Annotated in this window: 56 protein-coding genes, 1 tRNA gene and 1 pseudogene (1 of these 58 running past the window's edge); 23 read left to right on the top strand and 35 right to left on the bottom strand. The window is 72.1% G+C overall.

Features of this window, described 5'->3' with window-relative positions; translation table 11 throughout:
• Window positions 1-204: the 3' portion of an endo alpha-1,4 polygalactosaminidase gene (locus IE274_RS13930; protein WP_190116469.1), read on the top strand. It extends 6 nt beyond the left edge of the window; only the last 204 of its 210 coding nucleotides appear in the window; the start codon falls outside the window, past its left edge; its stop codon occupies window positions 202-204.
• A gap of 13 nt (window positions 205-217) precedes the next feature.
• Here the strand turns inward: IE274_RS13930 and IE274_RS13925 are convergent, their stop codons facing one another.
• Window positions 218-1,120 (bottom strand): aminoglycoside phosphotransferase family protein, encoded by a 903-nt coding sequence (locus IE274_RS13925; protein ID WP_190116032.1) that lies wholly within the window; start codon window positions 1,118-1,120, stop codon window positions 218-220.
• A 99-nt stretch (window positions 1,121-1,219) separates the two neighbouring features.
• Window positions 1,220-2,005 carry a DsbA family protein gene (locus IE274_RS13920; RefSeq protein WP_229909530.1) on the bottom strand — a complete coding sequence of 262 codons (786 nt, stop codon included), beginning with the start codon at window positions 2,003-2,005 and terminating at the stop codon, window positions 1,220-1,222.
• A 136-nt stretch (window positions 2,006-2,141) separates the two neighbouring features.
• Here IE274_RS13920 and IE274_RS13915 point away from each other — a divergent pair.
• Window positions 2,142-3,464, top strand: a pseudogene (locus IE274_RS13915) (NAD(P)/FAD-dependent oxidoreductase).
• Between the two features lie 41 nt (window positions 3,465-3,505).
• Here IE274_RS13915 and IE274_RS13910 read toward each other — a convergent pair.
• Window positions 3,506-3,579 (bottom strand) — tRNA-Thr (locus tag IE274_RS13910).
• A 208-nt stretch (window positions 3,580-3,787) separates the two neighbouring features.
• On the opposite strand from IE274_RS13910, the gene IE274_RS13905 reads away from it, so the two are divergent.
• The 3 genes from IE274_RS13905 (at window position 3,788) to IE274_RS13895 (ending at window position 6,585) form a co-directional block, all read left to right on the top strand.
• Entirely contained in the window at window positions 3,788-4,924 is a 1,137-nt protein-coding gene (locus tag IE274_RS13905) for an ABC transporter ATP-binding protein (protein WP_190116030.1), read from the top strand.
• A 345-nt stretch (window positions 4,925-5,269) separates the two neighbouring features.
• A complete protein-coding gene (locus IE274_RS13900; protein ID WP_190116029.1) occupies window positions 5,270-5,728 on the top strand; it encodes a hypothetical protein in 459 nt (152 codons plus the stop codon).
• Window positions 5,729-5,850: 122 nt separating this feature from the next.
• Window positions 5,851-6,585, top strand: coding sequence for a nucleotidyltransferase family protein (locus IE274_RS13895; protein WP_190116028.1), 735 nt, complete (start codon window positions 5,851-5,853; stop codon window positions 6,583-6,585).
• Window positions 6,586-6,708: 123 nt separating this feature from the next.
• Here the strand turns inward: IE274_RS13895 and IE274_RS13890 are convergent, their stop codons facing one another.
• From IE274_RS13890 to IE274_RS13860, 7 genes are all read right to left on the bottom strand, one after another.
• On the bottom strand, window positions 6,709-8,427 hold the full coding sequence (locus IE274_RS13890; protein ID WP_190116468.1) for a DoxX family protein: 1,719 nt from the start codon (window positions 8,425-8,427) through the stop codon (window positions 6,709-6,711).
• A gap of 156 nt (window positions 8,428-8,583) precedes the next feature.
• Window positions 8,584-9,525 carry a 23S rRNA (guanosine(2251)-2'-O)-methyltransferase RlmB gene (gene rlmB / locus IE274_RS13885; RefSeq protein WP_190116027.1) on the bottom strand — a complete coding sequence of 314 codons (942 nt, stop codon included), beginning with the start codon at window positions 9,523-9,525 and terminating at the stop codon, window positions 8,584-8,586.
• Between the two features lie 125 nt (window positions 9,526-9,650).
• Entirely contained in the window at window positions 9,651-11,054 is a 1,404-nt protein-coding gene (gene cysS, locus IE274_RS13880; RefSeq protein ID WP_190116026.1) for a cysteine--tRNA ligase, read from the bottom strand.
• Window positions 11,055-11,175: 121 nt separating this feature from the next.
• Window positions 11,176-11,580 carry a PPOX class F420-dependent oxidoreductase gene (locus tag IE274_RS13875; RefSeq protein ID WP_190116025.1) on the bottom strand — a complete coding sequence of 135 codons (405 nt, stop codon included), beginning with the start codon at window positions 11,578-11,580 and terminating at the stop codon, window positions 11,176-11,178.
• 148 nt (window positions 11,581-11,728) lie between these two features.
• A complete protein-coding gene (ispF, locus tag IE274_RS13870; RefSeq protein ID WP_229909529.1) occupies window positions 11,729-12,286 on the bottom strand; it encodes a 2-C-methyl-D-erythritol 2,4-cyclodiphosphate synthase in 558 nt (185 codons plus the stop codon).
• Complete coding sequence (ispD, locus tag IE274_RS13865; protein ID WP_190116024.1) at window positions 12,276-13,049, bottom strand: 2-C-methyl-D-erythritol 4-phosphate cytidylyltransferase; 774 nt, start codon at window positions 13,047-13,049, stop codon at window positions 12,276-12,278. The genes ispF and ispD overlap by 11 nt, the downstream gene beginning before the upstream one ends.
• Window positions 13,050-13,495: 446 nt before the next feature.
• Complete coding sequence (locus IE274_RS13860; RefSeq protein ID WP_003953493.1) at window positions 13,496-13,978, bottom strand: CarD family transcriptional regulator; 483 nt, start codon at window positions 13,976-13,978, stop codon at window positions 13,496-13,498.
• Between the two features lie 789 nt (window positions 13,979-14,767).
• On the opposite strand from IE274_RS13860, the gene IE274_RS13855 reads away from it, so the two are divergent.
• Complete coding sequence (locus tag IE274_RS13855; RefSeq protein ID WP_190116023.1) at window positions 14,768-15,514, top strand: copper chaperone PCu(A)C domain-containing protein; 747 nt, start codon at window positions 14,768-14,770, stop codon at window positions 15,512-15,514.
• Between the two features lie 152 nt (window positions 15,515-15,666).
• Here the strand turns inward: IE274_RS13855 and phoP are convergent, their stop codons facing one another.
• Both phoP and phoR read right to left on the bottom strand, forming a co-directional pair.
• Window positions 15,667-16,347 carry a two-component system response regulator PhoP gene (phoP, locus tag IE274_RS13850; protein ID WP_190116022.1) on the bottom strand — a complete coding sequence of 227 codons (681 nt, stop codon included), beginning with the start codon at window positions 16,345-16,347 and terminating at the stop codon, window positions 15,667-15,669.
• Window positions 16,344-17,660: a two-component system sensor histidine kinase PhoR gene (gene phoR / locus IE274_RS13845; RefSeq protein WP_190116021.1), complete on the bottom strand. Its 1,317-nt coding sequence runs from the start codon at window positions 17,658-17,660 to the stop codon at window positions 16,344-16,346. Before phoR ends, phoP begins: the two co-directional genes overlap by 4 nt.
• 349 nt (window positions 17,661-18,009) lie before the next feature.
• Here phoR and phoU point away from each other — a divergent pair, with 349 nt between their 5' ends.
• Entirely contained in the window at window positions 18,010-18,690 is a 681-nt protein-coding gene (gene phoU, locus IE274_RS13840) for a phosphate signaling complex protein PhoU (RefSeq protein WP_190116020.1), read from the top strand.
• A gap of 416 nt (window positions 18,691-19,106) precedes the next feature.
• On the opposite strand, the gene IE274_RS13835 is transcribed toward phoU, so the two are convergent.
• The gene (locus IE274_RS13835; protein ID WP_190116019.1) at window positions 19,107-19,868 is read right to left on the bottom strand and encodes a phosphoglyceromutase; all 762 of its coding nucleotides are present in this window, start codon (window positions 19,866-19,868) and stop codon (window positions 19,107-19,109) included.
• A gap of 153 nt (window positions 19,869-20,021) precedes the next feature.
• Here IE274_RS13835 and IE274_RS13830 point away from each other — a divergent pair, with 153 nt between their 5' ends.
• From IE274_RS13830 to IE274_RS13820, 3 genes are all read left to right on the top strand, one after another.
• On the top strand, window positions 20,022-21,452 hold the full coding sequence (locus IE274_RS13830) for an MDR family MFS transporter (protein ID WP_190116018.1): 1,431 nt from the start codon (window positions 20,022-20,024) through the stop codon (window positions 21,450-21,452).
• Window positions 21,453-21,459: 7 nt separating this feature from the next.
• Window positions 21,460-21,708, top strand: a complete 249-nt coding sequence (locus tag IE274_RS13825) for a hypothetical protein (protein WP_190116017.1) — start codon at window positions 21,460-21,462, stop codon at window positions 21,706-21,708.
• A 65-nt stretch (window positions 21,709-21,773) separates the two neighbouring features.
• A complete protein-coding gene (locus IE274_RS13820; RefSeq protein WP_190116466.1) occupies window positions 21,774-21,974 on the top strand; it encodes a hypothetical protein in 201 nt (66 codons plus the stop codon).
• 28 nt (window positions 21,975-22,002) lie between these two features.
• On the opposite strand, the gene IE274_RS13815 is transcribed toward IE274_RS13820, so the two are convergent.
• The 3 genes from IE274_RS13815 to mshA form a co-directional block, all read right to left on the bottom strand.
• Entirely contained in the window at window positions 22,003-23,700 is a 1,698-nt protein-coding gene (locus tag IE274_RS13815) for a glycosyl hydrolase family 28-related protein (protein WP_190116016.1), read from the bottom strand.
• Between the two features lie 167 nt (window positions 23,701-23,867).
• Window positions 23,868-24,368 carry a type III secretion system chaperone family protein gene (locus IE274_RS13810; protein ID WP_190116015.1) on the bottom strand — a complete coding sequence of 167 codons (501 nt, stop codon included), beginning with the start codon at window positions 24,366-24,368 and terminating at the stop codon, window positions 23,868-23,870.
• Complete coding sequence (gene mshA, locus IE274_RS13805) at window positions 24,361-25,707, bottom strand: D-inositol-3-phosphate glycosyltransferase (RefSeq protein WP_190116465.1); 1,347 nt, start codon at window positions 25,705-25,707, stop codon at window positions 24,361-24,363. Before mshA ends, IE274_RS13810 begins: the two co-directional genes overlap by 8 nt.
• 175 nt (window positions 25,708-25,882) lie before the next feature.
• On the opposite strand from mshA, the gene IE274_RS13800 reads away from it, so the two are divergent.
• The 3 genes from IE274_RS13800 to IE274_RS13790 all read left to right on the top strand — a co-directional run bounded on the left by IE274_RS13800 (window position 25,883) and on the right by IE274_RS13790 (window position 30,086).
• Window positions 25,883-26,689, top strand: a complete 807-nt coding sequence (locus tag IE274_RS13800; RefSeq protein WP_190116014.1) for a class I SAM-dependent methyltransferase — start codon at window positions 25,883-25,885, stop codon at window positions 26,687-26,689.
• Between the two features lie 201 nt (window positions 26,690-26,890).
• A complete protein-coding gene (locus IE274_RS13795; RefSeq protein WP_190116013.1) occupies window positions 26,891-27,955 on the top strand; it encodes a C40 family peptidase in 1,065 nt (354 codons plus the stop codon).
• A 523-nt stretch (window positions 27,956-28,478) separates the two neighbouring features.
• A complete protein-coding gene (locus IE274_RS13790; protein WP_190116012.1) occupies window positions 28,479-30,086 on the top strand; it encodes a PP2C family protein-serine/threonine phosphatase in 1,608 nt (535 codons plus the stop codon).
• A gap of 30 nt (window positions 30,087-30,116) precedes the next feature.
• Here the strand turns inward: IE274_RS13790 and IE274_RS13785 are convergent, their stop codons facing one another.
• The 3 genes from IE274_RS13785 to IE274_RS13775 all read right to left on the bottom strand — a co-directional run bounded on the left by IE274_RS13785 (window position 30,117) and on the right by IE274_RS13775 (window position 31,854).
• Window positions 30,117-30,467 (bottom strand): DUF2516 family protein, encoded by a 351-nt coding sequence (locus tag IE274_RS13785; RefSeq protein ID WP_229697074.1) that lies wholly within the window; start codon window positions 30,465-30,467, stop codon window positions 30,117-30,119.
• Between the two features lie 135 nt (window positions 30,468-30,602).
• The gene (locus IE274_RS13780; RefSeq protein WP_190116011.1) at window positions 30,603-31,238 is read right to left on the bottom strand and encodes a hypothetical protein; all 636 of its coding nucleotides are present in this window, start codon (window positions 31,236-31,238) and stop codon (window positions 30,603-30,605) included.
• 37 nt (window positions 31,239-31,275) lie between these two features.
• Complete coding sequence (locus tag IE274_RS13775; protein ID WP_190116010.1) at window positions 31,276-31,854, bottom strand: helix-turn-helix domain-containing protein; 579 nt, start codon at window positions 31,852-31,854, stop codon at window positions 31,276-31,278.
• A 140-nt stretch (window positions 31,855-31,994) separates the two neighbouring features.
• Here IE274_RS13775 and IE274_RS13770 point away from each other — a divergent pair, with 140 nt between their 5' ends.
• Window positions 31,995-32,519, top strand: coding sequence for an AAA family ATPase (locus IE274_RS13770; RefSeq protein ID WP_190116009.1), 525 nt, complete (start codon window positions 31,995-31,997; stop codon window positions 32,517-32,519).
• Window positions 32,520-32,582: 63 nt separating this feature from the next.
• On the opposite strand, the gene IE274_RS13765 is transcribed toward IE274_RS13770, so the two are convergent.
• Entirely contained in the window at window positions 32,583-33,044 is a 462-nt protein-coding gene (locus IE274_RS13765) for a pyridoxamine 5'-phosphate oxidase family protein (protein ID WP_190116008.1), read from the bottom strand.
• Between the two features lie 124 nt (window positions 33,045-33,168).
• Window positions 33,169-33,654, bottom strand: coding sequence for a carboxymuconolactone decarboxylase family protein (locus IE274_RS13760; protein WP_190116007.1), 486 nt, complete (start codon window positions 33,652-33,654; stop codon window positions 33,169-33,171).
• A gap of 209 nt (window positions 33,655-33,863) precedes the next feature.
• Here IE274_RS13760 and IE274_RS13755 point away from each other — a divergent pair, with 209 nt between their 5' ends.
• The 3 genes from IE274_RS13755 to IE274_RS13745 all read left to right on the top strand — a co-directional run bounded on the left by IE274_RS13755 (window position 33,864) and on the right by IE274_RS13745 (window position 36,171).
• Window positions 33,864-34,784, top strand: coding sequence for an RNA polymerase sigma-70 factor (locus IE274_RS13755; RefSeq protein WP_372446995.1), 921 nt, complete (start codon window positions 33,864-33,866; stop codon window positions 34,782-34,784).
• A gap of 168 nt (window positions 34,785-34,952) precedes the next feature.
• Window positions 34,953-35,621, top strand: a complete 669-nt coding sequence (locus IE274_RS13750; RefSeq protein ID WP_190116006.1) for a haloacid dehalogenase type II — start codon at window positions 34,953-34,955, stop codon at window positions 35,619-35,621.
• A 79-nt stretch (window positions 35,622-35,700) separates the two neighbouring features.
• A complete protein-coding gene (locus IE274_RS13745; RefSeq protein ID WP_198897793.1) occupies window positions 35,701-36,171 on the top strand; it encodes a nuclear transport factor 2 family protein in 471 nt (156 codons plus the stop codon).
• Here IE274_RS13745 and IE274_RS13740 read toward each other — a convergent pair.
• The 6 genes from IE274_RS13740 to IE274_RS13715 form a co-directional block, all read right to left on the bottom strand.
• Window positions 36,120-36,743: a hypothetical protein gene (locus IE274_RS13740; RefSeq protein ID WP_190116005.1), complete on the bottom strand. Its 624-nt coding sequence runs from the start codon at window positions 36,741-36,743 to the stop codon at window positions 36,120-36,122. The two genes, IE274_RS13745 and IE274_RS13740, sit on opposite strands and share 52 nt — an antisense overlap.
• A gap of 92 nt (window positions 36,744-36,835) precedes the next feature.
• Window positions 36,836-37,807: an ATP-binding cassette domain-containing protein gene (locus IE274_RS13735; protein ID WP_190116004.1), complete on the bottom strand. Its 972-nt coding sequence runs from the start codon at window positions 37,805-37,807 to the stop codon at window positions 36,836-36,838.
• A 113-nt stretch (window positions 37,808-37,920) separates the two neighbouring features.
• Window positions 37,921-38,760, bottom strand: coding sequence for a DUF4097 family beta strand repeat-containing protein (locus IE274_RS13730; protein ID WP_190116003.1), 840 nt, complete (start codon window positions 38,758-38,760; stop codon window positions 37,921-37,923).
• A 314-nt stretch (window positions 38,761-39,074) separates the two neighbouring features.
• Entirely contained in the window at window positions 39,075-39,332 is a 258-nt protein-coding gene (locus IE274_RS13725; RefSeq protein WP_190116002.1) for a hypothetical protein, read from the bottom strand.
• 618 nt (window positions 39,333-39,950) lie between these two features.
• On the bottom strand, window positions 39,951-40,808 hold the full coding sequence (locus IE274_RS13720) for an SRPBCC family protein (protein ID WP_190116001.1): 858 nt from the start codon (window positions 40,806-40,808) through the stop codon (window positions 39,951-39,953).
• A 58-nt stretch (window positions 40,809-40,866) separates the two neighbouring features.
• Window positions 40,867-43,002, bottom strand: a complete 2,136-nt coding sequence (locus IE274_RS13715) for a HelD family protein (RefSeq protein ID WP_229909528.1) — start codon at window positions 43,000-43,002, stop codon at window positions 40,867-40,869.
• A 73-nt stretch (window positions 43,003-43,075) separates the two neighbouring features.
• Here IE274_RS13715 and IE274_RS13710 point away from each other — a divergent pair, with 73 nt between their 5' ends.
• The gene (locus IE274_RS13710; protein ID WP_190115999.1) at window positions 43,076-43,750 is read left to right on the top strand and encodes a TetR/AcrR family transcriptional regulator; all 675 of its coding nucleotides are present in this window, start codon (window positions 43,076-43,078) and stop codon (window positions 43,748-43,750) included.
• 15 nt (window positions 43,751-43,765) lie between these two features.
• On the opposite strand, the gene IE274_RS13705 is transcribed toward IE274_RS13710, so the two are convergent.
• Window positions 43,766-44,704, bottom strand: coding sequence for a TetR/AcrR family transcriptional regulator (locus tag IE274_RS13705; protein WP_229909527.1), 939 nt, complete (start codon window positions 44,702-44,704; stop codon window positions 43,766-43,768).
• A gap of 74 nt (window positions 44,705-44,778) precedes the next feature.
• Here IE274_RS13705 and IE274_RS13700 point away from each other — a divergent pair, with 74 nt between their 5' ends.
• Entirely contained in the window at window positions 44,779-45,816 is a 1,038-nt protein-coding gene (locus tag IE274_RS13700) for an ABC transporter ATP-binding protein (protein ID WP_190115998.1), read from the top strand.
• Window positions 45,817-45,874: 58 nt separating this feature from the next.
• Entirely contained in the window at window positions 45,875-46,606 is a 732-nt protein-coding gene (locus IE274_RS13695; protein ID WP_190116461.1) for an ABC transporter permease, read from the top strand.
• Here the strand turns inward: IE274_RS13695 and IE274_RS13690 are convergent.
• The 4 genes from IE274_RS13690 to IE274_RS13675 form a co-directional block, all read right to left on the bottom strand.
• Entirely contained in the window at window positions 46,587-47,429 is an 843-nt protein-coding gene (locus tag IE274_RS13690; protein WP_190115997.1) for an ATP/GTP-binding protein, read from the bottom strand. The two genes, IE274_RS13695 and IE274_RS13690, sit on opposite strands and share 20 nt — an antisense overlap.
• 104 nt (window positions 47,430-47,533) lie before the next feature.
• Window positions 47,534-48,715 carry an aminoglycoside phosphotransferase family protein gene (locus tag IE274_RS13685; protein WP_190115996.1) on the bottom strand — a complete coding sequence of 394 codons (1,182 nt, stop codon included), beginning with the start codon at window positions 48,713-48,715 and terminating at the stop codon, window positions 47,534-47,536.
• Between the two features lie 236 nt (window positions 48,716-48,951).
• Window positions 48,952-49,659 carry an HAD family hydrolase gene (locus tag IE274_RS13680; RefSeq protein WP_229909526.1) on the bottom strand — a complete coding sequence of 236 codons (708 nt, stop codon included), beginning with the start codon at window positions 49,657-49,659 and terminating at the stop codon, window positions 48,952-48,954.
• Window positions 49,660-49,704: 45 nt separating this feature from the next.
• Window positions 49,705-50,595: a winged helix-turn-helix domain-containing protein gene (locus IE274_RS13675; RefSeq protein WP_229909525.1), complete on the bottom strand. Its 891-nt coding sequence runs from the start codon at window positions 50,593-50,595 to the stop codon at window positions 49,705-49,707.
• A 151-nt stretch (window positions 50,596-50,746) separates the two neighbouring features.
• Here IE274_RS13675 and IE274_RS13670 point away from each other — a divergent pair, with 151 nt between their 5' ends.
• Window positions 50,747-50,935, top strand: a complete 189-nt coding sequence (locus IE274_RS13670; RefSeq protein WP_190115994.1) for a hypothetical protein — start codon at window positions 50,747-50,749, stop codon at window positions 50,933-50,935.
• A gap of 71 nt (window positions 50,936-51,006) precedes the next feature.
• Here IE274_RS13670 and IE274_RS13665 read toward each other — a convergent pair whose 3' ends face one another.
• Window positions 51,007-51,918, bottom strand: coding sequence for a FadR/GntR family transcriptional regulator (locus tag IE274_RS13665; RefSeq protein WP_190115993.1), 912 nt, complete (start codon window positions 51,916-51,918; stop codon window positions 51,007-51,009).
• Window positions 51,919-52,144: 226 nt separating this feature from the next.
• Here IE274_RS13665 and IE274_RS13660 point away from each other — a divergent pair, with 226 nt between their 5' ends.
• The gene (locus IE274_RS13660; RefSeq protein ID WP_190115992.1) at window positions 52,145-52,330 is read left to right on the top strand and encodes a hypothetical protein; all 186 of its coding nucleotides are present in this window, start codon (window positions 52,145-52,147) and stop codon (window positions 52,328-52,330) included.
• 232 nt (window positions 52,331-52,562) lie between these two features.
• Here the strand turns inward: IE274_RS13660 and IE274_RS13655 are convergent, their stop codons facing one another.
• Together IE274_RS13655 and IE274_RS13650 are read right to left on the bottom strand one after the other, a co-directional pair.
• Window positions 52,563-53,546 (bottom strand): asparaginase, encoded by a 984-nt coding sequence (locus IE274_RS13655; protein WP_190115991.1) that lies wholly within the window; start codon window positions 53,544-53,546, stop codon window positions 52,563-52,565.
• 219 nt (window positions 53,547-53,765) lie between these two features.
• A complete protein-coding gene (locus IE274_RS13650; protein WP_229909524.1) occupies window positions 53,766-54,422 on the bottom strand; it encodes an RsiG family protein in 657 nt (218 codons plus the stop codon).
• Window positions 54,423-54,667: 245 nt separating this feature from the next.
• Here IE274_RS13650 and dtd point away from each other — a divergent pair, with 245 nt between their 5' ends.
• Window positions 54,668-55,093 carry a D-aminoacyl-tRNA deacylase gene (dtd, locus tag IE274_RS13645; protein WP_190115990.1) on the top strand — a complete coding sequence of 142 codons (426 nt, stop codon included), beginning with the start codon at window positions 54,668-54,670 and terminating at the stop codon, window positions 55,091-55,093.
• The last annotated feature ends 110 nt before the right edge of the window (window positions 55,094-55,203 follow it).

The raw sequence follows: 55,203 nt of genomic DNA, 5'->3' as shown, positions 1-55,203 counted from the left end.
GAGGAGTGCGTGGAGTTCGAGGAGTGCGGCGAGCTGAAGCTGTTCGTGGCGGCGGGCAAGGCGGTGTTCGCCGTCGACCACCGGACGTCGGTGGCCGACCCGTCGAAGGCCTGCCGTACGCACAGGAAGCACGGACTGGACGGACTGGACGGACTGATCAAGGACGAGCCGCCGACGGAGGCGTACCGCGAGGCCTGCGCCTGACGCCCGACGGACCTCAGCGAGCGAGCAACCGCCGAGCCACCTCAAGGTGATCCGGCGTCAGCGCCCGCCCGTCCTCGACGTCCCACAGCGCGTTCTGCAACACCCGTCCCAGCGTCCATGCCCTGGCCCGCTCCCGGTCGAGCCCGAGAACCTCCGTCATCGCGTCGAACCGCCAGCACACCTCGTCCGCCTCGAAGAGGTTGTCGAGCGCGGGCCACAGGTCGAAACCGGGGTCACCGGCGAGCGGCTTGGGGTCGATGGCGAGCCACGGCTCGCGGTCGGAGGCGAGGACGTTGTCGAAGTGCAGGTCCCAGTGCAGCATCCGGTCGCCGGGCTCGCCCACGACCTCGCGCACGGCGTCCGCGCAGCGCCCGATCAGGGCCCGCTCGCCGAGGTCGGGGATGGCCTTGAGGGCGGCCGGGGTGTCATCGAGCATCTGGCCCGCGATGTCGCCGAGGGTGCGCATGCCGGGCGGGGCGGGTACGGCGGTGAGGCGGGCGAGGAGTTCGGCGAGGAGGACGACGGCCTTGCGGGTCTCGGCGCGGCCGGTCTCGGCGTACTCCGACAGCTCCTGGCCGTCGCGGGCGCGTTCGAGCAGCATGGTGCCGGTCGCGTCGTCGTAGTCGAGGAGCCGCACGGCGCCGTCGCCGTTCCACACGCGCAGCGCGACGGGCTCGCCCTCGGTCTCCTCGTCGAGGACCTGGAACTTCACCACGGCGTCGCTGCCGTCGGCCCGCAGCACGGGCAGCACGAGCGCCGCCATGCCGTACATGGAATCGCCGACGACCTTCAGCTCCCAGCGGTCGACGAACTCCGCGACCCGCGCGGGCAAGGCGGCGATGAAGGCGCGGCCGGCCTCGCCCGCGTACTCGTACTGGGACTCGATGAGCTCGTCAGGGACCTTGATATCGATCACGCGGGCGACACTACCGACGCACCGGAATCACCACATGCGATTTGTTCCGGACACGGAACCGCACCGCATTCCGGCCCCGGAATTCCGGCCCCGGACGCCTCACGAGATCCCCGCGTCCTTCAGCACCTTCCCGAACCCCGACTCGGTGTACAGCGCGTCGCTCGCCACCTTCTCGCCGTCCACGACCACCGTCGGCGTCCCCGTGACGCCGTCGTCGGTGAAGGCCTTCATCGCGGTGCCGACCCAGCTCTTGTACGTGCCGTTGGTGACCGCCTTCGTGAAGGCGGCGTCGCGAAGGCCCGCCTTCTCGGCGATCTTCACGAGGAACGCGGGCGTGAACGCGTCCTCGCTCTCCTCGGGCTGGTTGACGAAGAGGGCGGAGTGGAACTGCGGGAACTTGCCCGCCTCCACGGCGGCCCGCAGGGCGTTCGCGGCGTTCACCGAGCCGTTGCCGCCCAGGTTCCGGTCGAGGAACGAGGCGATCGTGTACTCGACCTTCACGTCACCGTCGGCCAGCGGCTCCACGAGGGCCTGCGCGCCGCCCTCCTCGAACTTCTTGCAGAACGGGCAGCGCGCGTCCTCGTACACCTTGACCGTGTGCTCGGCGCCCGGCTTGCCGACGGTGATCACGCCGCCCCGCACGGCGGCGGGCACCTTGGCGAGCCGCTCCACGGAGACGGGCGGGACCTTGGCCTCCGGCACGACCTCCTGGGACGGCGCCCCGGAGGACGCTCCGTCGGACGGCCCGTCGACCGGCGCGGAGGACGAAGCCGACGCGGACGGCGACTTCTTGCCCGCACCCATCCAGTCGTCCCCGTCGTCGTCGGAGTCGCACCCGACGACGGCGCCCCCGAGCAGCGCGACAGCGGCGACCGAGGCAGCCATGCGCCCAGCCTTGAGCCCGGTCCTGCGAACGGCCCGTACGGCCATGAACTGCCTCCAGAGAACTGCGCGTACCAGTGGCCCGAAAATCTATCCGACCCCTGCCCAGAGCCCCGCACGCCCAGTAACGTCCCGCCCCATGAGCGGCGCGAACACCGTGAACGGCGGCATCTCCTTCTGGTACGCGGACGACGGCCTGCCCACGGCCCGCGAACCCCTGACCGGCGACGCCACGGCCGACGTGTGCGTGGTCGGCGGCGGCTACACGGGCCTGTGGACGGCGTACTACCTGAAGAAGGCCGCGCCCTTCCTGCGCATCACGGTCCTGGAGCAGCGGTTCTGCGGCTACGGCGCCTCGGGCCGCAACGGCGGCTGGCTCTACAACGGCATCGCGGCCGCGACCTCCCCCACGCCTTAAGGGCGTGGGGGGACCCCCACCGCCCGCCTGCACGGCCACGAAGCCGCCGTCCGCCTCCAGCAGGCCATGAACGCCACCGTCGACGGGGTGATCCGCGTCGCCGCCGACGAGAAGATCGACGCCGACGTCCACCACGGCGGCGTACTCGAAGTCGCGTACACGCCCGCCCAACTGGCCCGCCTGCGCGCCTTCCACGAGGCGGAACTCGCGTACGGGGAGGACGACCGGACGCTGCAAGGCGCCCGCGAGACCGCCGAGCGGATCCGCGTCGCCGGGGCCGTCGGCTCGTCCTGGACGCCGCACGGCGCGCGTCTGCACCCGGTGAAGCTGGTGAAGGGCCTCGCGGCGGCCGTCGAGGCGCTCGGCGTCACCGTCCACGAGTCGACGCCGGTCACGGAGATCAAGCCGAAGCACGCGATCACTCCGTACGGCACGGTCCACGCCCCCTACGTCCTGCGCTGCGCGGAGGGCTTCACGGCCTCGCTCAAGGGCCAGCGCCGCACCTGGCTGCCGATGAACTCCTCGATGATCGCCACCGTCCCGCTGCCCGCCGACGTCTGGGAGACCATCGGCTGGGCGGGCCGCGAGACGCTCGGCGACATGGCGCACGCGTACATGTACGCCCAGCGGACCGCCGACGACCGCATCGCGCTCGGCGGCCGCGGCGTGCCGTACCACTTCGGTTCCAGGACGGACAACGACGGCCGTACGCAGCCCGCCACCGTCGACGCCCTGCGCGAGATCCTGGTCCGCTTCTTCCCGCAGCTCACCGGCGTCCGGATCGCCCACGCCTGGTCGGGCGTCCTCGGCGCGCCCCGCGACTGGTGCGCCACCGTCACCCTCGACCGCGCCACCGGCCTGACCACCCTCCCCTGGGTGAACCACCGCGTCCGCACAGGGGAACCGGAACCGCTGCGGTGGCTGGGGGTGCACGGGATGTACGCCACGTACCGCGCGGCGGACCACAAGGAGCTCCGCTCCCACACGGCCGACGCACCCCGCCGGGCCCGTCTCGCGGACCGGCTCTCGGGGCGGGGCGCCTGAGCCGGGGCGGGGTGCCTGCGGCCCGCTGTGGTTCTGCTCGGAGCCCCCTGTCGGATTCGAACCGACGACCTTCGCTTTACAAGAGCGGCGCTCTGACCAGCTGAGCTAAGGAGGCAGTGCACGGACGTGCCCGAGCAGTGTAACCAACGGGTCCGACACGGCCGGGGGCGCTCTCGAAAATTTCCGCGAAGGTCATGACCTTCCGGCTACTGACAGACCAACGACCTGCGGGGTAGCGTCACGGACAGTTCACCCACGTGGACTAGACCCATCCTTTACTCGGATCGTCCGGCACGTTCCTGCCGGTGAAGGGGGCCCTCACCATGGCCACTGTTTCGTTCGACAAGGCGACCCGGATCTACCCGGGTTCCACCAAGCCCGCCGTCGACTCTCTCGAGATCGAGATCGAGGACGGCGAGTTCCTCGTCCTGGTCGGCCCGTCCGGCTGCGGCAAGTCCACCTCCCTGCGCATGCTCGCGGGCCTGGAGGACGTGAACGGCGGCGCCATCCGCATCGGCGAGCGCGACGTCACGCACCTGCCGCCCAAGGACCGGGACATCGCCATGGTGTTCCAGAACTACGCGCTGTACCCGCACATGTCGGTCGCCGCGAACATGGGCTTCGCCCTGAAGATCGCGGGCGTCGACAAGGCCACCATCCGGCAGAAGGTCGAGGAGGCCGCGAAGATCCTCGACCTCACGGAGTACCTGGACCGCAAGCCCAAGGCGCTCTCCGGCGGTCAGCGCCAGCGCGTCGCGATGGGCCGCGCCATCGTCCGTGAGCCGCAGGTCTTCCTCATGGACGAGCCGCTGTCCAACCTCGACGCCAAGCTCCGCGTCTCCACGCGTACGCAGATCGCCTCGCTCCAGCGCCGCCTCGGCATCACCACGGTGTACGTCACGCACGACCAGGTCGAGGCCATGACGATGGGCGACCGGGTCGCCGTGCTCAAGGACGGTCTGCTCCAGCAGGTCGACTCGCCGCGCAACATGTACGACCGGCCGAACAACCTCTTCGTCGCCGGGTTCATCGGCTCCCCCGCCATGAACCTCGTCGAGGTCCCGATCACCGACGGCGGCGTGAAGTTCGGCAACTCCGTGGTCCCGGTGAACCGCGAGGCGCTCTCCGCCGCCGCCGACAAGGGCGACCGCACGGTCACCGTCGGCGTCCGCCCGGAGCACTTCGACATCGTCGAGCAGAACGGCGGCGCCGCGAAGTCCCTGTCCAAGGAGTCCGAGGACGCCCCGGCCGGCCTCGCCGTGTCCGTGAACGTCGTCGAGGAGCTCGGCGCCGACGGGTACGTCTACGGCACCGCCGAGGTCGGCGGCGAGCAGAAGGACCTCGTGGTCCGCGTGAACGGCCGCCAGGTGCCGGAGAAGGGCGCCCAGTTGCACGTCGTGCCCCGCCCGGGCGAGACCCACGTCTTCTCGACGTCGACGGGCGAGCGGCTCACCGACTGATCATCGGCCCCGGCCCACCAGCCACGCCGCAAGGGCCCCGCACTCCGGTGCGGGGCCCTTCGCCGTCGGCAGCGGACCTGTCGGCAGCGGACCCTTCGGCGGTAGACCCTTCGGCAGCGGACCTGTCGGCGGCCCTTCGTACCGGGCGGCCGTTGGTCGTACCCGGCCGCCGTCCGCCGCACACCCCCGCCCCGCTCCCCCGCCAAGCGTTGTCGACAAATACCCCGGCACATCGGTCATTTCGATCCTTGTGCGTCAACACGCGAGCAGAAAGACACCTGCTCCCGTAGCTCGACCGGGTGACTAAATGTCGCCAAATCATCACCTACCGCTACTCTCACTCGCGTGACGCACTCCGCCAACCACACCCAGAAGTCGCGCCGGGGCCACCGCGGCCCCGGCCGCCGCATCGGGCGCACGCTCGCCCTCGTCCTGCCCGTCGTCCTGGTGCTGTCCGGAACGCTCGCGGTCACCCGGGTCAACTGGTCGGGCAGTTCCTCGGACTCGGTCCTCACCGCCTCGGCGGGCGACCTGTCCGTACCGGCCAAGTCCCGCGCCCCGCAGGACGTCCTGCGCCACCGGCTGCTCCTGGAACTCCAGGAGAAGAACCCCGGTGTCGCCCTCACGCATCTGCAGCAGGAGGTCGACCGGCACCCCTCGCTCGCCAAGCACTGCGTGTCCATCGCCCGTGCCCTCGGCCGCGCCGCCGTCCGGGCGTACGGCCCGAGCCGCGCCCAGTCGTTCGCACGCCCGGTCTGCGACACGTCCTTCGCCACGGGCGTGGCCGCCCACCAGAACGGCTGAGGCGGGCGCTCCGGCCCCCGCACGCCCGCCGGGGACCCGCGGGCCCGATAAGGGCCGGTAGGGGCCCGGCAGGGGCGCAGGCGGCACCGAACCCTGCGCGGTACGCCGCGTAGGGTTCCGTCATGACCACCGGTGCCCACCACCCCGCACGGCCCACGCAGGCCGTCGTCCTGGCCGGCGGCCAGGGCTCCCGCCTCCGCCCGTACACCGACGACCGGCCCAAGCCCATGGTCGAGATCCCCGGCACGGGGACCCCGATCATCGGCCACCAGCTGGCCTGGCTCGCCGCCGAGGGCGTCACGGACGCGGTCGTCTCCTGCGGCCACCTCGCCGAGGTGCTCCAGGAGTGGCTGGAGTCCGCGGACCTGCCGCTGAAGGTCACCACGGTGGTCGAGAAGGAGCCGCTCGGCCGCGGCGGCGGCCTCAAGTACGCCGCCGCGCACCTGCCGCACGCCGACCAGCCCTGGTACGCGACCAACGGCGACATCTGGACCCGCTTCTCGCTGCGCGACATGGCGGCCTTCCACGCCGAGCGCGACGCCACCGCCACCCTCGCCCTGGCCCGCCCCCGCATCCCCTGGGGCGTCGTGGAGACGGACCAGTTCGGCCACATCACGGACTTCATCGAGGCCCCGCCGTCGCCGTACCTCATCAACGCGGGCGTGTACGTCTTCTCGGCGGCCTTCACCGCCCTGCTGCCCGACATCGGCGACCACGAGCGCACCACGTTCCCGCGCCTGGCCCGCGAGAAGCGCCTGGCCGGTTTCCCGCTGCCGCAGGGCGCGTACTGGCGCGCCATCGACACCGCCAAGGACCTCACCGAGGCGGCCAAGGAACTGGCGGCCCAGAACCGTTGAGCACGTTCTGAGTCGTCGACCGTACGCCGATTCGCCGATACGCCGATGGGGCCCCGCACACGTGCTGTGTGCGGGGCCCCATCGGCGTATCGGCGTTCGGAGGAAGCTGCGGAAGCGGGCGCCTCAGCCGAGGACGCCGCCGAGCAGGCCCGGCTTGGCGCCGCCGCCCGTGGTGCCGCCACCGCCGGTGGAACCGCCGGAGCCGCCGCCCGTGGTGCCGCCGGTGCCCGTGTTGGCGCCGCCGGTGCCGCCGCTGGTCGCGGCCGGGCCGCTGGTGGCCGCGGGCGGCTGCTCCTGGGTGGGCGCCTGCTGCTGGGACGACGGCGCCTGGCCGCCGGTGCCCTGCGTGGCGCTCGGCCGGCCCTGGCCGGCGCCGCCGGTCTCGGGAGCCGCGCCCGGGGTGCCCTCGGCGCCCTGCGTGGGGCTGGCCGAACTGCCCTGCGTGGGCGCGCCTTCGGTGGTCGCCGGCGGGCTCTGCTTGTCGCGGCGGAGCTGGCGTTCGCCGTCGGAGTTCTCCGGCAGCGGCGAGCCGGGCAGTTCGTTGCGCGGGGCCTCGCCGGGGCCGGGCACGGTGACCCGGTCCGCGTCCCGCACGGCGCCGCCGAGCAGCGAGCCGACGAGCAGCGTGAGGCCGACGACGACGGTCCCGATGAGCGCGCCGCGCCGCAGCACCCGGCGCCGCAGCTCCCACAGCTCCGCGCGCGGCCCGAGCGTGCGCCAGGCCTCGTTGGCGAGGCGGCCGTCGACGGAGTAGACGGGCGCGCCCGCGATGATCAGCGGGGACCAGGCGGCCAGGTAGATGATGTCGGGCGCGTCGTACGCCGGGACGGTCTTCCAGCTCACGGTCACCAGGAGCGCCGCGGAGAGCAGCACCCCGATGGAGGCGGCGAGCCGCTGCCAGAGGCCGAGCACGGTCAGCACGCCGACGATGACCTGCAGGAAGGCGATGACGAGACCGGCGCCCACGGGGTGCTGGAGCGCCCAGTCCCGCAGCGGCTCGGCGAGCGCCCACGGGTGCAGCGAGTTCAACCACTTCATCATGGAGCCGCGCTCGCCGCCGTCGAAGTAGACGGGGTCGCAGAGCTTGCCCATGCCCGCGTAGATGGAGATGAAGCCGAGGAAGACGCGCAGCGGGAGCAGCACGACGCCCAGGTTCAGGCGGCGGCCGGGGAAGTAGGCGTGCCGTTGCGCGGCCGCCGTGCCGGAGCCGCCGCGACGCCCGGTGGCCGCGCCCCCGTCGTCCCGGTCGTAGCCGTCGTCGTACCGCGCGGCCTCGGCCTCGTGGTGCTCGTCGTCGGCGCTGCCGGGCAGCCGCATCTGCGGGAGCAGCCGGGTGCCGTCGCCGGGGTCGCGGGGCGGGGTGAAGGCGGCGGTCTCGGCCGGGTCGCGGGGCGGGGTGAAGGCCGTGGTCTCGGCCGGGTCGGCGTACGGATCGTCGAGGTCGACGCGCGGGATGACCTGGGTGGAGCCGCCGTCGTCGAAGGTGTCGCGGCCGCCCCCTTCGGCCGAACGGCGCACACCGCTCGCACGAACGGCTTGCAGGAGTCCGCTCGCGTCGAGGTCGCCCGGCGCGGACTTGCCGCTCCACACGACGGGCGCGCGCCTGCGCGCCGGCGCGGCCCCGGCGGCGGGGATCCGCACGGTGTCGTCCGTGGTGTTCAAGTCGCGTGCGATACGCGGCGATTGGGTCCGCCCGGAGGTCCGGAGCTGCACGCGGAAACTCGCGTGATTGACGATGACCTGCGCCGGGTCGCAGGGCACCTTCACCATGCTCAGCGCGGGAGTTTCGTCGAACCCTGACGAGCGTCCCCCCGTGGGTGTGCGGGGTGTTCTGGTGTCCACACTCATCTAACCGAGTGATGTGTGGTTTGGACACTGCCTTGACCCACGCCAAATGTCCGGACCCCGTCAAGCAACCGTGACCCGGCAGGTCCGGACGGCCGCCGCACCCGCCGTCCCGCGGGGCGCGGACGGCTCAACCGCCCCGCCCCGCCCGCCTCACCGGCGTCGGCGCGACGCCTCGTACAGCACGACGCCCGCGGCCACACCGGCGTTCAGCGACTCCGCGCCGCCGGGCATCGGGATGCGCACCCGGAAGTCGCAGGTCTCGCCGACGAGCCGGGACAGGCCCTTGCCCTCGCTGCCCACGACGATGACGACCGGGCCCTCCAGGGCCTGCAGGTCACCGATCTCGGACTCGCCGTCGGCGGCGAGGCCGACCACGGCGATGCCCGCCTTCTGGTACGCCTCCAGGGCGCGCGTGAGGTTGGTGGCGCGCGCGACCGGCGTGCGCGCGGCGGTGCCCGCCGACGTCTTCCACGCGCCCGCCGTCATTCCGGCGGCCCGGCGCTCGGGCACCACGACGCCGTGCCCGCCGAAGGCGGAGACGGAGCGGACGACCGCGCCGAGGTTGCGCGGGTCGGTGACGCCGTCCAGGGCGACGATCAGCGGGTCCTCGCCGTTGTCGTAGGCGGCCGCGGCCAGGTCCTCGGGGTGCGCGTACTCGTACGGCGGCACCTGGAGCACGAGGCCCTGGTGGTTGAGGCCGTTGGTCATGCGGTCCAGCTCGGCGCGCGGGGCCTCCATGAGGTGGATGTCGCCGCGCTCACCGGCGAGCTGGAGCGCCTCGCGGACGCGCTCGTCGTTGTCGATGAACTGCTGGACGTACAGCATCGTCGCGGGGACGCCCTCGCGCAGGGCCTCGTAGACGGGGTTGCGGCCGACGACCAGCTCGGAGGTCGACTTGCCGCCCCGGCCGCGCGGCGCCTGCTTGCCGGTGGCGCGGCGCGCCTTGGCGTTGGCGGCGCGCTGCTTGACGTGCCCCTTGCGCATCTCGGCGGGCGGCGTGGGGCCCTTGCCCTCCAGGGCACGGCGTCGCTTTCCGCCGCTGCCGACCTGCGCGCCCTTCTTGCCGGACATGCGGCGGTTGTTAGCGGCCATGACCTACCTGTCTGTGTGAAGCGTGGCTGCGTATCCGCGCTGCTTTCGCGCGGACGCATCTGAAGTCGTCGTATATGCAGTGTGCCGCCCGAGTCCCCGGGCGGCACATCAGCACCTGGTCCGCGCTAGCGCGGACCGAGCGTCCAGCGGGGGCCGGACGGGCTGTCCTCGATGACGAGGCCCGACTGGCTGAGCTGGTCGCGGATGGCGTCGGCGGTGGCCCAGTCCTTGCGGCCGCGGGCGCCTTCGCGCTGTTCCAGGACGAGGCGTACGAGGGTGTCGACCACGCCGTGCAGGTCCTCGCCGCTGTCGCCGTCGCCGCCCGCCCAGTGCTCGTCGAGCGGGTCGAGGCCGAGGACGCCGAGCATGGACCGCACCTCGGCGAGGCGCGCCACGGCGGCTTCCTTGTCGTCGGCGGCGAGCGCGGAGTTGCCCTGCCGGACCGTGGTGTGGACGATCGCGAGCGCCTGCGGGACGCCCAGGTCGTCGTCCATCGCGTCGGCGAACGCGGGCGGCACCTCGGCGGCGGGCTCGACTACGCCCCCGGCCTTCTCCACCACGCGCTGCACGAAGCCCTCGATGCGCGCGAACGCGGACTCGGCCTCGCGCAGGGCCTCCTCGCTGTACTCGATCATCGAGCGGTAGTGCGGGGTGCCCAGGTAGTAGCGCAGGACGATGGGGCGCCAGTGCTTGACCATCTCGGAGACGAGCACGGAGTTGCCGAGCGACTTCGACATCTTCTCGCCGCTCATGGTGACCCAGCCGTTGTGCACCCAGTACTTCGCGAACTCGTCGCCGAAGGCCTTGGCCTGGGCGATCTCGTTCTCGTGGTGCGGGAAGATCAGGTCGATGCCGCCGCCGTGGATGTCGAAGGCGGTGCCCAGGTACTTGTGGGCCATCGCCGAGCACTCCAGGTGCCAGCCCGGACGGCCGCGGCCCCAGGGCGTCTCCCAGCTCGGCTCCCCCGGCTTCGCCGTCTTCCACATGGCGAAGTCGCGCGCGTCGCGCTTGCCGGTCTCGCCCTCGCCCTCGGGCTGGAGCAGGTTGTCCAGCTCCTGGTTGGAGAGCTGCAGGTACCCGGGGAAGGACCGCACGTCGAAGTAGACGTTTCCGTCAGCCTCGTAGGCGTGCCCGCGCTCGATCAGGCCGCGCATCATCTCGATCATCTCGGTGATGTGGCCGGTGGCGCGGGGCTCGTACGTGGGCGGCAGGCAGCCGAGGGCGTCGTAGCCGCTGTTGAAGGCGCGCTCGTTCTCGTAGCCGATGGACCACCAGGGGCGGCCCTGCTCGGCCGACTTCTTGATGATCTTGTCGTCGATGTCCGTGACGTTGCGGATGAACGTCACGTCGTAGCCGCGGTACGCGAACCAGCGGCGCATGATGTCGAAGTTGAGGCCCGACCGGATGTGTCCGATGTGCGGGGCCGCCTGCACCGTGGCGCCACAGAGGTAGATCGAGACACAGCCTTCGACGAGGGGGCTGAAGTCACGGATCTGCCGGGCGCTGGTGTCGTACAGGCGAATCGTCACCACTCCAGGGTAGTGGGCTTGGGGCAGTGCCCCGCGCCCCCTGGGGGACACAGGGCACAGAACTGTGACGTGTGGGGCGCCGAGGAGCCGTTTCCGGCCACCGCGGGCCCCGGGGGCCTCGTCAGATCCTGCCGACGACCTTGCGGGCGCTGACGCGGACGACGACGCGCGGGGCGTCCTGGCCGGACCTGGGGTTGAACTCGGCGTACTTCAGGCCGGTGTACTTCAGCGACAGCTCGTCGATGAGTTCCTGGCCGCCCTCGGTGGTCATGCTCGCGGTGCCGCGGATCTCCGCGTACGCGTAGGGCTCGTCGAAGGGCTGGAGGAGCACCGTCACGCGCGGGTCGCGCCGCAGGTTCTTCTCCTTCTGGCGCTCCAGGGTGGTGGAGAAGATGACGTCGTCGCCGTCGCGCTTCACCCAGACCGGTGACAGCTGGGGGCTGCCGTCGGGCTGGACGGTGGCGACGGTGACGAAGACCGGGGTGTCCAGGAGTGCCTTGAGCTTGGCGGAGAGTTCGGCGGTCACGGTGTCTCCTTCGAAGGGGGCGTCTCGGGGATACGGGTACGCGTACCCGATCTTCCTTGCCCCTACGGGGACCACCGGGGATTTCCGGCCCCGGTGCCCCGTCGGCGTCGCGACGCCGCGCCGCCCCCCTGGACGGGGGAGGCAGGCCTTAGGCCGCGCGGACCACGAGCGCCGTGGCGACCGCCGCGAGCCCGTCGCCCCGCCCCGGGAAGCCGAGCCCGTCCGTGGTCGCCCCGGACACCGTGACCGGCGCGCCCGCCGCGTCCGAGAGCACCTTCTGGGCCTCGTCGCGCCGCTTGCCGATCTTGGGCCGGGGGCCGACGACCTGCACGGCCACATTGCCGATGACGAACCCGGCGTCCCGCACGATCCGCGCGGCCTCGGTGAGCAGCGCGAGCCCGGAGGCTCCCGCCCACTCGGGCCGTCCGGTGCCGAAGTGGGCGCCGAGGTCGCCGAGGCCGGCGGCGGAGAACAGCGCGTTGCAGGCCGCGTGCGCGACGACGTCCGCGTCGGAGTGCCCGGCGAGCCCGGGCCCCTCCCCCTCCCACTTCAGCCCGGCGCACCACAGCTCCCGGCCCTCTTCGAAGGCGTGGATGTCGGTGCCGATGCCGACCTGCGGGAGGGGGTACGGGGAGGTGGGCGCCACCGCACCCGGCCCCGGCTGGGACTGGGGCTGCTGCGGCTGGGGCTGCTGCTCAGAAGCCATCGTTGGCCCTCCTGCGGGCGAGTACGGCCTCGGCGAGGACTAGGTCGAGGGGCCGGGTCACCTTGAACGCCTCCTCGTGGCCTGGCACGAGCACGACCGGCTCGCCGAGCCGTTCCACGAGCCCGGCGCAGTCCGTGGCGCCCTCGCCGACGACGACGGCCTCGTGGGCGCGGAGCAGCGTGGCGCGATCGAAGCCCTGGGGCGTCTGCACGGCGCGCAGCCGGGCGCGCTCGGGCGTGGCCACGACAGGCTCGGGCTCGCCGGGGGCGGCGGGCTCGACCTCCTTGACGGTGTCGGCGACCGGCAGCGCGGGGACGACGGCGGGCGCCCCGTCGCGGACGGCCTCGATGACGCCGTCGACGGTGTCGACGGGGACCAGGGGGCGGGCCGCGTCGTGCACGAGGACGATGTCGATGCCCTGCGGCAGGGCGTCCAGGCCGAGCTTCACGGACTCCTGGCGGGTCGCGCCGCCGGGCACGACGAGGAAGTCGGTGCTCCCCCAGCTACCGCTGGGGGTGCCCCCGGGCAGGGCGTGGTCGGCGAGGAGGGTCTTCACCTCGGGGGCGCCGTCCGGCGGGGCCACGACCACGACGAGGGAGACGGCGCGGGACGCGGCCATGGCGCGTACGGCGTGGATGAGCATGGGCGTGCCGTTCAGGGCACGCAGGGCCTTGGGGGCGCCGGGGCCGAGCCGGACGCCGCGGCCCGCGGCGGGGATGACGGCGGCGGTGCGGGGGCCCGCCGCGGAGGATGCGTCAGACATCGGTTCCGTTCAGGTTTGTGTGCTCGGCCGACATGGGTATGGCCTGGGCGTACCCCCGACCGTAGGTTGGGGGAGTGCCGGGCGCGACGCCTTGACCGGACCCTTCCGTGACATCCGGTCGAGCCTGCTGCCCGAGCCCGGCACGCCAAAGTACCGGGGGATCTTTCCGTATGCGCGAACCGGCGGTGAAGACCGGGGGTACGCGTACGCGCGCCCGGGGTCGACGTCTGCTCGTGAGAACCGGTCGGGTATCGCTGTGCCGGGACGTGGCCCTGCCTCGGCGTACCGCCGGGTCCGGGGACGGACATGCCTCCGGGTACAAACATGCCGCGGTGCCCGGCAACACCTTTCAGGAGTCGGCGGGCACCGCGGCAATGTGTGCGCCAAATTATTCGTCCCGGGACGCACGCCAGGTGGTGTGGCGCTGCGCTGCGTCGGTCAGGACGTCAGGACGCGAGGACCTCGTCGAGCAGGGCCTCGGCCTTGTCCTCGTTCGTGTTCTCCGCGAGGGCCAGCTCGCTCACCAGGATCTGGCGGGCCTTGGCGAGCATGCGCTTCTCACCGGCGGACAGTCCGCGCTCGCGCTCCCGACGCCACAGGTCACGGACAACTTCCGCGACCTTGATGACATCGCCGGAGGCAAGCTTCTCAAGATTTGCCTTGTAACGGCGCGACCAGTTCGTGGGCTCTTCTGCGTACGGTGCGCGCAGTACTTCGAAGACCCGGTCGAGGCCGTCCTGGCCGACCACATCACGCACACCGACGAACTCCGCATTGTCCGCTGGCACACGTACCGTCAAGTCGCCCTGGGCGACCTTCAGCACCAAGTAGGTCTTGTCCACGCCTTTGATCTGGCGAGTTTCGATGGCCTCGATCAGCGCGGCCCCGTGATGGGGATAGACCACGGTGTCGCCAACCTTGAACGTCATGTGACAGGTACCCCTTCCGTGGCTATCCAGGGTAACACGGATACGGCGTCTTCTGAATGGCGTTTTCGCAGGTCAGGGCATATCTCGGGGCTTGACAACAGCAACAGGAACGTGCTGCGCGGGGACTGCGGAAGGGGGTATTCGCAGGTGGGAGCCGCTGTCCGGGGACGGTGAAACACCACCGTCACGCACCCCGGGAGAGCGCCGCAAGGGGACGAACGTCCCGGTTTGCCAGGTTCCCGTAGGTGAACTTCCACTACTCCGTTCGATGAGCGGTGACATGTACGAGTCGACACGGCAGTCGCGTTCGGGATCACTTCCGGATCACTTCGGGATCGCAGTCGGCGACGACCTCGGAGGCAGGTCCGGCGCGAATCCGGAATTGATCAAGAAGCGCGAGCGCCGGTGCGCCCGAACCGCGCTCCGATCCGCCCGGTGACAGGTCCCGTGCGCCATCCACTGATCAATTTCCCGGACCGCCCCGCAATTACTTACCGAAAATCGCCGTAACACCGCCGACCGTGGATTTACGAATGCGGAACGGGCCACGGAACAGGAGCGCTGCGGGAGGGTACGGGACGCCATTGAGGCGAGTGGGACGAGAGCGCCGGACGGGGAGACCGGGAGGCTCGCGGCCCGGAGGGGCGGGTCGGGTGCGGTGGCACGGGAACGGCTCGGTAACCTAAGCCCGCTGACACACCCTTAGGACGGCTTCACCGCCGCCCGCCAGGACGGCGTCAAGGCCGCCCGCCCCTCCGTCCCGCCCACGTTCTAGGAGTTGCCGCCGCCGTGAGCCGCAGCCTTCGACGCGGCGCCATCGCCGCCACCGCCCTCGCGTTCTCGCTCGCCACGCTCACCGCCTGCGGTGCCGGAAACAACGCCCAGACGATCGAGATCAAGCCGGACAACGCGGCGACCGCCGTCGGCGACATCAAGATCCAGAACGCCATGATCATCACTCAGCCCGACCGCGAGGCGACCGGTCCCGCCGTCGTCTCCGCGACGGTCTTCAACAACGGCCGCACCGACCAGACCCTCGAATCGGTCAAGGTCGACGGCACCGGCAAGACGGCCGCGCTGAGCCCCGCCAAGGGTGAGAAGAAGGGCAAGGGCGGCGGCCTGACCATCCCGGCCGGCGGCTCGATCACCATCGGCGGCAAGGACAACGCCTCCGCGGTGCTGCCCAGCAGCCGCGAGTCCGTCGAGGACGGCAACGCGCAGCCGGTCACCTTCGCCTTCAGCAAGACCGGCGACGTGAAGCTGAAGACGTTCGTCGTGCCCGCCGACAGCTACTTCGAGAAGTGGGGCCCGAGCGAGCTCCCGAAGGCCCCGGACGCCAAGCCCTCCGGCAAGCCGTCCGGGAAGCCGTCGGGCAAGCCCTCGGGGTCGCCCTCCGGGAACCCGTCGGGCACGCCGTCCGGGGACGCCCAGGGCGCCGCTGAGGGCACTGACGGCGCCGAGGGTGCCCAGGGCACCCAGGGCGCGGGCACCACGCCGTCCGGCGAGGCCGAGCACGACGGCGCCGCCCAGCACTGACGTACCCGTACGCCGCCTCGTACCGAGGTCGCGTACGCGGGACCGCTGGAGAGCAAGCGGAAGGGCGGGAACCCCGAGGGGTTCCCGCCCTTCCGCGTTGCCGCTCCACGCGCGCGTGGCCGTCGTCGGACGTACGCGCGCGTGGCTGCTGTCTACGGCTCGAACTTGTAGCCGAGGCCGCGGACCGTCACCAGGTAGCGCGGGGCACCCGGGTCCGGCTCGATCTTGGCGCGCAGGCGCTTGACGTGCACGTCGAGGGTCTTGGTGTCACCCACGTAGTCGGCGCCCCAGACGCGGTCGATGAGCTGCATGCGGGTCAGGACGCGGCCCGCGTTGCGCAGCAGCATCTCCAGGAGGTCGAACTCCTTCAGGGGCAGGTCGACCTTGGAGCCGGAGACGGTGACCACGTGGCGGTCGACGTCCATGCGGACCGGTCCCGCCTCCAGAGCCTGCGGGGCGACCTCCTCGGGCTCGCCGCGGCGGCGCAGGACCGCGCGGATGCGGGCCACCAGTTCGCGGGACGAGAAGGGCTTGGTGACGTAGTCATCGGCTCCTATTTCCAGGCCGACGACCTTGTCGATCTCGCTGTCCTTGGCGGTGACCATGATCACCGACACGTTCGAGCGGCTGCGCAGCTGACGGCAGACCTCCGTGCCGGGCAGGCCCGGCAGCATCAGGTCGAGCAGGACGAGGTCGGCGCCGTTGCGCTCGAATTCGTCGAGTCCGTCGGGTCCGGTGGCCGCGATCGCGACCTCGAAGCCCTCCTTGCGGAGCATGTACGACAGGGCGTCGCTGAAGGATTCCTCGTCCTCGACGACGAGCACTCGGGTCACGGAAGGACCTCCGGGGCGGCAGGAATGGGTTCGTATGCGGTTGTGTCGTCGGGCCTGGCGCCCTGGTACGCGCCGTTCGCCGGCAGGCCGTGCCCGGCGCCGCGGTCGCGCGTCGCGCCCGCCTCGGGCAGGCGCAGGGTGAAGGTGGAGCCCTGACCCTCCGAGCTCCACACGGTCACCTCCCCGCCGTGCGAGGCGGCCACGTGCTTGACGATGGCGAGACCGAGGCCGGTGCCGCCGGTGGCGCGGGAGCGGGCCGGGTCGACGCGGTAGAAGCGCTCGAAGATGCGCTCCTTGTCCTTGTCGGAGATCCCGATGCCCTGGTCGGTGACCGCGACCTCGATGAGGTCGCCGCCCGGCGCGGTGACCCGCCGCGCCGCTATGCCGACCCGGGTACGGGCCGGGGAGTAGTTCACGGCGTTCTCGACGAGGTTGCCGAGGGCCGCCGCGAGCTGGCCGCGGTTGCCCCAGACGTGCAGGTCGGCGACCGCCGCCCGGATGCCGGAGCCGCTCTCGGCGGGCGGCGCCGCGGCGCTCCCGACGGTCGCGGCCATGGTGATCTGCTTGGTGCCCGCCTGGTGGCGGCAGCGGTCGATGGCCTCGGCCACCAGCTCGTCGACGCGCACCGGCTCGGCGTCCTCCAGGGGGTCGTCGTTCTGCACCCGGGAGAGGTCGATGAGCTCCTGCACGAGGTTGGTCAGGCGGGTCGCCTCGTTCTGCATCCGGCCCGCGAAGCGCTCGACGGCCTCGGGGTCGTCGGCGGCGTCCATGACGGCTTCGGAGAGCAGCGAGAGCGCCCCCACCGGCGTCTTGAGCTCGTGGCTGACGTTCGCCACGAAGTCGCGGCGCACCGCCTCGATGCGGCGGGCCTCCGTCAGGTCCTCGACGAGCAGCAGGACCAGGCGGGAGCCGAGGGGCGCCACCCGCGCGGAGACCGCGAGCGCGTCGCCCCGGCCCGTGCCCCGGCGCGGCAGATCCAGTTCGACCTGTCGTATCTCACCGTCGCGCCGGGTGTCCCTGGCCATCTGCAGCATCGGCTCGACGGCGAGTTTGCCGCCGCGCACCAGTCCGAGGGCGTACGCCGCGGAACTCGCCTTGACCACGCTGTCCGCCTCGTCCAGGACGACCGCGGAGGAGCGCAGCACGGAGAGGACCGTGTCGACACCGGGGGGCAGGACCGCGTCCGTGTGCAGGGATGTCCGGGTGGGCCTCTTCTGGTCGCGTTCGCTCCAGCGAAACGCCAGCATGGCGATGACGCCGGTGCACACCCCGGCGATCGCTGCCGCTGCGGCGACCGCCGCGTTCACGTCCATGCCTCCAGGTTATGCGCGGTCGGAGTACCGGCCACAGCCATCCGGGTGGCCACTCGAACACTCGTCGCTCAGAGTTCACCGTGGGGACGGCAGTGGTTCATTTCTGCGGGACGCCCCGTCGGACCGGCGGATTCCGGTGTGCGGCACGCGTTCCGGGTGGGGAGCGCGGGTCGCCTCGCGGGGCTCCTGGTGCAGTGTGGCGCATCGGGCGGGTGGCGGGACTCCGTCGCCCATAGTTCACCTTGGCGACAGGGGTGATTCATTTGAGATGACTTAAACGGACGCGTCGGGCCGCCACCGTGGGAGCGTGGGGGTGAGCCCCTGTGACGTACGAGAGAGGGACAGCCACATGCGTGACGCGTACCACGAGGAACTTGACTCGATCGGCGAGGGCCTGGTCGAGATGGCCCGCCTTGTCGGGTCGGCGATCGGGCGCGCCACCACGGCCATGCTCGACGCCGATCTGAAGCTGGCCGAGAGCGTGATCGCCGCCGACCAGAAGGTCGACGACCTGCAGCACGAGCTGGAGGCCCGCGCGATAGCCCTGCTGGCGCGGCAGCAGCCCGTCGCCACCGACCTGCGCATCGTCGTCACCTCGCTGCGGATGAGCGCCGACCTGGAGCGCTCGGGCGACCTGGCCCAGCACGTGGCCAAGCTGGCCCGGCTGCGCTTCCCGGAGTCGGCGGTGCCGCGCGACCTGCACGCGACGATCCTGGAGATGGGCCAGCTCGCGCAGCGCCTGATGGCGAAGGCGGCGGAGGTCATCATCACCAAGGACGTCGATCTGGCGCTGCAGCTGGAGCAGGACGACGACGAGATGGACCTGCTGCACCGCACGCTGTTCCAGCACCTGATGGACGACCGCTGGAAGCACGGCATCGAGACCGCCGTCGACGTGACGCTCCTCGGCCGCTACTACGAGCGCTTCGCGGACCACGCGGTGTCCGTGGCCAAGCGCGTCGTGTACCTGGTGACGGGTGAGCACGCGGACGAGATCCAGCCGGGCTCGGCGCCCGTCGAGGGCGCGTAGCACCTGTCGGCGGGGCACCGGGGTGGGCGCGGAGTCGTGCGCCCACCCCTTTCGCGTGCGTCAGCCGCAACCGCCGCCGCACTGGCACGCGCCGCCGGACTGGCAGCCACAGCTGCAGCCAGGACCGCACTGACAACCGTCGGCACAGGTGTCGGTCTTGGGGGACTCGGCCATGTGTCTCCTCCTCGAAACCTCGAAGGCGTACTGCGAAGGCGTACTGCCTGCCCCTCCATTGCACGCCCGGGGTGGCGGGGCGCGTCAACGGCGCACGCGCGCGCACCCGTTCACCCCGCACCGCAGTCCGCCGCCCGCCCCCTCCCACGCGCCCCCGCGCGTCCGGAATCGCACACAGGAAAAGGGGCTCCACGCGCGCGTGGAGCCCCTTTTTCCGTACGGGGTTTTCCGTACGGGTGCGTTTACTTCTTCTTGCCCTGGTTCTTGACCGCCTCGATCGCCGCCTTCGCGGCGTCCGGGTCGAGGTAGGTGCCGCCGGGGTTCAGGGGCTTGAAGTCGGCGTCCAGTTCGTAGGAGAGGGGGATGCCGGTGGGGATGTTCAGGCCCGCGATGTCGGCGTCGGAGACGCCGTCGAGGTGCTTGACGAGGGCGCGGAGGCTGTTGCCGTGGGCGGCGACGAGGACCGTGCGGCCGGTGAGGAGGTCCGGGACGATGCCGTCGTACCAGTACGGGAGCATGCGGACGACGACGTCCTTGAGGCACTCCGTGCGGGGGCGCAGCTCCGGCGGGATCGTCGCGTAGCGCGGGTCGTCCGACTGGGAGAACTCGGTGCCGTCCTCGAGGGCGGGCGGCGGGGTGTCGTAGGAGCGGCGCCAGAGCATGAACTGCTCCTCGCCGAACTCGGCGAGGGTCTGCGCCTTGTCCTTGCCCTGGAGGGCGCCGTAGTGGCGCTCGTTCAGGCGCCAGCTGCGGTGGACCGGGATCCAGTGCCGGTCAGCCGACTCGAGGGCGAGCTGCGCGGTGCGGATCGCGCGCTTCTGCAGGGAGGTGTGGACCACGTCGGGGAGCAGGCCGGCGTCCTTGAGCAGCTCACCGCCGCGGACCGCCTCCTTCTCGCCCTTCTCGTTCAGATTGACGTCCACCCAGCCGGTGAACAGGTTCTTCGCGTTCCATTCGCTCTCGCCGTGGCGGAGGAGGATCAGCTTGTACGGTGCGTCGGCCATGCCTCTGAGCGTAATCGAACCGCCGGAGGGGTCGCCCCCGGGAGCGATTGACGGTTGCTGTCAATTGAGTGGCGAGAACGTTCCCCCGGGTCGTAAGTTGTGCCTGCCGCCTTAGCCACTTACATGTGCCATTTGTGCCACCCCGGGGGATCCATGTCATTCGTCGCCATGAGACGTGCCGTCAAGGAGTCGGTCTCGGGACTGCCACCGGCTTTCTGGTGGCTGTGGACCAGCACGCTGGTGAACCGCCTGGGCGGCTTCGTCGCCACCTTCATGGCGCTCTACTTGACCGTGGAGCAGGGGTATTCGGCCACGTACGCGGGCCTCGTCGCCGCCCTGCACGGGCTCGGCGGCGTCATCTCCTCGCTCGGCGCGGGCGTCATGACCGACCGGCTCGGGCGGCGGCCCACGCTGCTGATCGCGCAGTTGTCGACGGCCGCGTCCGTGGCGCTGCTCGGGTTCATGACGCACCCGGTGGCGATCGCGGGCGTCGCGTTCCTGGTCGGCATGGCGAGCAACGCCTCCCGTCCGGCCGTGCAGGCGATGCTGGCCGACATCGTGCGGCCCGAGGACCGGGTGCGGGCCTTCTCGCTCAACTACTGGGCGATCAACCTGGGGTTCGCGGTCTCCACGGCGGGCGCGGGCTTCATCGCCTCGTACAGCTACCGCGCGGGCTTCCTCGTCGAGGGCGCGATGACGCTGGTGTGCGCGGTCCTCGTGTTCATGAAGCTGCCGGAGTCCCGGCCGGAGCGCAGCGCGGCGGCCGCGGCGGCCGAGGACGAGGTCGGGCTCGGCACGGTGCTGCGGGACGGGCGGTTCATGGGCGTGGTCGGCCTGTGCTTCCTGGTCGCGCTGATCTTCCAGCAGGGCGCGCTCGGCCTGCCGGTGGCGATGGGCGAGGCGGGCTTCTCGCCGAGCGACTACGGCATGGCCGTCGCCGTGAACGGCGTCATGATCGTCGTGCTGCAGATCCCGGTGACGCGGTTCATCGAGCACCGCGACCCGCAGCGCCTGCTGGTGCTGTCCTCGCTCGTGGCGGGGTACGGCTTCGGGCTCACCGCGTTCGCCGGTTCGGTGGGTGTCTTCGCGCTGACGGTGATGGTGTGGACGCTCGCCGAGATCATCAACGCGCCCACCCAGACGGGCCTGGTCGTGCGGCTCTCGCCGACGCACGGGCGCGGCCGCTACCAGGGCATGTACACGATGTCGTGGGCCGTGGCGGGGCTCGTGGCGCCGCTGATGTCCGGGTTCCTGATCGACCGCCTGGGGGCGGAGTGGCTGTGGGGCGGCTGCGCGCTCGTGGGTACGGTGGCGGCGCTCGGGTATTGGGGTCTGATGCGGGGGCTTCCGGCGGCGCCGGAGGCAGGGGCGGCGGGGCACGATGTCCCGGCACCCGGGCCGACGGTCCCGGAAGCCGCGGTGGCGGCTGGCGCAGTGCCGGAGGCCGCCGTGGCGGCGGGCGCGATGCCGGAAGCCGTGGCGGCGCGGCCCGCGGCACCGGAGGTCCCGGCGCCCGAAGGGGCCGCTCACCGCCGCTACCGTGAGATCAGCGCAGGGCCCACCCAGGGATCCCAGGGAGAGTGACCCGACCATGGCCGAACCACTGAAGACCTTCATCGGCGGCGAGGAGGTCGACGTCCCCAACACCATCCCGGACATCCGCGCCGCCCTGCCCGAGGACCGGCGCGCGGAGTTCGACCGGGCCATCAACGAGGCCGGGGTCGACGAGATCCACTCCGTGATGCGGCACTGGATGCTGCAGTCCGTGCCCGACCCCGAGGCCGAGGCCCTGCTCGACCGGCTCGCCGCCGACGAGGCCGAGAGGCGGAGCATCGCGTGAGCCGTCACCGGAGCCGCAGGTACCGCATCACCTACGCGCCGCCCGCCGACGACACCCTCGCCAAGATGACCGACGCGGACGCCTTCCGGACGGCCATGGAGCGCACGCTCGGACGCGACCCCTACGGGCACGGCTCGACGCCCGTCTCCGTGGACACCGCCGAGCGCGACCGCCGGGAAGCGACCGTCGGCGGCGCGATCGTCCTCTACTACGTGTCGGGTTCGGTCCTCACGGTGACGGTGGTCCGCCTGGTCCCGTTCGGCTGAGCCCCGGCCGCACTCGGCGGGGGCGCCCTCACTCCCCCAGGGCGCGCTGGGCCTCGTACAGGTTCCGGGGCCGGACGGAACCCGGCGAACCGTACGCCTCGATAAGGGAATTGAGCTCTCCGGAGAAGTCCGGTACGTCGATCTGGTCGAACTCGCGGACCCGGGAGATGCCGACCGTGGCACTGTACGGAGCGATGCCGTCAATTTTGACCAGTCCGGCGCGCTGGTTGGTGACGGTGACGTTCCAGTGGGCGAATCGCGCTCCGTAGAGGGGCCCCGCGCTGGCGTCGCCGCCGTGCCGCCCGTCGTTCTCGACGGTGATCTCGGTGCGCACGTTGGCGAACGGCATGCCCCGATGCGTATCGAAGGTGCCCATCTCCATGACGCCCCGGGACCAGACGTTGTACGAGGAGAGCCCCTCCACGTTGATGCCGTGCAACTGGGTCCCGGCGGGCGCGGGCACCGTGCGCCGCTCGATGCGGAAGTCCTCGATCAGGTTGTCGTGCGAGCCCTCGCGGCAGAAGTACGGGTGGTGCGAGCCGCGGCCGCCGACGGCGGTGCGGCGCAGGGTGCAGGCGGAGGCGGCGACCAGGCCGAACCCGTTGTCCACATGGCGTACGCGCACGTCGTCGGCCCAACAGTCGTACGCGCACTGGAAGACGACCCCGTTGTGGCCCTTGTCGAGCAGGTGCGGGGACTGCGGGGTCCGCACCGCCTCCAGGGTGAGCCCTTCGACTCCGGAGCCGGTGAGCGCGGGGACGTGGGTGGTCAGACGGGGGTCCCACTCGGGGCGGACGTCCAGCGGCAGGGGGCGTTCGAAGGTGACGGTGTGCCCCTTGACCTGGGCGATCCGCACGGGCCACTCGTAGGGGACGTACGACGTCAACTTTGTCTTGTCGTCCCAGGTGTACGCCTGCGGGCCGGGGCCGCCGCCCGCCATGTGCTCCAGGAGCGTGTGGTCCGCGTCGTCGGCCAGGCGCAGCAGGACGAGGCTGCCGCGGCGCAGCCGGGAGCTGTCGGCGACGCGGACGGACCAGGAGCCGCGGGTGGCGGGGGCGACCGTGGTGAGGGTGCGCCACTCGTCGCGCTTGTTGCCGGTCCAGCCCTCGAACGGCCAGTCCTCGGCCTTGATGGCGGCCGTGAGGCTGTCCAGGCGGTCGGCCGGGCACAGCCAGATGAGGCCTCCGGCCCAGGACCAGCTCGACTTGTCGCCGCCGTAGCGGCTGCCGTAGGGGCCGATGAGTTCGGTGAGGTTCTTGGTGGCGAGCAGCTTGGTGCGGTCGCTGCCGGCGCCCCGCAGGACGACGTTGTCGTCGCCTATGCGGATGATGTCGTCGACCCGGTACGTGCCCGGCGCGAGCTGGACCGTGCCCCCGCCGGCCCTTCCGGCGGCGGCGAGGGCACGGTTGATGGCGGGCCCCGCGTCCGACCGGGCGTCAGGCCTGGCCCCGTAGTGGTGCACGTGGAACACGCGCTCGGGGCGGGGGAGGTGCCGGGTGCCCCGGCGGGCTCCGGCCCGGCCTACGTAGGGGATCTGGGGGTGGGTGTACGGGGTGCGGGTGAACTCTTGCCAGAGGGTGGCGGGTTGGCCGGGCCGGGGCGCCTGGCGGGGCCGGGGCGCCGCTGTCGCGGCCGGGCCGGTGGCGGCGGTGGCCGGACCGGTGACGGCGGTGGCCGCGACGGCGATGGCTCCGCCGAGGAGTCCGCGTCTGCTGAGGTGTGCCATGCCCGCCCCGCCTCCCGTACATGTACGTGAACGGTGTTCACGTCTACGTTGGGCGGGAGCATGCCATGCCGCTCGGCGCCGGGGGAAGGTGTCGTACCGCCCGAGTTATGGGCACCGCCGCATAGCGGTGGGACGGGGGCGCCGCCCGCCAGGAGAAAGCCGAGGCGCTACCGGGGCTGGGTCAAGTGGGTGAACGCGTCCAGGTTGCGGGTGGATTCGCCGCGCGCCACGCGCCACTCGTACTCCTTGCGGATCGCGGACGCGAAGCCGAGTTCCAGGAGGGTGTTGAAGGAGCCGTCGGCCGCTTCGAGGACGGAGCCGAGGAGGCGGTCGAGCTCGTCGGGGGTGACGGCGGCGAGCGGCAGCTTGCCGGCCACGTAGACGTCGCCGAGGGAGTCGATGGCGTAACCCACGCCGTACAGGCGGAGGTTGCGCTCCAGGAGCCACCGGTGGACGCCCTCGTGGTTCTCGTCGGGGCGGCGGATCACGAACGCGTTCAGAGAGAGCGAGTGCCTGCCGACGCGCAGCGAGAGGGTCGTGGAGAGCTTGCGCGTCCCGGGCAGCTTCACCACGTACGAGCCGGGCTCAGGGCACTCCCACTCCAGCTCGGCCTCGTCCAGCGCCCGCTCGATCACCGCACCGGGCGCCCCGCCAGCAACGTCAGCCATGGTGCGAGCGTACGTGACGGCGGTGATCGTGCACGGCGGCGGTGTAGACGTCGGCCGTGGCGGACGCGGCCGTACCCCACCCGAAGGACTCCGCGTGCCGCGCGGCCGCCGTGCCCATGCGGTCCACAAGCTGTGGACGGTCGGCGAACTCGCGCAGCACGCGCGCGTAGTGGGCGGGTTCGTGCCCGGAGACGAGGAACCCGGTGACGCCCTCGCGCACGGCGACGGGCAGCCCGCCCACCGCGGCGGCGAGCACGGGCGTCCCCGCGGCCTGCGCCTCGATGGCCACGAGCCCGAAGGACTCGCTGTACGACGGCATCACGAGCACGGACGCGGCCCGGAACCAGTCCGCGAGCTGCTCCTGCCCGACGGGCGGCTGGAAACGTACGACATCCGCGATCCCGAGCCGGGCGGCCAGCTTCTGCAGCCCCTCCGGCTTGGCCAGACCGCTGCCGCTGGGCCCGCCGACGACGGGCACGACGATCCGCGAGCGCAGCTCGGGCCGCTCGGCGAGGAGGACGCCGACGGCGCGCAGCAGCACGTCGGGCGCCTTCAGGGGCTGGATGCGGCCCGCGAACAGGGGGACCAGGGCGTCCTGCGGGAGGCCGAGCCGGTGCCGGGCGGCGGCCCGGCCGTCGGCGGGGCGGAAGCGGTCGAGGTTCACGCCGGGGTGGACGACGGCGACCTTGCCGGGTTCGGCTTCGTAGTGGCGTACGAGTTCGTCGGCCTCTTCGGAGGTGTTGGCGATGAGCCGGTCGGCGGCGCGCACGATCTGGGTCTCGCCGATGACGCGGGCGGTGGGCTCCGGAGTGTCGCCCTCGGCGAGCGCGGCGTTCTTGACCTTGGCCATGGTGTGCATGGCGTGCACCAGGGGGGTGCCCCAGCGCTCGGCGGCGAGCCAGCCGACGTGGCCGCTGAGCCAGTAGTGGGAGTGGACGAGGTCGTAATGGCCGGGCCGGTGGCCCGCCCAGGCCTGCATCACGCCGTGCGTGAAGGCGCAGAGCTGGGCGGGCAGCTCCTCCTTGGCGAGGCCTTCGTAGGGGCCCGCGTCGACGTGGCGGACGAGGACGCCGGGCGCGAGCTCGACGGTGGGCGGCAGGGCGCCGGTGGTGGCGCGGGTGAAGATCTCGACCTCGATGTTGATCGCGGCGAGGCGTTTGGCCAGCTCCACGATGTAGACGTTCATGCCGCCCGCGTCGCCGGTGCCGGGCTGGTGCAGCGGCGAGGTGTGCACGCTGAGCATGGCCACGCGGCGGGGGCGGCGCGAGGAGCCCGGCAGCCGGATCCTCGTGGACGGGGATGGGGAGCGACGCCCGAGCCTGGTCACGTAGTGGCTCACGTGGCGGTCCTCCTTGGCCTTGACGGCGGGCTGTGCCTTGACGGCGGGCACGACGAGGCGGAGACCGGGTGCGCGCCTCCTGGAGGAGCAACACCGGAAGCCTCACCTCCATTTCCTCTTTGCCAAAGCATTACCTTGGCTGTCTCAACCGTGACCCTTGCTTACGCTTGCCCTCATGGCCTCCCGCGTCCCCCCTCCGCCCTCCCGACCTGTGGGAACCGTGACGCGCGGGACCACCAACCCCAACCGGCTGCGCCGCATGGACCGCTGGATCGCCGCCGCCCACGGCGCCGCCCTGCGCCGCGCGGACGACCCGATCGCCGTCGACCTCGGTTACGGCGCCGCCCCCTGGACCGCCGTCGAGCTGCTGCTCCGGCTGCGTACCGCCGCCCCACGCGCGCGCGTGGTCGGCATCGAGATCGACTCGGAGCGGGTGGCGGCGGCCCGGCCCTACGCGCGCGAGGGCCTCACCTTCCGGCACGGCGGCTTCGAGGTGCCGCTGCCCGCGCGGCCGCTGCTGATCCGCGCGGCCAACGTGCTGCGCCAGTACGACGAGGACGCGGTCGCCGCCGTGTGGGAGCGGCTGTGCGCGCGCCTCGCCCCGGGCGGCCTGCTCGTCGAGGGCACCTGCGACGAGATCGGGCGGCGGCACGTGTGGGTGGCGCTCGGGCCCGAGGGGCCGCGCACGGTCACCTTCGCGGCCCGCCTCGCCTCCCTCGACCGCCCGTCCGACCTCGCCGAGCGGCTGCCGAAGGCGCTGATCCACCGCAATGTGCCGGGCGAGCCGGTGCACGCGTTCCTGCGCGACTTCGACCGGGCGTGGGCGGCGGCGGCGCCGTACGCGGCGTACGGGGCGCGGCAGCGGTGGATCCGGACGGTGCGGGACCTGACGGCGGACTGGCCGGTCCTTGACCGGAGTTCGCGGTGGCGGCAGGGGGAAGTGACGGTGGCGTGGGCGGCGTTGACGCCGCGGCGCGGCTGAAGCCCGGGCGCCGCACCGGGCCCGAACGCCGGATTCGTCCCACGCATGCCCCCTGACCTGCAGGGAACGATCTTCGCGTGCGGTTCGTCACATGTTGCGGGTGGGAGTTCGGAGTTGTCACGCGGCTCTGTCGCATTCGGCGCCGGCATGGCACCATCCCGGAAACGCCGGGAAGTTACTGACGGTAAATCAGCTTTGGGGGTGGCGTGCGTGACCGGCAAGGGGCACTCGACGACGACAGCCGTGGCACTGATCTGCGCGTGCGCGGCCGCGGTGCTCACCGCGCCGGGCACCGCGTTCGCGAGCCCGGCCGAGCCGACTCCCCCGTCGAACAGATCCCTTGAGAAGGTCCGCAAGGAGATCGAGCGGCTCTACCGCGAGGCGGGCACGGCCACGGACGCGTACAACGCCGCGGAGGAGAAGGCCGAGAAGCAGTCGGAGGAGATCGTCCGGCTCGCGAGATCCATCGACAAGGGCCAGACGAAGCTGGACCGCCTCAAGGCCCGCGCGGGCGCGGCCGCCCGCGCGCAGTACCGCGGCGGCGGTGTCCCGGACGAGGCCCGGCTGCTGCTCAGCGAGAACCCGAGCCGCTTCCTCGACGGCGCGGGCCGACTGCGCCAGGGCCAGCACGCCACCAAGGCGATGCTCACGGAAATGAGCCGCACCCAGGCGGACTTGAAGACGTACGCCAAGGACGCCTCCGCCCAGTGGAAGAAGCTGGAGGCGAACCGCAAGGCCAAGGCCGAGGCGAAGAAGCAGGTCAAGAAGAAGATCGCCACCGCCGAGAAGCTGGAGTCGCGCCTGGAGAAGAAGGAGCGCGAGCGGCTGCGGAAGCTGGAGGAGGAGGCCGCGCTCAGACAGCAGTCGGCCTGGGTGGACACCGGCATACTCAAGGACGCCAACGGCAAGGCGACCTCCCCCGGCAAGAAGGCGATCGCGTTCGCCACGGCACAGATGGGCAAGCCCTATGTGTGGGGCGCGGAGGGCCCGAAGTCGTACGACTGCTCGGGGCTCACGTCCCAGGCCTGGGCGGCCGCGGGCAAGACCATCCCGCGCACCTCGCAGGAGCAGTGGAAGCGGCTCCCGCGCGTCGACGTGCAGAACATGCGCCCCGGCGACCTGATCATCTACCACCAGGACGCGAGCCACGTCGGTCTGTACGTGGGCGACGGCGCGATCGTGCACGCGCCCCGGCCCGGTCGGAACGTGACGCTCGCGGGGGCGGGGTCGATGGAGATACTCGGGGTGGTGCGGCCGGACAAGTAGGCCCGGCCGGGCGGGCCGGGCGGTTGGGGTGACCCGGGCGGTCGGGCGGGCCGGGCGGTTGGGGTGACCCCGGCGGTCGGGCGGGCCGGGCGGTTGGGGTGACCGGGACGGCCGGGCGGGCCCCGTGGGCCACCGCTCCCCGTGGGCCACCGCGCCCCGTGGGCCCACCGCGCCCCTTGGGCCAGGCAGGCCAAGCGCACCCAGCGGGCCAGCCGAGCCGGAGTCGGCCACGCGGCCCGCACGCTGTGACCCACCGCACTCCGCGCCGCCCGGCCGGGCCCCGGCCGCCGCCCCCTGTGACCCACCGCACGAGCCCGCCCCCCGCTCAACCCTCCAGGCGTGACGTTCGTCATCCCAGGCGGACCGGGTTCGTGCCCAAATGCGGTCCAGGATGCGGCATATGCCGTCGGCCACGTGCGGCACGGCATTCCACACAGGCCCCGGGTGACGCTATGGTCCCCGTCTGGTGGGGCGTGCGACCGTCGCCCCGCCATGCCCTCGGGGGGAGGGAAGGATTCCAACGATGCCCGTACCCATACCGCGGCAGAGAGCGATCCCGGCCGCGGAAGGCGGTCAGGCTCACGCGGCGCCGACGACCGACGGCACCGGCCCCCTCGGCGGCCGCACCGCCGACGGCGACACCGGCACCGACCGGACCGCCGCCCACACCCCCACCACCCACAGCCCGACCGCCCACGACCCCGCAGGCCCCGACCCCGTACACGACGCACCGGCACCCGACGAAGCCGTACGCGACGCACTCGTACGCGACGACCTCGCGGACCACGACCCCGGAGGGAGCGACCCCATGGTCAGCGACCCCGTGGCCAGCGACCCCGTGGGCAACGGCACCGGGCTCACCCTGCTGGTGATCGAGGACGACCCGGCGGGCTCCCTCAGCGTGCCCGAGCTCCTGGACTCCGGGGGCAAACCGATCCGCATCCGCACCGCCCGCAACCTCACCGAGGCCGAGCGGCTGCTCACGGACGACGTGCACTGCATCCTCCTTGACCTGGCCCTGCCCGGCCGCGCCCCCGCGGGCGGCCCCACCGGCTCCACCAGCCCCGGCAACCACGGCAGCCTCAGCAACCACGGCGGCTCCCCCGCCCCCGAAGCCCCCAACGGCAAGGACCGCGACAGCGCCGCCGACGCCGCCCCCGACGAGCTGGCCGTCCTCAAGCATGTCCTGCGCCTCGCCCCGCGCCACGCCGTCCTCGCGCTCACCGCGTCCGGCGACGCCGAGATCGGCGCCCAGGCCGTGGGCGTCGGCGCGCAGGACTACCTGCTGCGCGAGGAGCTGGACGGCCGCCTGCTGAGCCGCGCCATCCGGTACGCGGTGGAGCGCAAGCGCGCCGACGCCGCCCAGCGCCAGCTCACCGAGTCCCGGCTGCGCGCGCAGGAGAACGCCCGCCTGGAGCGGGGCCTGCTGCCGACGCCGCTCCTCGAAGGCTCACCGCTGCGCTTCGCCGCCCACTACCGTCCCGGCCGCTCCCGCGCGCTGCTCGGCGGCGACTTCTACGACACGGTGCGGATGCCCGACGGCTCCGTGCACGTGATGATCGGCGACGTCTGCGGGCACGGCCCGGACGAGGCGGCGCTCGGCGTGGAGCTGCGCATCGCCTGGCGGGCGCTGACCTTCGCGGGCCTGTGCGGCGACGAGCTGCTGTCCACGCTGCAGCGGGTCCTGGAGCACGAGCGGGCCAACGAGGAGATCTTCGCGACGCTGTGCACGGTGGACATCGCGCCGGACGGCCGCCGGGCCGGCCTGTGCCTGGCCGGACACCCGTCACCGCTGATAGCGCGCCCGGGCCGCCCCGCGGAGCTGCTCCCGTACGACAACGGGGGCCCCGCGCTCGGCCTGCTGCCGCGCGCCCGCTGGCCGCGCCGCCAGGTGGAACTCGGCGGCAGCTGGAGCCTGATGCTGTACACGGACGGCCTGATCGAGGGCCGGATCGGCGAGGGCAACCAGCGGCTCGGGCAGGACGGCATGGTGGAGCTGGTGCGCCGCAAGATGGCGGCGGGCCTGCGGGGCGACGCGCTCCTGGAGGCGTCCGTGAACGAGGTCAGGGACCTCAACGGCGGCGACCTGACGGACGACGTGGCGGTATTGCTGCTCGACCGGGCACGCTGACCCGTAGACCGGGCACGCTGGCCCCGTCCCTCACCGACCGCCGTTGTACGGCCCGTACGGACCGTCGCTGCTGGAACCGCGGCGGCCGCCACCCCCGCCGGTGATCTGCCGCAGCGCGGGCCGCACGTCGACCATGTACACGATGGTCGCGATGAGGCCGATGATGGGCAGGAACGACAGGATGTTGAAGATCAGGTTCACCACGAAGGCGAGCCCGAGGATGATCAGCCAGAACGGCTTGGTCTTCTTGTCCGCCGCGCGATAGGCGTCCTCGCGCCGGATCGCGGCGTCGAGCAGCGCGAAGCCGCTGAACGCGATCAGGGCCAGCGACAGCAGCCACATGAGGTTCGAGAACCCCTGCATCAGCACAACGTCCACCACCAGTCTCGGCGAGTCCCTACGCGACGTACGCAGTCACCGTACCCGCTACCCGAACAACGGGCCGGACACTCCATGAGTGCCCGGCCCGACGCGGCGCCTCACAACGGGACGCCCGCTCGTCTCCCCAGGGGGCGACTACTTGGTGGGCGGCGTGGTCTTCTTCGCCGTCGTCTTCTTGGCGGCGGGCTTGTCCGCGGCGGTCTTCTTGGCAGCGGTGGTCTTGCGGGCGGAGCCCTGGGCCCCGCTGTCGCCCGCGTCCGTGGACGCGGCGGACTGCTCGGCCGACGCGCCCTGGGCGGCGCCCTCGTCGTCGACGGCGTCCGGCTCGACGGTCTCGGCCAGCTCGGAGAGCCCCTCGGCGGCCTCGCCGCGCCAGGCGCGGACGGTCTGCTCGCCGTGCTCGGCGACCTGGTCGTACTTCTCGCGCGCCTGGACGGCGTACTCGAAGGCGACGCCGACGCCGCGCAACGCCAGGTCCTGGGCGCCCTCGCCGATCTTCTTCAGGTCGGTGTCGAGGTTGCTGATGAAGCCGCCGACCCGGGACTGGATGACCTCACGCGCCTCCTTGGCACGGGCGGCGGCCTTGTCCTGGACTTCCTTGGGGTCGGTGTTGCGGACGGCGTCGATCCGCGCCGGGGCCTCGGCGGCGAGCTGCTCGATGAGGCCGGGCACCTTCTTGGCCTGCTGGTACGCCAGTTCGGCGCTGCCGGCGACGAAGTACAGGGGCTTGGGGTCGGTGATGGTCTTGCGCACGTCGTCGGTGATGGGCATGGTGAATGGTCCTCCCGGATTCACGTCAGCTCGGGGACTACTGGTCGGAAGACTTCTCACTGCGGCCCGCGGACTCGTTGCCGCCGGCCGCGGGCTTCTTGCCGCTGGAAGCCTTCTTGCTGCCCGAAGACCGCTTCCCCGAGGGTTGCTTGCCTGCGGGTGGTGCATCACTGCCGTCGGCCGTGCGGGAGCCGTCAGCGAGGGTGTCCGGGCCGTGGACGTCGTCGTACGACGCGCCCTCGGCGCTGCCGTCCGCGTACGCGGAGGTCGCGAAGCCGTTCTCCTTGCGGAACGACTCGTAGATCTGCAGCAGCACCTGCTTCTGCCGCTCGTTGATGGACGGGTCGGCGAGGATGACGGCGCGCGTCTCCAGCTCGTCCCGCTCCTTCTCGTCGAGGATCCCGGCCCGGACGTACAACGTCTCGGCGGAGATCCTGAGCGCCTTGGCGACCTGCTGCAGAACCTCGGCGCTCGGCTTGCGCAGCCCGCGCTCGATCTGGCTCAGATACGGATTGGACACCCCGGCGGCATCGGCGAGCTGCCGGAGCGACAGCTGCGCGGTGCGCCGCTGTTCGCGCAGGTACTCACCGAGATTGCCGACGTTGAGCGATGCCATGCGTCGATACTGCACCCCTCCCGCTAACTTTTGCAAGCACACCGCTTGCAAAAGTGCGCCATGTCACCGGGGCGTGCCGAAGCCGTACCCGTTTTTCACCGCCCCGCCCCCGCGGCCCGCCCCCGAGTTAGCGTCGATCCATGATCGTATGGCTCAACGGAACCCATGGTGCGGGCAAGACGACGACCAGTGCGCTCGTGCAGCAACTGCTCCCGGATTCACGGGTGTTCGACGCCGAGAAGGTCGGCGAGACGCTCATGGACATCACGCCGGGGCTGCCCTGGACGGGCAACTTCCAGGACTGGCCGCCGTGGCGGCCGCTCGTCGTCGAGACCGCGCGGCACGTGCTCGACTACACCGGCGGCACCCTCGTGATGCCCATGACCGTCCTGGTCGAGCAGTACTGGCGCGAGATCACCACAGGCCTCGCCCGACACGACATTCCCGTACGGCACTTCGTCCTGCACGCCGACCAGGACACCCTCCGCGAACGCATCGCGGGCGACACCGTCGTCGGCCCCGACTCCCCGTTCCGCCTCCAGTACCTGGAGCCGTACGCCGAGGCCGCCCGCACCTGGCTGCACGCCGAGGCCGAGGTCATCGACACCACCCGCCGCACGCCCGCCGAGGCCGCCCTGCGGATCGCGGAGGCCGTCAAGGGGTGAGGGGCAGAGGGCAAGGCGCGACCCGAGCCGGAGCGTGCCGACGGCTGGCCCTGCCCCTCCCCGTCAGCCCTGCCACTCCCCGTCGCGCATGATGACCCGCCCGCGCAGCTCCGGCTCACCGCGCCAGGCGCGCACCGTCCTCGGCACCACCCTGACGTACAGAAAGGCCCCCTCCTCCGCGCGAGGGTCCCACCCGAACTTGGCCGCGAAGGCCTCCGCCGCCTCCCCCGGGACCTCCCGGTCCGGAAAGCACTCCGCCTCCCCCTGCAGCAGCACCACATCGAAGGTGTCCGGCAACGCGAGCCGCACCCGCGGCTCCGCCCGGACGTTCCGCGCCGTCGCGGACGTGGCGCCGGTACACATCCACACCGCCCGCCCGTCCCACAGGAACCACAACGGCACCTGGTGCGGCCCGCGTTCAGGGTGACCCGTCGACACCCACACATCCCGCTCGACGGCGAGCCGCTCCAGAGTGTCGCGCTTGCGCTCCGCCGCCTCGCGCCGGACGTTTCCCGTGGTCTGCATGGGAGCCGACCCTAGCCAGCGGGTTCCCGGGGCGCATGGGGCGCGGGGCCTACGCCCAGCGACCGAGGGGACCGGTGCCGCCGGTACGGCCGCCGAACCCCTCGGCCCGCGGGACGGCCGACGCTCAGTTCGCGATCGTGGCCAGGTTCCCGGGCTCGTACGCCCCGCCCTGGTTGTCCAGGATCACGCCGAGGCGGTTCGTTGCGTTGATCATGGCTATCAGGGAGACCAGGGCGATGGCCTGGTCGTCGTCGTAGTGCTCGCGCACCCGTGACCAGGTCTCGTCGGAGACGCCTGCGTGCGCGTCGGTGATGCGCGTGCCCTCCTCGGTGAGCGCCAACGCGGCCCGCTCGGCCTCCGTGAACACCGTGGAGTGGCGCCACGCCGCCACCAGGGCCAGCCGCGCCGACGTCTCACCGGCCGCCGCCGCGTCCTTGGCGTGGATGTCGACGCAGAAGCCGCAGCCGTTCAGCTGGCTGGCGCGCAGCTGCACCAGCTCCTGGGTCGGCTTCGGCAGGGACGACTCCTGGATCACCTGGCTGACGGCGTGGATCCGCTTGCCGATCCTGGTGCCGAGGTCGGTCGCGAACAGGTTCATACGGGGTTCCATGGCGGGTTCCTCACTCGTGGCAGCGCACGCCGGGCGGTGCGTCCGCCCGGCGTCCTGACGACCACGAGATGCCGCCCGACCGGATCCTGTGACAGCCCGGCGATGTGACACAGGCCACCGGCCGCGAGTGTCACAGGGGGGCCGGGGGCGGCGTCTTGTGCGTGACACGGCCGCGAGGGAACGGGCAGAGGGCAGGGGCAGGGGTGGGGATGGAAACGGGGACAGGGATGGGCGAGCGCGGCGAGCGGGCCGCGCCGGGCGAGCCCGCCGACGGCGCCACCGCGGCATTCCTCAGCCACCGCAACCTCCTCTTCACCATCGCCTACGAAATGCTCGGTTCCGCCGCCGACGCCGAGGACGTCCTCCAGGAGACCTGGCTGCGCTGGGCGGGCGTCGACCACGACACCGTGCGCGACCACCGCGCGTTCCTGGTGCGGATCACCACCCGGCAGGCGCTCACCCGGCTGCGTACGCTGCGTCGGCGCAAGGAGTCCTACGTCGGCCCCTGGCTCCCCGAACCGCTGCTGACCGCGCCCGACGTGGCGGACGACGTCGAGCTGGCCGACAGCGTCTCGATGGCGATGCTGCTCGTACTGGAGACGCTCGGCCCGACCGAACGGGCCGTGTTCGTCCTGCGTGACGTCTTCGACCTCGGCTACGACGAGATCGCCCGGGCCGTCGACAAGTCCCCGGCCGCCGTCCGCCAGATCGCCCACCGCGCTCGCACCCACGTCGCCGCCCGCCGACCACGCGAGGTCGTCTCCCCGGCCGAGTCCCGTGGTGCGCTCGCCGCCTTCCAGCAGGCGATCGAGACGGGCGACCTGCGGCGTCTGCTCGACCTGATCGCGCCCGACGTCGTCCTCGTGACCGACGGCGGCGGCGTCGTACGAGCCGCCCTCGAACCCGTCGTGGGCGCCGGACAGGTGGCGCACGTCCTCGGCAGGCTCACGTCCGCGACCCTGCGGCCTGCGCAGGTCAACGGCCATCCGGCCCTGATCCTGCACACGGGCGACGTGATCGACTCCGTCATCGCGGTACGCGTCGAGGGCGGCCTCATCACGGGCCTCTACGCCGTACGCAACCCCGAGAAGCTGTCCCGCGCGGACCGCGAGACGGCGCTGAGCCGCTGAGCCCGGCGGCACTTCCGGACACCACTGCCGGACAGCATTTCCGGACACCACTGCGGAACACCACTGTGCGACAGCGCTGTGCGACAGCGCTGCGGAACAAACCGCTCCACCACACCGGTTCCCGAGATACGCCCCTTTCACCCGCCAGCCCCGCCGGAGGAGAGTCAATTGAGCCGCCCCGCCCCCCAGTTCATCACCTTCGACCTGTACGGGACCCTCACCGACTTCGCCATCGGCGCCGCCGCCCGAGAAGTGGTCGAGGACATCGCCCCACCCGACGTCCTCGACGCCTTCCTGCACCGGTTCCGCTGCTATCAGCTCGACGAGGTGATGGGTGACTGGCGGCCGTACGACGAGGTGGTCGCGCGCGCCTTCCGGCGGGCCTGCGACAGCACCGGCATCGCGTTCCGGCCCGGCGACCCCGCCGAGATCTTCGCCGCGATCCCGGAGTGGGGACCCCACCCCGACGTCCCGGAACCCCTCGCGCGCCTCGCCGAACGCTTCCCGCTCGTCATCGTCTCCAACGCCGCGGACCGCCACGTCGGTCAGAACGTCGCGAAGCTCGGCGCGCCGTTCCACGCCGTGTACACGGCGGAGATGGCGCGGGCGTACAAGCCGCGGCTCCGCGCGTTCGAGTTCATGTACGAGCAGTTGGGGTGCCGCCCGGAGGACACCCTGCACGTGTCGTCCAGCCCCCGCTACGACCTCCAGTCGGCGACCGACCTCGGCGTGCGGGACAGGGTGTACGTCAACCGGGGCCACGAGCCGTCAGTGCCCTTCTCCCACTCGTACGAGGTCACCTCCCTCGCCGGAGTGGCGGAGCTGCTGGGCGTCTGAGCGGCTCCGCAGGCGTACGGCAGACCTCGACGTCCGATGACCGCCAGCGCGCCCCCGCCCCGCCCAGCAGGCTGCGCGCATGACGAACTCACCCTCGCCCCGCACCCCGGCCACGACCCGCACCCCGGACCCCACAGCCGTCCTCACCGGCATGTACGCCGCCGAAGCCGAGTACCTCGCCGCAGGCGGCCCTGGCGAGGCCTCCTTCGACCTCCTCGCCCCCTACTTCTCCCCGGACGTCGTGCTGCGTCAGGCCGACTCCCTGCCGTACGGCGGGACCTGGCGCGGGCACGCGGGCATGGAGCGGTTCTTCCTCGCGATGAGCCGGACGTGGGCGGCGTTCGACATGCGGGAGCAGGAGTTCCTCGCCACGGGCGCGATCACGGTCGTACGCACCCAGGTCCACGCGGTCGCCCGTACCACCGGACGCGAACTCGCCTTCCCGATCCTGCAGACCATCACGATCGCCCAGGGGCGGATCACCGAGGTCCACCCGTTCTACTGGGACACGGGGGCCGTCGCGGCGGCCTGTGCGCCGCCGCCCGCTTGAGGGCGGGTCCACAGGGTCAGGTCGCTGCTGGTCGCGATGGCCAGGGTGCGGCCGGAGGGGGAGAATCCGGCGGCGCGGAACTCCGAGTACCGGGCGTGCAGGACGTGCCACCACGTCTCTCCGGCCCGGCCGCGGTGGAGGGCGTCGCCCGCGGCGAGGACGACGCGGTGGCAGGGCCAGTCGGGGCTGACGACCCGCACGGTCCAGCCGTCGGACGAGGTGCTGTGCAGGCCGCCGCCGAAGAGGCCCGCGATGTGGACGGGGGTGCCCGCGATCGGGCCGAGGCCGGGGCAGGTGAGGTCCGGGGCGTCGTCCGGGGTGCTGGTCTCGGGGTCGGGATCGCGGTCCCGGGCGATCTTCTCGCCGGTGACCGCGTCGAAGAGCCCGTGCCCGTCGGCCGACACCACCATCACGAGGTCGTGCCCGCTGCCCGGCCGCACGGCGAAGCCGATGCCGAGCAGCCCGCCGACCGGGATCATGCCGCCGGGCGCGAGCCGCCAGGGCTCGGGGGCGGGCACGACGGGGGCGTTGAGGTAGCGCTCCCGCAACCGCTGCTGGTACTCCGACGTCAACTCGGCTCCCCCTGGCCCCGCTGCTGTCCGCGCCGCTGCTGCCGCTCGGGCGTGGGGCCGATGATACGGACGGAGGGGGGTCCCCGTCCGTATCAGGGCTGGCGGTCCCGTGTTCCTGACCCGGTCAGGGCCAGGAACACGTCGTCGAGGTCCGGGGTGTGCACCGTCAGCGCCTCGGCGTGGATACCGGCGCCTTCGAGTACGTCGAGGACCGCGCGGAGGGCCGGGATGCTGCCGTCGCTGGGGATCTGCAGGGTCAGCGACTCGTCGTCACGGGTGACGGTGGAGAGCGCGAGGCGGTCGGAGGCGGCGTTCATGTGCCGCATCTCGTCGAACCGGAGCTTGATGTGCCCGCCGGGGATGCGGCGCTTCAGCTCGTCCGCGGTGCCCTCGGCCACGATCCCGCCGCCGTCCAGGACCGCGATGCGGTCGGCCAGTTGGTCGGCCTCCTCCAGATACTGCGTGGTCAGGAAGATGGTCGTGCCGCCCGCGACCAGGTCACGGATCATGTCCCACATCGTGCGGCGGCTGCGTGGGTCCAGACCCGTCGTCGGCTCGTCCAGGAAGATGATGCTGGGCCTGCCGACCAGGGTCATCGCCAGGTCGAGCTTGCGGCGCATGCCGCCGGAGAAGGCCGCGGCGGGCTTCTTGGCGACCTCGGTGAGGTCGAAGCGCGCCAGGAGCTCGGCCGCGCGCCGCCTGCCCTCGGCCTTCTCCAGGTGCAGCAGGTCCGCCATCAGGAACAGGTTCTCCTCGGCGGTCAGCAGACCGTCCACCGCCGCGAACTGCCCCGTGACACCGATGGCGTCGCGGACGGCGTCCGCCTCCTGCTCCAGGGAGTGTCCCGCCACCCGGGCGTCCCCGGCATCGGCCGAGACGAGGGTGGAGAGGATCTGGACGGTGGTGGTCTTGCCCGCGCCGTTCGGGCCCAGCAGGGCGAACACCGTGCCCTCGGAGACCTGCAGGTCGACACCGTCCAGTACGACCTTCTCGCCGTACGCCTTGCGCAGCCCCTTGGCGATGATCCCCTTCGGCGGGGCGGTCGAGCGAGTGGTGGCAGTCATCGTGCCGCCTCCTTCTTCTTTCCGTGGTCGGTTCGAGGCCGGCCTGCGCGGGTCACGAGGCCTTGCGGGTGCGGGTGCGGGTGCGGGTGCGCGGGTGACGGGTGCGGGTGCGGTCAGGCGCGCCGGATCACGATGTCGCCCCGGCCGGTGCGGGCGCGCACCTGCACGGTCTCCGCGCCCGGGCCGGGGCCGTCGGCCGCATCGATCGAGTTGTGGACCGTACCCGTCTGGGAGTTCACCTCGACCGAGGCGACGCTGGACTCGCGGATACCGACCTCGACGTCGCCGTGAGCGGCGTCGAGGGTGATCTGGCCGCGCGCCACCTCGCCGAGCTTGATGGTGCCGTTGTTCGACTTGGCGTCGACGCCCGCGTGGGCGACACCGACGGCGATGGCGCCCTCGGAGGACTGGACGCGCAGCTCGCCGGTGACCTCGCCGAGCGTGGTGTCGCCCTTGTGGTTGCGGATGTTCGCGGCGCCCGCGATGTTGCCGAGGTCGATGCGGCCCGCCGCGTCCACCTCCACGTCACCGGTGGCGCGGTCCACCCGGACGTCGCCGTGGTCGGACCTGAGGGAGGCGGCGCCGACCTCCGCGACGTGGATGTCACCGGAGGCGGACTCGAACCGGCAGTCGCCGAGGCGGCCTTCGGTGCTGAAGGCTCCGGCGGGCGCCAGGCCCTGGACGTCCGACCCGGCCGGCAGCTCGACGCTGACCTCGATCGAGCCGACGCCCTTGCCGAACAGGGACCGCTTCTTGGGGCCGGCGACCACGAGGCGGCCGTTGGTGCACGTGACCTGGACCTGCTCCGCGGCCTTCACGTCGGCCTCTTCGCGGCTGTCGCTCGGGCGCACCGAGACGACGGTGTCGAGGCGCTTGCCGCCGGAGATGCGGGCGGTTCCGATCTCGAACCCGATGAGGACGGAGAGGGGCTCGGGAGTTTCGAAAGTAGGCATGGCCGTCCTGTCTGACTGTGGTGTGCGGACCCGCTGGTCGGAGCGGGTGGCTGAGGTGTCCTGCGGCACTCCGACGGGCCGGCGTTCTCAGCCCGTGGAGCCGTACTGCTCATGACGCCAGCATGGCATCACCTTGGCGCCAATACAACCCCGCTTGGCACCCAGATGGTGCCACGGGGAGTGAGGACCAGCACACAGCGCGCCCGCGCACCGCGACAAGACCCCTGTGAGCTGGGGTTTTCCTGCTGGAGCCGGATGCTGGACCGCGCGCGCCAGCCCGCCGGAAGAGCATCGAGGCGTGGCACGGGCGACGCTCAGGAGGGCTTGCGGGGAGGGGTGGCGCGGGGGCGGCGCCATGGATGCGCCGGGCGGGGCGCCAGGCGGCGGGGGCGGACGCGCGGGCCGAGCAGGCAGCACGGACCGAGCAGGCAGCACGGACCGAGCAGGCAGCGCGGGCCGAGCAGCGCGGCCGCGCTGGCCGGGGTGCGGGCGGCGCTCACCGGGCCGGGGGCGGGGGAACGCCGGGCGGAGCTGGGGCTGGGGCCCGGGTCGACGGTGGTGCTCCTGAGCACGGAGGGGACGGCGGCGAACCCGCACGGCACGGCCTGACGGCGGGGGCGGCTGGCGGGTGACGGGGCCGCCGGTGACTCGGACCGCTGGTGACTGGGACCGCCAGTGACCCAGACCACCGATGCCCCGGACCGCCGATGACTCGGACCGCCAGTGACCCGGACCGCCGATGACTGGGACCACCAGTGACCCGGACCACCAGTGACTCGAACCACCGCTGACCCGGACCACCAGTGACCCGGACCACCGATGACCCGGACCACCAGTGACCTGGACCACCGATGCCCCGGACCGCCGGTCAACGAGACCGCCGCCGAGGGGACGGCGGCGAACCCGCACGGCACGGCCTGACGGCGGGGGCGGCTGGCGGGTGACGGGACCGCCGGTGACTCGGACCGCTGGTGACTCGGACCGCTGGTGACTGGGAACGCCGATGCCCCGGACCGCCAGTGCCCCGCACCGCCGATGACTCGAACCGCCAGTGCCCCGCACCGCCGATGACTCGAACCGCCAGTGACCCGGACCGCCGGTCAACGAGACCGCCGCCGACCGGAACCACCAGCGGCCGAAACCACCAGCGGACCGGACCCACCAGCGGCCGAGACCCGAAAGCCCCCCGTCTACCCCTCCAACAACCTCCCAGCCAACAGCTCCAACCGCGCATGCCAAGCCGCCAACGCCACCCCCGCGTCCGCGGCCCCCGCATGCGTCAGCACCAGGCGCGCCCCGTACCCCGTACCGTCCCGAAACTCCCACCGCACCGACCCACCCGCCGGACACGCGTACACGCACAGCGCGGCCTCCCGCACCTCCGTGACCACCCCCGCGGGCACCCCCTCGGCGGCGAACCCGTCGGGCACGACCTCCCCCACCACCACACCGGCGCCCCCGGTGAGTTCGGCCCACACCTCCACCGCGCCCCGCACCAACTGCCGCTCGAACCGCACACCCCCGTCCCCGGTGATCTCGCCGCCACCGAGGTCGAACTGCTCCAGATACGCCTCGTGCAAGTCCCTCTTGTCCACCTTGCTCAGGACCTCGCCGGGCTCCTCCCCGTCCAGTTGGGCGCCGAGTGCCGTGATGGACAGGTGCCACCCCGCGCTGAAGCTCGGCGCGCCGAACCGGTCGCCGAAGGTGTGGACGAGGGTGAGCAGCGAACCACCGGTCTCCGCGTCCGGCGCGATCTCCCAGCGCAGGTGGTCCGCGCCCCAGGTGAAGGCGAAGAGCCGCGGCTCCTCGACGTCGGTCACGACACCCGCGGTGCCGGAGCCGCCAGGAAACGCGAAGGCGATCGCGCCGCCCGGCACCAACTCGACCCGCACCTCGGCGGGAAACCAGTGCGCCAACTGCTCGGGCCGGGTGAGCGCCGCCCACACTCTCGCGGGCGGCTGCGCCAGCCGCCGCTCCATCCGCAGCGCGGACCGCCCGTCGCCGTCGGCCACGGTGAGGGTGTCGGAGTGGGGATTGCGGGGGCTCATACCGATTCATCCTCCCTCGCGTCACCATAACCGGCGGGCCCCGCGACCGCCCGGGGGACTATGCGGCCCAGGCCGCCTCCGCCCACGGCACCGCCCGCCCGCACACCACGTCCAGCCGCGAGACGGCCCTGGTCACCACCACGTACAGCCGGTGCGCCCCCCGCTCCTCCGCCGCCACGATGTCCGCCGGTTCGACGGCCACCACATGGTCGTACTCCAGGCCCTTGGCGACCGAGGCGGGCACCACCGTGACGCGGGCGCCCAGCTCGTCGGGCCCCGCCGCCTCGACGCCCGCGGCCACCAGCGCCGCGCGCACCCCCGGAACGGCGGCGTCGGCGGCGATGACGCCGACCGAACCCTCGTGGGCCAGCGCGCCGCGCACCGCGTCGACGGTGGCGGCGGCCACGTCCCGTACCCGGCGCACGGCCAGTTCGCCGTCCCCGCGCAGGGACCGCGCGGGCGGCACGTCGACGCCGAGCCCGTCGAGCAGCCGGTTGGCGAGGGTGACGATCGCCTGCGGGACGCGGAAACCGGTGGTCAGCGGCGTCACGGGGGTGTCGGGCTTGCCCAGGTGGCCGAGGAGGGCGGGCCAGTCGCGGGCCGCCCACGGTGTGGTCCCCTGGGCGAGGTCGCCGAGCACGGTGAGCGAGCCGAAGTCCGCGCGGCGGGCGATCGCGCGGCACTCCATCGGCGAGAGGTCCTGTGCCTCGTCGACGACGATGTGGCCGTAGCCCGCGGGCCGCTCGATGAGGCCCGCGAGTTCGTCGAGCAGCACGAGGTCGGCGTCCGACCACTTCGCGGACTTGTACGAGCGCGGGGGCCGGTCCCAGCCGATCGCCCGCTGCTCCGCCTCGCCGAGGACCCCGTCCGCGGCCGACGCCAACACGTCCCCGTCCCCCAGGAGTTCGGCGAGCACCTCCTCCGGCCGCGCCTTCGGCCACACCGCGTCGACGAAGGCGGAGACGGGCCGCGCACGGGAGACCTTCTGCAGCCATGTGTTGCTGACGGGCCCCGCGCGCCGCTCGGCCTGCTCCTGGATGTGGCGCACCGCGCGCGTGCGCACGCGCTCCCGGCCGGTCTCGTACGGCGGCTCCTCCGCGCGCACGTCCGCGACGATCCGGTCGAGGTCACCGGCCGGGACCCGCCAGCGGTACGAACCGTCCGGCACCGCCAACGACTCGGCGTCACCCGGCCGCACGCGCGCGTACAGCGCGCGCCGCAGCACCTCCGCCATCCGGGCGTCGTGCTTGACGACCGCCGCCGCGGGCCCGTCCACGGCCCGCACCGGCTGCCGCGCGATCTCGTCCCGGACGGTGGACTGGCGCACTCCCGTCTCGCCGAGGGCGGGCAGGACCTCCGCGATGTACCGCAGGAAGGTGCGGTTCGGGCCGAGGATGAGCAGCCCGGAGCGCCGGATCCGCTGCGGGTGCGTGTACAGCAGATACGCGGCCCGGTGCAGGCCGACGGCCGTCTTGCCGGTGCCCGGGGCGCCCTGCACACAGACGGACTCGGCGAGCGCGGCGCGTACCAGGTCGTCCTGCTCGGGCTGGATGGTGGCGGCGATGTCACGCATGGGGCCGACGCGGGGGCGCTCGATCTCACCGGTGAGGATGCGACTGCGCGGGGCCGCGGTCGCCTCCGGCTCGGCCACCCCGCCCGGGACGTCCCCCGCGATCAGGTGCTCGTCCTCAAGACCCGTCAGGTCGGCCGAGTCGCCCGCGCTGCCCGGCGCCCAGCCGAACCGGCGGCGGACGGCGACGCCCTGCGGGTCGCGGGCGCCCGCCTGGTAGAAGGCGCGCGAGACGGGGGCGCGCCAGTCGACGACCAGGGGCGGGGCCGAGGGGTGCTCGGTGATGCGCAGCCGGCCGACGTGGTAGCGCTGGCCGCGGTGGCCGCCCGCCTCCGGGGCCTCGGTGGCGAAGTCGAGGCGGCCGAAGAACAGCGGGGCGTCGGGGAGTTCGCGCATCTCCTTGGCGCGGCTGCGCAGCTGATAGCCGAGCACTTCGGCGTCCGCCCCGGACGCGGCGACGTGCTCACCGGTGATGACGTGCTCCTGCGCGCCCTCGACCATCTCGGCGAGGGCGGCGCGACAGAGGTCGTGGTACTGCCGCTCGTGCGCGAGTGCCTGGTCGAGGGCGGGGGTGTCGGGGGCGGAGCTTTCGGGACTGCCGAGAGGGGTGCCGGGTGCCGTCATGCCCTCCAGCGTACAAGAAAACGTTACCGAGTTACATTTATTACTGAGACTCATTTGAGGTACGCTGGGGAGCATGACGGACGACGAGACGAAACCGGCGCGCCCGCGGCAGCCGGTCGGCCTGCGGCAGCTCAAGAAGCAGCAGATGTACGAGGCCGTCTCCGACACGGCGATCGCGCTCTTCCTGGAGCGCGGCTTCGAGAAGGTGTCCGTCGCGGAGGTGGCCGCGGCGGCGGTGATCTCCAAGCCGACGCTGTTCCGGTACTTCCCGGCGAAGGAGGACCTGGTCCTGCACCGGTTCGCCGACCACGAGGACGAGGCGGCGCGGGTCGTCACCGACCGCCTCCCCGGCCAGTCCCCCCTGGCCGCCCTGCGCGCCCACTTCCTGGCGGGCCTGACCCGGCACGACCCGGTGACCGGCCTCAACGACGCACCCGAGGTGCTCGCCTTCCACCAACTCCTCTACCGGACACCGTCGTTGGTGGCGCGGCTGTACGGGTACCAGGAGCGGGCCGAGCGGGCGCTGGCGGCGGCACTGGGCGGGGGGCCGGCCGAGGAGCACCCCGTCGCCCCGCTGACCGCACGCATCGCCGCCGCCCAGATCCTGGCGGCGCAGCGGGTCCTGGCGCTGGAGAACTGGCGCCGCGTCGACGCGGGCGAGCCGGTGGTGGAGGTGCGCCCGGACGCCGTACGGGAGGCGAACAGAGCCTTTGACCAGCTGAGTTCGGGGCTTACGCAGTACGCGTGAGGGGACGCCGCCGACTCAGGCGGAGGACGCGGCACCCCCGCCACCGGAGCCGTACGCGCCCTCGCCCCCGGACCCCACCAACACCTCCACGCCGCCCAGCAAGCACCCGAGCCCGAACTCGAACTCCATGTCCGGCGAGGCGTCCGGCACGCCGAGGACCCCGGAACCGAGCAGCTGCCGCACGGCCGGGTAGCGCCCGGGGTCGGGCGCGGTGAGGGCGTCGACCGTGTGCTCGTAGCGGCGCATGACCTCGTCGGGGGCGAGGCCGCGGGCGGTCATGGCGGCGTCCAGATCGGACATCAGGGTGGCCTCGTTGCGTACATAGCCGCCGACCAGCATGATCACGGAGATCTTCCGGCCCTCGTCCAGACCGGTACCGGCGAGGGCGGCGAGCCCGCACTCCATCCACTGGAGCGAGTGGGGCGAGGCGGGCGGCGAGGAGATCGGGACCCGCAGGAGCCACAGGTTCCGGTGGAACACCTCGCGCTGGGCGCGCGCCCACCACTCCAGCCGGGCGCGCCAGCCGGTGACGTCCGGGGACATCGGGGGTGGGGGGCCCATGGCAGTGTCCTCCATCAGGACGTACAGCTCGTCCTTGGCGGAAACGTACCGGTACAGGGACATCGTCGAGACGCCGAGTTCCTTGGCGACGCGCCCCATGGAGACGGCGCCGATCCCTTCGGCGGCGGCGATGCCGATGCCGGCGCGGACGATGCGGTCGAGGCTGAGGCCGGGGCGCGGCCCCTTGGCGGGGCGCTCACGCAGCCCCCAGGCGGTTTCCAGACTCGCGGGCAGCCCGGTTTCCCCGCTCGCGGACGGGCCCGCTCCCGAGGTCCGGGGAAGACCGGCATCCTGCCCCCCGCCCGAGGCCGCGGGCAGACCCGTGCCACCGCCGCCGTCCGCCACCATCTCCCCGGCCTCCTCACCCTCTCCGTGCCTTCGCTTGACGGCCATCGTAGTTCTGCGTAACCCTTACACAGTAATGCGTATGCCTTACGCAGTACATGTCCGCACCCCTGGGAGGGCCGATGCCCGAAGCCGCCGAAGCCACAGATCGCGCCGCCGTCACCGAAGCCGCGATCGAGGCCACCGGCCTCACCAAGTCCTACGGAGGAACCGACGGCACCCGCTCCCCCATCCCCGTCCTCCGGGGCATCGACCTGCGCGTCCCGCCCGGCACCGTCTTCGCCCTCCTCGGCCCGAACGGCGCGGGCAAGACGACCGCCGTCCGGATCCTGGCCACGCTCACGGAGCCGGACGCGGGCACGGCGCGGGTCGCCGGGTACGACATCCGGGCACGACGCCGCGACGTGCGCCGCGCGATCAGCCTGACCGGGCAGTTCGCGGCGGTCGACGAGACGCAGACCGGCGCGGAGAACCTGCGCATGATGGCGCGCCTGGCGGGCCTGGGCCGGGCCGCCGCCAGGGCCAGGGCGGACGAACTCCTGGCCCGGTTCGGCCTGTCCGAGGCGGCCGACCGCCTCGTCCGTACGTACTCCGGCGGCATGCGCCGCCGCGTGGACCTCGCCGCCGGTCTGGTCGGCGAGCCCGCAGTGATCTTCCTGGACGAGCCGACGACGGGCCTGGACCCGCGCGGCCGCCGCGAGTTGTGGGACGTGGTGGGCGACCTGGCGGCGCGCGGCACCACGGTCTTCCTCACCACGCAGTACCTGGAGGAGGCCGACCAGCTCGCCGACCGCATCGCGGTGCTGCACGGCGGCGTGATCGTGGCCGAGGGCACGGCGGCGGACCTGAAGGCCCGCATGGCGGGCCACCACCTGGACATCACCCTGACCACGTCCGACGCCTACCTACGCGTCCGCACCCGGATCCCGCACGCCACCCACCACGACCCGCGCACCCGCACCCTCGGCCTCCCGACCGACGGCACCGCACGCCACGTACGCGCACTCCTCGACGAACTGGACCCGACCGGAACGGACATAGCCCACTTCGCACTCCGCACGGCGAGCCTGGACGAGGTGTTCCTGACCCTGACGGCATCCCCGGCACCGACGTCCGACGCATCCCCGCCGCCCTCGCCCAAGGAGCCCACCCATGCCTGAAACCGCGCCGCCGCCTCCCGTCCCCCACCTCCTCCCCACCCTCCCCAACGCCCTGATCATGACCGGGCGTTCCCTCCGCCTGAGCCGCCGGAACGTGGACGCGCTGATCACGGCCCTGGCGCTGCCCGTACTCCTGCTCCTGATCTTCGTGTACTTCTTCGGCGGCGCGATCAACACGGGCACGGACACGCGCTACGTCACGTACGTGGTCCCCGGAGTCCTGCTCCTCTGCGCCGGATTCGGCTCGTCCAGCACGGCGGTGGCCGTCACGGAGGACCTGAAGGGCGGCATCGTCGACCGCTTCCGCTCCCTGGACGTGGGCGGCATCGCGATCCTGGCGGGCCACGTCCTGGCCTCGGTGGCCCGCAACCTCCTGGCAACGGCACTGGTCCTGGCCTTGGCCTTCGCGATCGGCTTCCGCCCCCGGGCGACACCGTCGGCCTGGCTGGCCGCGATCGCCCTGCTCGTGGCCTTCATCCTGGCCCTGTCCTGGCTCTCCGCGGCGGTGGGCCTGCTGGCCAAGTCCCCGGAGGCCGCCAACGGCTACACCTTCTTCGTCAGCTTCCTCCCCTACCCCAGCAGCGCCTTCGTCCCCACGGACTCCATGCCCGCCTGGCTCACCGCCTTCTCCGACCACCAACCGGTCACCCCCGTCATCGACTCCCTGCGCGGCCTCCTCCTCAACCAGCCCGTCGGCACCACACCCTGGGTGGCCCTGGCCTGGTGCGCGGGGATTCTGGTGGGGGCGGTCGGGTCGGCGGGGGTGCTGTTCAGGAGGCGGGTGGGGTGAGGGGGCGGGCGACGCGCCACAGGGTCTCGAACAGCTCCTGCCGACGCGCGATCTTCTCGCGGGCGGCCGCCCCGGCGTCGATGTGCCAGTGGGTGAGCAGCGAGTCGTACCCCATGAGGTCGAGGACCTGCCGCGCGGGGAGGTCGCGGGACGGCTCCTCCTTGACCTCGTCGTAGATCCCGTCGAAGAGGTGCTCCCTGTCGACGAGGCAGAACTTCACGAACGGCGAGATGTGCAGGACCCGGAACTCCACCGCGAGCGCGCCCCTGCGGTCGTGGCTCATCCTCCGCGCAAGCACCTCCATGTCCCGCTCGTACCCCCGCACCTGCCGCAGCAGCTCCGCGCGGAAGCCGGGGTCGTCCGCGGCCTTCCCGTCGGCGTCGAGCATGCCCGGTATCGCCATCTCCCGCGTGAAGTCCGGCACCAGAATCCGCACCGCCACCTCCGGCCGAACCGCCCCCTGCCGCCCGTCCAACGACCGCGCCAGCTCGTTCACGACGGTCTCCCCCGTGAACCCGATGGCATCGATCCGCGGCGCCGCCCGCCCCAGCGCCGCCCCGAAGAACCCCCGCAGCTCACTCGCCGCGACCTCCCGCCGCACGGCGGGCCGCAGCGCGACATTGAGCCCCCGCACCTCGCTGTAGAGCACATACCCGACGAGGCTGAGGACGGCCCCGCCGAGATACGCCTTGCCCTCCAGCGCGTCACCGACGGGGGTGACGAACTGGGCGACGAGGCCCAGGACGAAGACGCCGAGGAGAAGTGTCTTGGTGACGGCGGACTCCGCCCGTGCCCACCCTTCCGAGCCGGACCCCCATGCCATACGACGGCCGCTCATCAAGTCCCCCTGCCCACCGTGGAATTGACACGAGCACGCAAGGGCTCATGGTGCCCGCAGGTGGGCCGGTCAGGAAGACCGGGCGGCCGTCACACGACCGGACGCGGCCCGGCCGCCGCCTGCCCGTGGGCCTCGGCGCCAGCACCCTCGGCACCCCCGTGGACCCTGGCGTGCCAGGCCCGCACGGCCTCGACGGCGCGGGCCTGGTCCGGCACCTCCGCCAGGCACAGCGGCTCGGCCGCCCGCAGCAGGGCCCGGCAGACCCGGGCCGCGGCGCGCTCGAAGTCGTCGTCGGCAGGCGCGCGCACCGGCAGGGAGAGCGCGGCGCGCATGACGTCCGGGAAGACGGACTGGGCGTACTCGAAATCCAGGTAGACGGGCAGATCGGCGTCGAGGCCGGCGGTCAGCTCACGCCTGCCCGCCGCCGCCATCGCCTCGGTCCACCGCCGCCGCATCCGGAATTGCTGCTCCTTGTCGTAATCCATACGCACCAGATGGGTGGCAAGGTCATGCAGGGGGTCGCCGTAGAGGGCCAACTCCCAGTCGATTACGGCGATTTCCTTACGATCGATCACAATGTTGGCGCGGTGGACATCCGTGTGCAGCAGACAGAAGGGGCGTTCAAGGAGCCGCGGGGCGCTCTTCTTGAACTCGGTCATCGCCTGCCGCCGAATGCCGATATCCTCGAATAACGCAGCGAATCGCCGCCGGTTGGCGTGGCGCACGCGCTTCTCGGTGAAGTCGATCAGCCAGGCGAGGAATCCGTTGGAATCGCCGTCCTCGGGCCAGCCGTCGGGTCTTGGCGGAAGCTCGGACTCCGGCACGGACGCGGTTCTGGCGAAGAAATCGGCGAGCCTGGCCATCAGTTCGTCGGCGTGGAGTTCGCTCTCGTCGACCGCTGTCAGCGGACGCCCGGCGCGGTAGGCGTGCATCGACCAGTCGCCGAAGTCCAGCAGGCAGCCCGGGACTTCCGTGAGGTGGCGTGTGACCACCTTGAGCAGTTCGCTCTCGCGGGGCCAGATGCGCGGCGCGACCTCGGTGGCCTGCAGGGGCGTACGGCATTTCACGCGGGCGCGAAACGGCATCGTCCGCAGCAACAGCGCCAGCCGCCAGCCGAGCGGCACGATGTAGTTACTGTTGTGATAACCGGTCACAACCTCGCCATCAGGGCGTTCGCGGTGCGCGGCGGCCAAACGGTGGACCAGCCGGTCGTACCGGCCGAGTGCGACCGGCGCGGCCGAATCGGCTCCGCCGGACAGAGGTTGCGACATGAGCGCAGAGCGTATCCCCCCGAAGGCGCCCGCTTTACCACCTGACCACTATGCGGACGCTCGCACTTGCTTACCTTGCGCGCCTGTGCCATTACTGCGCGTTTCTGCCGCTGGTGAATATGTCGGGGGTTATTACCACCCAGCAGCCTGCGGAAGCCCCGGCGCCGCGGGCCACCCGAACAGCAAACGGACACGGTCGAATTCGCGACGGAAGTCCGGCGGCGTGGCGGCACGTGTCACGTCTCCCCGTTGAGCTTCTTGAGCAGCGGCTGCAGTGACGTCACTATCCGTTCGGCACCGATTTTCTGGAGTACGCCCAGCTTGCGATCGTTGCGCGCGTAGCCGAGAAAGTGCACTCCGGCGGCGCGCGCGGCGAGGTAGTCCGATGCGGCGTCGCCGATCATCAGGGTGCGGGCCGGGTCGGCGCCCATCGCGGAGAGGGCCCGGTTGACGCAGTGCGGGTCCGGCTTGAGCAGGTTCAGGTTCTGCGTGCGGCCGTATATGTGCGGGGTGAAGCAGTCGATGAGCCCCCTGCCGGTCAGATAACTGGCCACCGGCCCCGGCGAGTTGTTCGTGGCGACGGCAAGCCGGGCGCCGGTGGCCGACCAGGTGCGGATCAGCGCGTCGGCGTAGGGGGTGGGCCAGGCGGAGGCCACCGCCTTCTGCTCCTCGTGCGTGAGCCGCGCCTCCAGCTCGGTGACCAGATCGCTGTCGGGATGGCGCTCGTCCACGGCGCGCAGCACGACGTACGGATCGGGTTCGTCGCGCATGCCCGCGGCGAGCAGCCCGTGCAGCCCCTGCGCCTCCAGCCAGCGCACCTGCTCCTTCGCGACCTTCTCCGCCGAACGCCCGGCGTAGAGGCGGCAGACGGGGCCGTCGAAGTCGAAGAGGACGCACTGGGCGATGTCGATCAGATCTTGAACGTCGTCGGTCGAACCTGTCACTGGCTCGGTCGCTCTCGCATCGGGTCGCGTGGATTCAGGAGTCACCTAAGAGAGTGTCAGGTCAGTGGTGATCGTTTCCCAGAGGGCGTCGAACCACTTCTGGGACTCTTTCACAAAGCCCGAGTCGCGTGAGCTGTCCCCGTCGATGAAGGGGAAGAGGGTGGTGGTCAGTCCGCCGGCGTCGTACGCGCGCACGCTCTCACCGGCCTCCGCGTCCAGCGGCACCTCCATGGACTCCAGCGTGTAGTACGCGAGCAGCGCCTCGGACTTGTTGAGCAGGTAGAGCTTGACGGGGGTCGTGAGCGGCAGGGCACGGAAGGTGACGTGGACATCGATGTCGTGCGACTGCCGCAGCGAGACGAGGTTGTGCCGCAGGACCTGACCCTGTGCGTTCCGCTGTGCCAGCCAGCGCTGTTGAAGCCGGACCCGGTCCCGCTCGTCCGTGATCTCGACCGGCACCGGGAACGCCAGGGAGATCGCGCTGCTGGGCAGCAGGATGCGCACATCGATGGACTCCGGACGCAGTTGGCCCTGGTGGATCCGCCGGATCGGCTCGGTGACGGCGTTCATCAGGGTCTCCGCCGTGTACGACACCGCGTCGATCCGCACGTGCGGCTCCCGGAACGCCTCCACCAGGCGCGGCAACAGCGCCACCATCGACGGCTGGGGCTGCGGCTGGGACGGCCCGCCCGACGCCGCGGAGGCGCCCGCCTCCCCCGCGACCCGAGGCGGACTCCCCCGGCTGATGTGGTTCAGCAACCCGTCCCGCTGCAGCGAAAGCAGCGCCTGCCGCACCGTCCCGCGCTCCACGCCGAACTCCTGGGCGATCTGGGCCTGGGTGGGGAGGCGGTCGCCTGCTTTGAGGGTGCCGGTGCGGATGCGGTCGCGCAGGGCGTTGGCGATGTCCTGGGGGGAGGTCTTTCTGCTGCCGTTCACTGCACCGCTCTCCTTGGTCACGACCAGACGATACAACTGCAGACCATCTCAGGGGAGTTGACGGAAAGTTGTTTATGAAGGGTTACCAAGTGGGGACAACTTAAGTGAGTTGGTTACCAACTTGCCCGAGATGGCAGAAGGGGGAACCATCATGCCCGCCGTAGCCCTCCTCGCAGCCGTGTTCGCCGTCACCATCGAGCAGGTCGTGCAGTGGAAGTACGGAACCCTCGGCATCATCGGTCTGCTGCTGCTGACCGTGGGTGTCAAGGCGAAGAACCCCACCTGCAGCTCCATCGGGGCGGTCGCGCTCGCCCTGATGGTGACGGGCCCCGCACTGTGACCAGGAGCGGGAACAGCCACCGGAACAGTGGCAGGAACAGGAACAGGAACAGGCGCTGAACCCCGTCCGCCCTACGGACCGGGGTTCAGCTTCAAGTCCTGGCTGATCGTCTCCCAGAGCGCGTTGAACCACAGATGGGACTGCTCCACGAACGTCGTGTCCCGCAGCCCGTCCCCCGAGTGGAACGGAAACAGCATCGACTGCGTTCCCTGCGCGTCCCACATCTCCAGGTACTCCTGGCCGATCTCCTCCCGGCGCTGGGTCAGCGTGTAGTACGCGAACAGCGCCTCGGAGCCGTTGAGCAGGTAGAGCTTGACGGGCGGGGTGAAGGGCAGGGCGCGGAACTCCACCCGTACGTCGATGCCGTGCGTCGTCCGCAGCATCCGCAGATTGTGGCGGAGCACCTGGCCCTGCGCGTTGCGCTGGTCGAGCCAGCGGCGGTGCACGTGGCCGCCCTCGTCCCCGCCTTCCACCGGAGCGGGGAAGGCGAGGTCGATGTCGCGGCTCGGCAGCAGCACCCGCACGTCGACCTTGGCCGGTTTCAGCCCCCCCGCGTGAATCTGCCGCAGCGGTTCGCCGATCGCCATCGTCAGTGAGATGGACGTGAGGCACAGCGCGTCGATCTCCACGTGCGGCGCCTGGAAGGCCGCGGCGATGCGCGGGGCGAGGCCGACCATCGTGGGCTCGGGCCGGACGTCCAGGCTCGGCCCGGACGGGCCCGCGACCGTGGCGGGGCTGCCCTTGGACACGTTGGCAAGGAGCTGCTCGCTCTGCAGGATGCGCAGCGCCTGGCGTACGGCACCGCGCTCCACGCCGAACTCCACTGCCAGCTCCGCCTGCGTGGGCATGCGCTGTCCCGGCCGCAGTCGCCCGGACCTGATCCGGTCGCGCAGCTCGTCCGCCACCTCCTGGTGCGAGCGTTGCGGAGTCGTGGTCGGTCTCTTCCGCTCGTTCACGGAGGCCTGGTCCGGGCTCACAACCAAACCGTACAACTTCTCGCCATCTTTGGGGAGTTGCTGAGAAGGTGGTTATGAGACGTGCCATCGCGGAGATAAGTCAGATGGAGTTGGTAGCCAACTTGGGCGACATGGTCAGACTCTTCGGGGGGTTGGCCACCAGTCCGGGCCGCCGGGCCGAACCCGGCGTTCGGCAGGGCCAGTTGGGAGCCGACCAGGGGGCCGTCACCCCCGAACCGGAAGGGGGACCGTCATGCCGTTCATCGCCGTCGTCATCGCCGCCCTCGTCATTGGATTCGAGCAGGCCATCCAATGGAAGTACGGGCCGATGGGAATCATCGCCTTCGTCCTGCTCACCTTCGGGATCAAGGCCAAGAACACCACCGCCGGCGGCATCGGGGCACTGATCCTCGTGCTGCTGCTCGCGCAGTCCGGCTGACCCGGCCGGACTGACCCAGTCGGGCTGACCGAGCTCTCATCCGGAGGGGAGCCGGGAGTTCGGTCAGTCGTCCGACCCGGGGCACGGGCCGCCCAAGGCCCCGCCAACGCCAGGCCCGGACCCCGATGAAGCGACGGGGTGGCCCACACCCGTGGGCCACCCCGTCGGAACGTTCGCAGTGCTGAGATCAGCGCGATGAGAGTCGGGTACGGGGGGGGGACCCCGCCCGGCCTCAGATCGTCGCCCGGATCTCCCCCACCTCACGCCCCGCCCCGAGCAGCGGCGCCCTGCCGATCCGGTCCAGGATCGGGGCGTCGGTGCCGAGCAGGCGCAGGGCGCGGGCCAGGACCGGGCCGAGGACCCGCGTCGAGCCGTCGTCGATCTTGAAGGCGAGGGCCCGGCCGTCGGGGAGGGCGACCGCCTGGACGGCCTCGGCGCCCATCTTCGACAGCGTGCCGGGCACCTCCCGCATCAGCCAGGTGTCGGGGCGGCGCGTCCCGGCGACGTACTCGGGGTGGGCCCGCATGGCGTCCGCGACCCGGCCCTCGGGGCTGTCCTGCGGGGCGAGGACGAAGTGCCGGTAGGCGCGGGCGAGGCCGGTCAGGGAGATGGCCATCAGGGGCGCGCCGCAGCCGTCGGTGCCGACGGCTGCGACGGCCTCGCCCGCGGCCGCCTCGATGCCGTCGTGGACGAGACGCTGGAGGGGGTGCTCGGGGTCGAGGTAGCTCTCCTTGGGCCAGCCGTTCAGGGCGCAGGCGGCGAGCATGGCGGCATGCTTGCCGGAGCAGTTCATCGTGACCCGGTCGCGGACGGCGCCGGCGGCCAGGTACGTCTCGGCCTCCTCGGGGTCCAGCGGCAGATCGGCGGGGCACTGCAGCTCGGCCGGGGTCAGGCCGTGCTCGGCCAGCATCTTCAGCACGAGATCCCGGTGGAACGTTTCCCCGGAGTGGCTGGCCGCAGCCAGGGCCAGGCGCTCGCCGGACAGGTCGAGCCCGGCCCGCAGCACCGCCGCGGCCTGCATCGGCTTGTTCGTGGAGCGCGGGAAGACGGGGGCCGTCACATCGCCGAGCGCGAGCTGTACGTCGCCGTCGGCCCCGAGCAGCACCAGGCTGCCCCGATGGTGGCCCTCGACGAAGCCCGACCGGACGACCTCGGCGAGGACCGGGGGTATGACGGGGGAACTGGTGGCGGCGGACGGCAGCGTCGTCTTCGGCATCTTCGGCCTTCCGGGTGCGGGCGGTGCGACGGACCGCCCGCGGGGCGCCGGATCAGGTGGATCACGGCGGCCGTCCCGGACACGGCTGCCACCGGATCACGGGGATCTCGGCGGGCGCCGCGCGCGGACGTCCACCGGGATCACGGCTGACGGCGGCCACCGGGCCCTACGGGGTCACCGGGCCCGACGGGGCGGCGGCGCCCACCGGGGCCGGCAGGGTCACGCGAGCAGGTCGTCTACTTGTGCTTCTCCCTCACGGTACCTGCGGGCGATCTCCGCGCTGCAATCGTCCGTCGTCCGCTGCATCTCCTGACGGCGCCGGGAAACCTGCTGTTCATAACGGACGAGACGGCCCATCGCCGCGTGCAGCTCCTCGTCCGTGCGGGCCACCAGGTCGGACAGCTCGACGTCGGCGAGCATCTCCGCGGCAAGGCGTCGGTACTCCTCGCTGTGCGGCGTGCCCAGCGTCACATGGCGGGCCGACGAGCGGTGCCGGGCCGGGCCGTCCGTGAGGATCTCCGGGAGCCGGTCCACCACCAACGGCGACTCCGCCCCGGCAGCGGTCCCCGCGTCCCGGCCGCCCGGCCGCGGGACCCGGCGCGCGGTCTCCGCCCGCAGGATGTCGATACGGCCCTGCAGCAGCCGCCGCACGTAGCTCAGATCCGCCTCGTCCTGCTGCGTCGAGCGGCGCAGCTCACGCAGCTCCGGCAGGCGCAGGGCCGTCAGATCGTGCGCCGGTACATCGGGCAGGAGCGGGCTGTCGGTGCGCTGGACGGGGGCGCGGGGGACGTGCGTGCCGCCGATGCCCGCCGCACCGGCCGCGCCGCCCACCCCACCGGCCTCGGCCGTCCCGGCCATGCCTGTCGTCCCGGCCATCCCTGCTGTCCTGCCCGTCCCTGCCGTCCCGCCTGTATGTCTCGCCCCGGGCGACCAAGGCGTACTGGGCGTACTGGGTGTGCTCATGTGGCTCTACCGTCCCCTCAGCCGGCGCGGTACACCGCGTGTGAGCATCGTGCCACCCCGAGTGGTCGCTCTGTGCATGAGTGCCCCCAATCGGCCCCGGATGGGGGGTTCTGGACCGGCGCACGGACGGCGCGTACGGGCAGGGCATGATGGTCCGCATGCGTGCGGTGGTGCAGAGGGTGGACGGCGCGAGTGTCGTCGTGGACGGGGAGACGGTCGGGGAGGTCGTCGGGGAAGGACTGTGCGTGCTGGTGGGTGTCACGCATGACGACACCGCCGCGAAGGCCGCTCAACTCGCCCGCAAGCTCTGGTCCTTGCGGATCCTGCAGGACGAGAAGTCCTGCTCGGACGTCGACGCGCCGCTCCTCGTCATCAGCCAGTTCACTCTCTACGGCGACGCCCGCAAGGGGCGTCGGCCCACGTGGAACGCGGCCGCGCCCGGCGAGGTCGCCGAGCCCCTGGTCGACGAGGTCGTCGCCCAGCTCCGCGGCCTCGGCGCCACCGTCGCCACGGGCCGGTTCGGCGCCCAGATGCGGGTGGGCCTCACCAACGACGGCCCCTTCACGGTGCTCCTGGACATGTGACCCGGGGCCAGCCCTGCCGGGGGCTCCCCAAGCCCACCCCTTCCCGAAACCGGGGCTCCGCCCCGGGACCGGGGGTGGGTGTCCCGTGCGGGTGGGACAGTCCACCCCCG

The sequence above is a fragment of the Streptomyces flavofungini genome (assembly GCF_014650815.1).
Lineage (GTDB): Bacteria > Actinomycetota > Actinomycetes > Streptomycetales > Streptomycetaceae > Streptomyces > Streptomyces flavofungini.
The sequence above is the reverse complement of the archived record's forward strand: the minus strand, read 5'-3'. Positions and strand labels throughout refer to the sequence as shown.

Coding starts and splice junctions, on each gene's coding strand:
- IE274_RS13770 (WP_190116009.1), top strand. CDS start 31,995: ATGATCGTATGGCTCAACGGAACCCATGGTGCGGGCAAGACGACGACC.
- ispF (WP_229909529.1), bottom strand. CDS start 12,286: ATGGCTTCTGAGCAGCAGCCCCAGCCGCAGCAGCCCCAGTCCCAGCCG.
- IE274_RS13905 (WP_190116030.1), top strand. CDS start 3,788: ATGGCCACTGTTTCGTTCGACAAGGCGACCCGGATCTACCCGGGTTCC.
- phoR (WP_190116021.1), bottom strand. CDS start 17,660: ATGGACGTGAACGCGGCGGTCGCCGCAGCGGCAGCGATCGCCGGGGTG.
- IE274_RS13700 (WP_190115998.1), top strand. CDS start 44,779: ATGCCCGAAGCCGCCGAAGCCACAGATCGCGCCGCCGTCACCGAAGCC.
- IE274_RS13685 (WP_190115996.1), bottom strand. CDS start 48,715: ATGTCGCAACCTCTGTCCGGCGGAGCCGATTCGGCCGCGCCGGTCGCA.
- IE274_RS13670 (WP_190115994.1), top strand. CDS start 50,747: ATGCCCGCCGTAGCCCTCCTCGCAGCCGTGTTCGCCGTCACCATCGAG.
- IE274_RS13720 (WP_190116001.1), bottom strand. CDS start 40,808: ATGAGCCCCCGCAATCCCCACTCCGACACCCTCACCGTGGCCGACGGC.
- IE274_RS13710 (WP_190115999.1), top strand. CDS start 43,076: ATGACGGACGACGAGACGAAACCGGCGCGCCCGCGGCAGCCGGTCGGC.
- dtd (WP_190115990.1), top strand. CDS start 54,668: ATGCGTGCGGTGGTGCAGAGGGTGGACGGCGCGAGTGTCGTCGTGGAC.
- IE274_RS13820 (WP_190116466.1), top strand. CDS start 21,774: ATGACCGACGCGGACGCCTTCCGGACGGCCATGGAGCGCACGCTCGGA.
- IE274_RS13755 (WP_372446995.1), top strand. CDS start 33,864: ATGGAAACGGGGACAGGGATGGGCGAGCGCGGCGAGCGGGCCGCGCCG.
- IE274_RS13815 (WP_190116016.1), bottom strand. CDS start 23,700: ATGGCACACCTCAGCAGACGCGGACTCCTCGGCGGAGCCATCGCCGTC.
- IE274_RS13860 (WP_003953493.1), bottom strand. CDS start 13,978: ATGACGTTCAAGGTTGGCGACACCGTGGTCTATCCCCATCACGGGGCC.
- IE274_RS13830 (WP_190116018.1), top strand. CDS start 20,022: ATGTCATTCGTCGCCATGAGACGTGCCGTCAAGGAGTCGGTCTCGGGA.
- IE274_RS13735 (WP_190116004.1), bottom strand. CDS start 37,807: ATGACTGCCACCACTCGCTCGACCGCCCCGCCGAAGGGGATCATCGCC.
- IE274_RS13760 (WP_190116007.1), bottom strand. CDS start 33,654: ATGGAACCCCGTATGAACCTGTTCGCGACCGACCTCGGCACCAGGATC.
- phoU (WP_190116020.1), top strand. CDS start 18,010: ATGCGTGACGCGTACCACGAGGAACTTGACTCGATCGGCGAGGGCCTG.
- IE274_RS13835 (WP_190116019.1), bottom strand. CDS start 19,868: ATGGCCGACGCACCGTACAAGCTGATCCTCCTCCGCCACGGCGAGAGC.
- ispD (WP_190116024.1), bottom strand. CDS start 13,049: ATGTCTGACGCATCCTCCGCGGCGGGCCCCCGCACCGCCGCCGTCATC.
- IE274_RS13705 (WP_229909527.1), bottom strand. CDS start 44,704: ATGGCCGTCAAGCGAAGGCACGGAGAGGGTGAGGAGGCCGGGGAGATG.
- IE274_RS13790 (WP_190116012.1), top strand. CDS start 28,479: ATGCCCGTACCCATACCGCGGCAGAGAGCGATCCCGGCCGCGGAAGGC.
- IE274_RS13810 (WP_190116015.1), bottom strand. CDS start 24,368: ATGGCTGACGTTGCTGGCGGGGCGCCCGGTGCGGTGATCGAGCGGGCG.
- IE274_RS13775 (WP_190116010.1), bottom strand. CDS start 31,854: ATGGCATCGCTCAACGTCGGCAATCTCGGTGAGTACCTGCGCGAACAG.
- IE274_RS13690 (WP_190115997.1), bottom strand. CDS start 47,429: ATGGCATGGGGGTCCGGCTCGGAAGGGTGGGCACGGGCGGAGTCCGCC.
- IE274_RS13745 (WP_198897793.1), top strand. CDS start 35,701: ATGACGAACTCACCCTCGCCCCGCACCCCGGCCACGACCCGCACCCCG.
- IE274_RS13920 (WP_229909530.1), bottom strand. CDS start 2,005: ATGGCTGCCTCGGTCGCCGCTGTCGCGCTGCTCGGGGGCGCCGTCGTC.
- IE274_RS13895 (WP_190116028.1), top strand. CDS start 5,851: ATGACCACCGGTGCCCACCACCCCGCACGGCCCACGCAGGCCGTCGTC.
- IE274_RS13650 (WP_229909524.1), bottom strand. CDS start 54,422: ATGGCCGGGACGACAGGCATGGCCGGGACGGCCGAGGCCGGTGGGGTG.
- IE274_RS13825 (WP_190116017.1), top strand. CDS start 21,460: ATGGCCGAACCACTGAAGACCTTCATCGGCGGCGAGGAGGTCGACGTC.
- IE274_RS13730 (WP_190116003.1), bottom strand. CDS start 38,760: ATGCCTACTTTCGAAACTCCCGAGCCCCTCTCCGTCCTCATCGGGTTC.
- IE274_RS13765 (WP_190116008.1), bottom strand. CDS start 33,044: ATGCAGACCACGGGAAACGTCCGGCGCGAGGCGGCGGAGCGCAAGCGC.
- IE274_RS13660 (WP_190115992.1), top strand. CDS start 52,145: ATGCCGTTCATCGCCGTCGTCATCGCCGCCCTCGTCATTGGATTCGAG.
- IE274_RS13655 (WP_190115991.1), bottom strand. CDS start 53,546: ATGCCGAAGACGACGCTGCCGTCCGCCGCCACCAGTTCCCCCGTCATA.
- IE274_RS13800 (WP_190116014.1), top strand. CDS start 25,883: ATGGCCTCCCGCGTCCCCCCTCCGCCCTCCCGACCTGTGGGAACCGTG.
- IE274_RS13715 (WP_229909528.1), bottom strand. CDS start 43,002: ATGACGGCACCCGGCACCCCTCTCGGCAGTCCCGAAAGCTCCGCCCCC.
- IE274_RS13695 (WP_190116461.1), top strand. CDS start 45,875: ATGACCGGGCGTTCCCTCCGCCTGAGCCGCCGGAACGTGGACGCGCTG.
- rlmB (WP_190116027.1), bottom strand. CDS start 9,525: ATGGCCGCTAACAACCGCCGCATGTCCGGCAAGAAGGGCGCGCAGGTC.
- IE274_RS13780 (WP_190116011.1), bottom strand. CDS start 31,238: ATGCCCATCACCGACGACGTGCGCAAGACCATCACCGACCCCAAGCCC.